The following is a 56,388-nucleotide window of genomic DNA, read 5'->3' on the forward strand; positions in this document are numbered from 1 at the left end:
GCGGCGAGCCGCCGTTCGGCCGCCGCCCGCTTGAGATAGGCGGCCCGTTCGGCCGGCGGCGCATCGACATTCTCGATCACCGACATTGAGATGATGCGGTCGGTGTCTGCCATGGTGATGCCGCGCACACCGACCGAGTTGCGGCTCTGGAAGACGCGCACGTCGCCGACCGAGAAGCGGATGCACTGGCCGGAGCTGGCGGTCAAAAGCACGTCGTCATTGTCGGTGCAGGTCTCGACGCCGAGAATCTCGTCGCCCTCCTCCTCCAGCTTCATGGCGATTTTGCCGTTGCGGTTGACCTGGACGAAGTCGGACAGTTTATTGCGGCGCACGGTTCCGCGCGTGGTGGCGAACATCACGTCGAGCTCGCCCCAGCTCGTCTCGTCCTCGGGCAGCGGCATGATCGTGGTGATGCGCTCGCCCTGCTCCAGCGGCAGCATGTTGATCAGTGCCTTGCCGCGTGACTGCGGATTGCCGATCGGCAGGCGCCAGACCTTTTCCTTGTAGACGATGCCGCGCGAGGAGAAGAACAGCACCGGCGTGTGCGTGTTGGCGACGAACAACCGGGTGACGAAATCCTCTTCCTTGGTCGACATGCCGGAGCGGCCCTTGCCGCCGCGGCGCTGCGCCCGGTAGAGCGAGAGCGGCACGCGCTTGATGTAGCCGGAATGGCTCACCGTCACGACCATGTCCTCGCGCTGGATCAGGTCCTCGTCTTCCATGTCCGCGCCGCCGTCGGTGAGCTCGGTGCGGCGTGGCGTGCCGAACTCGTCGCGTACGGCGGCGAGCTCGTCCTTGACGATCTGCTGAATACGCGCGCGAGACGACAGGATGTCGAGGTAGTCCTTGATCTCGTCGCCGATCGTGTTCAACTCATCGGCGATTTCGTCTCGGCCGAGCGCGGTCAGGCGCTGCAGGCGCAGTTCGAGGATGGCGCGCGCCTGTTCCTCGGACAGATTGTAGGTGCCGTCCTCGTTGATGCGGTGGCGCGGATCGTCGATCAGAAGGATCAGCGATTCGACGTCACCCGCGGGCCAGCGCCGCTCCATCAACTGCTCGCGCGCCGTCTGCGGATCCGGCGCGGTGCGGATAAGCTTGATCACTTCATCGATGTTGGCGACGGCGATGGCCAGACCAACCAGCACATGGGCGCGGTCGCGCGCCTTGCGGAGCAGGAACTTTGTCCGCCGGCTGATCACCTCCTCGCGGAAGGTGACGAACGCCGTCAGCATGTCGATCAGGTTCAGCAGTTCCGGTTTGCCGCCGTTTAGCGCCACCATATTGGCGCCGAAAGACGTCTGCAACGGGGTGAATCGGTAGAGCTGGTTGAGGACGACGTCGGCGACGGCATCGCGCTTGAGCTCGATGACGACGCGATAACCCTGACGGTCGCTTTCGTCGCGGATGTCGGAAATACCCTCGACGCGCTTGTCGCGCACCAGTTCGGCCATCTTCTCGATCATCGAGGCCTTGTTCACCTGGTAGGGAACCTCGGTGATGATGATCGATTCGCGGTCGTTGCCGCGCTGTTCGATGTTGACCTTGCCGCGCATGACGATGGACCCGCGGCCGGTGGAATAGGCGCTGTAGATACCGGAGCGGCCAAGCACGATGCCGCCGGTCGGGAAATCGGGGCCCGGAATGATCTCCATCAGCGCCGGCAGGTCGATCGCCGGATTGTCGATGACGGCGATGGCGGCGTTGCAGACTTCGCCGAGATTGTGTGGCGGGATGTTGGTGGCCATGCCGACGGCAATGCCGCCCGAGCCGTTGACCAGCAGATTGGGAAAGCGCGCCGGCAGAACCTTCGGCTCGGTGTCCGAAGCATCATATGTATCCTGGAAATCGACCGTGTCCTTGTCGATATCCTCGAGAAGCTCGTGCGCGACCTTGGTCAGGCGCGATTCGGTATAGCGCATCGCCGCCGGCGGATCGCCATCGATCGAGCCGAAATTGCCTTGCCCGTCGATCAACGGCACGCGCAGCGACCAGTCCTGCGCCATGCGTACCAAGGCATCATAGATCGAGGCATCGCCATGCGGATGGTATTTACCCATCACGTCGGCAACCGGACGCGCCGACTTCACATATTTGCGGTTCCAGTGGTAGCCGCTCTCATGCGCCGCATAGAGAATGCGACGGTGCACCGGCTTCAGGCCATCGCGCACATCGGGCAACGCACGGCTGACGATCACGCTCATGGCGTAAGAAAGATAAGAACTCTGCATCTCCTCGATGATGGAGATGGGTTCGATGCCGGTGGGGCCGCCGTCGGCGCCGCGCGGTGTCTTTTGGTCGGTCAAATCGGATCACAATCTAAACAGGAATCACTCGCTGCTTATATAGGAAGCGAGGCTGAAACTCCAATGTCCGCGGCACTTTTCCAGTGTCAATTTTAGTGGTAATTTCAAAAGGATACCACTGATTGCGACGATATGGCCACGGCGCTTTCGCCGCCAGTAAGGCAAAAGCCGGCAATGGACCGTTTCCCCCAGTCGAAAGCAGCGAGCGCGATGAGCCTGAGCTCGTGGCTGCCTTTGCGGGCGCTGCGCGGTTGGACACCGCGGGATCTCAATGGCGATCTGATCGCCGGTATAACACTGGCCGCGATCGCCATTCCCGAGCAGATGGCGACAGCCAGGCTCGGCGGTTTTGCTCCCGAGCTCGGTTTTTTCGCCTTTGTCGCCGGTTCGGTGGCATTTGCCCTGTTCGGCGCCAATCGCCACCTTTCGGCGGGCGCGGATTCGACGATCACACCACTGTTCGCCGGCGGCCTCGCCATGCTGGCCGCATCCGGTTCGCCGCACTATCTGGCGCTGGCCGCCATGCTGGCGCTGATGGTCGGGCTGATTGTGACGTTGAGCGGCATTCTTCGCCTTGGCTGGGTTGCCGATCTTTTGTCGGTTCCGGTCACCACGGGATTTCTGGCCGGCATCGCCGTCCACATCACCGTTTCACAGATGCCCGGACTGCTCGGCCTGCCCTCCGAGAGCGGTGAAACCTTACGACGTGTCGGCGAGATTGCCGGCAGTCTCCACCTCACCAATACCTGGAGCCTCGGGCTCGGCCTTGGCGTGTTCGCGATCGTCCTTGGCGCCGATCACATCAGCCCCCGCATTCCCGGCGCCTTGATTGGCATGGTGCTCGCCACACTGGCGGTCGCCGTCTTCGGCCTCGAGGATCGTGGCGTCGAGGTGCTTGGCGCCCTGCCCAATGGACTGCCGCACGCCGGACTGCCGCTTGCCAGTCTCAACGATGTGCGGGCGCTCGTTCCGCTGGCATTGCTGATCGCCATCGTCGTCATGGTGCAGACGGCCGCCACGTCCCGTTCCTTCGCCCAGCAGGGCGACGCGCCCGACGTCAATCGCGATTTCGTTGGTGTCGGCGCTGGCAGCATCGCGTCCAGCCTGTTCGGCGCCTTCGCCGTCAACGCCAGCCCACCACGCACGGCAATCGTCTCCCAGTCGGGCGGCCGCTCGCAATTCTCGAGCCTTGTTGCAGCGGCGATCGTTCTGGCCCTTGGCGCCTTTGGCGGCGGTCTGCTCGCCGACGTCCCGCAGGCCGCCCTCGCCGGTGTCCTGATGTTCGTCGCCCAGCACATTTTGCGCTGGAAGGTATTCGCCAGCGTCTACCGGCAGGCGCCGGTCGAATTCGCATTGATCCTGATCACCATGGCGGCCATCGTCGTGCTGCCCATCGAGACCGGCGTGGCGGTCGGCATCGGCCTGTCGCTGCTGCACGGAATCTGGAGCGCGACCCGGACGCTGCCGATTGAACTGGAACAAGTGCCGGGAACTTCGGTCTGGTGGCCGCCGGCCAAGCCGAGCGCTGGCGAACAACTCCCCGGCGTGCTGGTCGCGGCGTTCCAGGCGCCATTGTCCTTCGTCAATGCCGACCGTTTCAAACGCGGCTTTTGCGATCTGGTCGACGCCGGCAAGGGCGATGTAAAACTCGTCGTGCTGGAGGCCAGTAACATTGTCGAGATCGACTACACCGCCGCCCAGGCATTGATCGAAACCATCGCCTATTGCCGCAATGCGGGCGCAATATTCGCCATTGCTCGAATGGAGTCGGTGCGTGCCCAAGCAGCCCTTGCGCGATTCGGCATCATCGATCTCGTCGGCCCGCAGCGGATCTTCCACAGTGTCGATGCCGCCATCAGGGCTCTGCATTCCGGCCAGCCGGAAAACCAGGAGAGTGCGCCATGATCGTCCTGAGAGAACCGCTGGTGACCCCGGTCCCGGTCAAGGAATTGCGGCCAACGCAGATTACCGTCGGGATGCGCGAGGTGGACCTCAAACGCCAGCTGATCCGCTCGCAGAGCGCCGCGAAAACAGGCGCTTTTCTGGGCAAGCACATGATCCCGGTCGTGTTGGGCCCCAAAAAGCGCAACTACGTCACCGATCACCATCATCTTGCACGGGCCCTGATCGAGGAAGGTGTCAAGGATGTGCTCGTGACGGTGATCAGCGACCTGTCGGCGCTGGACAAGGACGCGTTCCTTTTCATGCTCGACAACCGCGGCTGGATGCACCCGTTCGATGAAAACGGCCAGCGCCGCGACTATGCCGCCCTGCCAAAGACCATCGGCGAACTCGTCGACGACCCCTACCGGAGCATGGCGGGCGAACTGCGGCGGCTGGGCGGTTATGCCAAGGACACCACCCCGTTCAGCGAATTCCTGTGGGCGGATTTCCTGCGCCGGCGCATCGACAGGAGTGCGGTGGCGAAAAATTTCGAGAAGGCGATGAAGGACGCGCTCGTGCTGGCCAAGGGCAAGGACGCCGACTATCTGCCTGGCTGGTGCGGGCCGATCATGGACTGATGCCGCGGGTGTGACGCGACTTTTCAGCTGCGGCCCGCGCGCCTGGCGCGATAGCGGCCCGGCGTCTCGCCCATGACACGCCGAAACCGCCGATTGAACGTCGACAGATCGTTGAAACCGGACTCGAAAGCGATTGCCGAGATGGCATCGTTCGACGTGCGCAATCGCACCGCCGTGCGATGCAACCGGGTCCTGAGCAGGTATTGATACGGCGTCATTCCGGCAACCTGCCGGAAGGTGCGCAGGAAATGATAGGGACTGGTCGCGGTCTCGTCCGCCAGCGCCGGCAGCGAGATCGGCCGGTCGGCATCCAGTTCGATCCGCCGCACCGCCTCGGCGATCCTCTTCTGATCGCGCCTGCTTGGCCCCTGCCCGGCATGCGTGGCGCCGGAGATCGTGGTCACGGCGGCACCCGCGATGCGCAGGGCGAGTTCCTCGAAGGCGTCCGCGTCGGCCATGTCGCGCGCGGCTTCCGCCTCGGCCAGCAGCGGCGCCAAGGCCGCTAACGGCGGCAGGCGTGGCGCCGCGAAGGCGAGCGTCCTGGCGCCCGGTACGTCAGCCACGATCCGGTCCAGATAAGTCGGCCCGAAATGGAAGGAGAGGCAACGGTCGCCGCTGCCATGCTCGTGCCCGCATTCGTAGCATGTGCCGGAATTGCCGAGCAGGAGGCTGCCTGGCGCGAGCATTGCCGTGCCTTGCTGCGCGCGGTAGCGGAACGAGCCGCTGGTGACGGCTGCGACGCAGAAATCCCGATGCGTTTCCTCGAACGGCCGATCGCCGGCGCTTGCCGTGCAGATTACATCCGCCACATGCCAGCCAGATCCTGATGCAAGGCTATTCGCGGTCGCCGTCATGGCTGAGATATAGCAATTTTTCCCAAGCCCAGAACCCCGTCAGCGCCTATTCCTCGCGGTCTCCTGACAAGAAGAGACCCCAGCCATGTTCGATCAATCCTCGTTTGCCGAAGCCTTGCACAGTCCCGGACCGATCGAAGGTCTCGCCGAAAAACTGAACCTTTATGGCCGCTTCGTCGGTGCCTGGACGTTTGACGCTGCGCGCCATCTCGAAGACGGCACGGTGCTGACCGGACGTGGCGAGGTGCATTTCGGCTGGGTGCTCGAAGGCCGCGCCATCCAGGATGTCTGGATCCTGCCCGCTCGTGACGCCGGCCCCTCGCGCTCGCTCGGCAAATGGACCTTTTACGGCACGACGCTGCGGGTCTATGACCCCGGCGTCGATGCCTGGCACATCTTCTGGAGCGATCCGCGCAACCAGTATTTCAGCCGCCAGCTCGGCCGCGCCGAAGGCGACACGATCGTGCAGGTCGGCGCCGATGGCACCGGCTCCTCCGTGCGCTGGAGCTTTTCGCGCATTACCGAAGATTCCTTCCGATGGCTCGGCGAGCGCTCGCATGAGGGTGCGGACTGGCACCTCGAAGTCGAGTTCCTGGCGCGGCGGACGGCAACAAGATGAGGCTGTAATACATTGTAAGAATGGAGAAAAACATGTTCGATCATGTCTCAATCGGTGTCCGCGACGCCCAATATGCCAGATGCGAAAAGGCCTCGTGACTATGGCGATTTCTTCGTTTCTCACCGCTCTCGGATCCGAAGCTCCCACAGCCGATCGAGCGACAGACATGGAGCTGTACGGATGGCTGATCGGGAGCTGGGAAATGGACACGGTCCGCCACCCTGACGATGGCACAATCCAGAAATGGACTGGAGAATGCCATTTCGGCTGGGTGCTCGAAGGCCGCGCGATTCAGGATATCTGGATCAGGCCAAGGCGCCCTGCGCGGTCCACCATGTATGGCACGACTTTGCGCATCTTCGATCCTGGGATCGGTGGCTGGCACATCATCTGGAATGATCCGCTCAACCAGGATTACTCGCGCCAGATCGGGCGGGCCGACGGTAAGGACATTGTCCAGATCGGCGATGACTCGCGCGGTCTGAAAACTCGATGGCGTTTCACCGAGATCACGGCCGACAGCTTCCATTGGATCGGCGAGGAACGACCTTCCGAGAGCGACCCTTGGCAAATCACCTATGAACATTTAGCCCACCGAACAAAGCGCGTCGCCTGAATCGGTTTTCGACTCGACGCGGCATACCGCATCGAAGTCTCCAGCCCTCTGACAGTTCCCACCGACCGGGCTTTGCTCTACCAATGCGGGTACGGGCCTGGCCCGGTGGGAGGGTCAGTGATGCCGAGTTTCGACAGCCTGTTCAATGCCTTCGTCACCATTCTCGTGACCATCGATCCGCCCGGCCTGGCGCCTCTGTTCCTGGCCGTGACACGCGGCATGAACCGCGACGAGCGCAGCCAAGTTTCCGTGCGCGCCTCGATCATCGGTTTCCTGGTGATGGCGCTGTTCGCCGTCGCCGGCGCCTCTATCCTGTCGGTGTTCGGCATCACCTTGCCGGCTTTCCGCGTCGCCGGCGGGTTCCTGCTGTTCTTCATCGCCTTCGAAATGGTCTTCGAGCGCCGGCAGGACCGCAAGGAGAAGATCGGCGACGTCGCCATCACCAAGGACATGATCCACAACATCGCCGCCTTCCCGCTGGCGATCCCGCTGATCGCCGGCCCCGGCGCGATTTCAGCGACGGTGCTGCTCTCCGGCTCGTTTCAGGGCTTTGCGGCGCAGGCGGCCCTGGTCGGCATCATTCTCGTCTGCCTCGTCATAACCTATCTGGTGTTCGTGCTGTCGGAACGCATCGACCGCATCCTCGGCCAGACCGGCCGCTCGATCCTGACCCGCCTGCTCGGCGTCATCCTGGCGGCATTGGCGGTGCAGTTCGTGGCAGATGGCATCAAGGCGCTGATGGCCGGTTGAGCCCTACCGCCCTACTTCGCCGTGTCGACGATCTCGAAATCATGCGTAAGCGTGGCCGTCTTGGCCATCATGGCGGAAGCCGAGCAGTATTTGTCGATGGAAAGATCGATCGCGCGCTTGACCTTGTTGCGTGACAGCGCACGGCCCTTGACGATGAAATGCATATGGATGCGGGTGAACACCTTCGGGTCGGTCTCGGCCCGGTCGGCCTCGAGTTCGACCACGCAGTCCTCGACCGCCTCGCGGCCTTTTTCGAGGATATGGACGACATCATAGGCCGAGCAGCCGCCGGTGCCGATCAGCACCAGCTCCATCGGGCTCGGTCCCGGCGTCTTGCCTTCCGGACTGGACGCCGTGCCCAGCACGACCTTGTGGCCGCTGCCGGACTCGCCGACGAAGGTGCGCTCCTCGACCCATTTTACCCGTGCCTTCATCGCTCCGTCCTTTCAGTCCTTGATCGCGCCGACTGTCGGCTCATAATCAAAATACAAAAACCCCGAAAGTCCATGCGGACCCTCGGGGCATACCAAGTAAAGGCATTCGTATTTTGGTACGGCTTCCGATCAGAACGGAATTTCGTCGTCCAGTTCGCGCGACGAACCGCCGCCACCGCCACCCCTGGGAGCGTTGCCGCCACCGCGGTTGAACCCTTCATTCGGGCTCGACTGGCCGAAATCGGAACCGCGGCTGCTGCCGCCACCGCTGTAGCCGCCGACCTGACCGCCCTCACCCTGGCCGCGCGCGTCGAGCATCTGCAACTCGCCACGGAATTTCTGCAGCACGACTTCGGTCGTGTATTTGTCGGCACCGGTCTGGTCCTGCCATTTGCGCGTCTGCAGCTGGCCCTCGACATAGACCTTCATGCCCTTCTTCAGATACTGCTCGGCCACCTTGGCGATGCCCTCATTGAAGATGACGACGTTATGCCACTCGGTCTTTTCCTTGCGCTCGCCGGAATTCTTGTCGCGCCAGCTTTCCGACGTGGCGATGCGGATGTTGACGACCGGCTCGCCCGAATTCAGGCGGCGGATTTCAGGGTCCGCGCCGAGATTGCCGACCAGAATGACCTTGTTGACGCTACCCGCCATGATATTTCTCCGCGCTCATCTCAAAACAAATTTTGTCGCAGCACCTTACAGGCTACCGACGTCAGACGCCTGCCAGGGCTGGCTTTTCCCACAAGGTTTTTGTTCCCTTTTCGTTCCTATATGCACTGCCGCTGATTGTCAAGGAATGGCAGCAATGCCTCCACGCTGCATATGGGTCTCAAAACAGCGCTTGCCAAATCAATAAGTATCGACTTATGCTTTTGCCATGATCGAAGCAGAGATTTTCCGCGCCCTGGCCGACCCGACGCGCCGCGCCGTCTTCGAGCGTCTCGCGACGAGCGAGATGAGCGTGTCGGAACTGCGCAGCGGCCTCACGGTTTCGCAGCCAGCCGTCTCCCAGCATCTGGCGGTGCTGCGCGGCGCCGGCCTGGTGGTCGAACGACGTGCCGGCCGCAACGCCTATTACCGTGCCAATCCACAGGGACTTGCCCCGCTGCTCTCCTGGATTGAACGCTATCGGACGTTCTGGCCGGAACGCATCGAAAGACTGAAGGCCGTTTTGAAGGACATGGATCAATGAAGAACCAAAGCGAAGTCGCTCCAGATGCGCTCGAGTTCGAATACGACCTTGCCGAGCCGCCGGAAAAGGTTTGGCGGGCGCTGACCGTGCCGGAATTGCTCGCCGCCTGGATGATGCCGAATGACATTAGGCCTCGGACTGGCAGCCGCTTTGCCTTCGCCGGGTCTGACGCGCCGATCGAATGCGAGATCCTCGACGCCGAGCCCGAGCGCCTGCTGCGCTATTCCTGGCGCGAGCAGTCGGACGATGCGGCGCATCCACTCGACAGCACCGTCACCTTCACGCTCGCCCGTACCGTCTCCGGCGGCACGCATCTGCGCATCGTCCATGACGGCTTTGCCCGCAAGACGATGCCCGCAGTTGCGATGGCTGGCGCCGGCTGCCGGCTTTCGCTGCGCGGGGCCGGAAAACCTATCGCCGCGAACACACCACGCCTTCAGCTGCTGCGCGCGGCCTGAACACGGAAAATCGGAGAAGAAAAATGAGTGGTGTTGCCAGTCTTGTACCGATGGTGATCGAGCAATCGAGCCGCGGCGAACGCGCCTTCGACATTTTTTCGCGGCTGCTGCGCGAACGCATCGTGTTCATCAACGGCGAGATCAACGACGACGTCTCGGCGCTGGTCTGCGCGCAGCTTTTGTCGCTGGAGTCGGACAATCCCGAGAAGGAGATCTCGCTCTACATCAACTCGCCCGGTGGCATGGTGACCAGCGGCTTCGCCATCTACGACACGATGCAGTATATCAGCTGTCCGGTGTCGACCGTGTGCATGGGCTTTGCCGCATCGATGGGATCGTTCCTGCTGATGGCGGGTGCGGCCGGGCGCCGCATCGCGCTGCCGAACGCCACCATCCTGCTGCATCAGCCGCTGGGCGGCTTCCAGGGCCAGGCTTCCGACATCCAGCGGCACGCCGAACGCATTGGCCAGACCAAACGCCACATGACCGAACTCTACGCCCAGCATTGTGGCCGCAGCTATGAAGAGGTCGAGCGCACGCTCGACCGCGACCATTTCATGACGGCCCGCGAGGCCCAGGCATGGGGCATTGTCGACCATGTCTTCGACACCCGCAAAAAGGCGGCGTGAAGCAGAGGCCAGATCAGATCCTGTTAGGTGTCGAAAATTTGACGAGACCGATCTGGTTCCGCTGGCGGCAGGTCCCTATAACAGGGGGATGACCGACACTCATCGATCCGGAACATCGCACCGTGTCGCAGCCGCCATGGTGCTCGTCGTCGTCAGCCTGGTGTCCAGTTCGGCACTTGCAGGCGGCGCTTCGTCATCGGCGCAAAAAAGCGCCCTGCCTGGCGTAACCGGGGACTATCGCATCGCCAAGCCGGCCCCGGCGCCCGAACCCGACGACGCGTTCCCCAGCAGCGGCAACGGACAGTTCAAGATCGGCGATACGGATGTCAGGATTTCCGGCAGCATCACCGTCGATGTCGGAGTTGGCGGGATCAAGCCGCCCAGATAGGCAGGCCGCCAACGCAAGCCCTCGCCCAAAAAGAACAGCCCCGCCGTGCCTTGGGCAAACGGACGGGGCTTCTTTCTGGATTTTTAATCCATTCTTGCCGGGAGTGTACTGCCGGCGTTTGATTTCGGATGCTTCGCGGCATTCAGCCGACGATCCGACCATAGTCTCTGATTTTAAGGGATACGGCAGGTCACGGTTTGTCGGGCGGCGCAAACGCCTGCCTCTGGCACTTATGCCTGCCGCGGCTCCAGTGACAACTGAAGCCCTGGTGGACTATCCGGTGGCGTCATGCTCCGCTCCTGTGTCCATTGCGACATTGTCGTGGCGAAGCGCAAATCGCTAATGCCTGCGGCGTCTCGCAGGCCGCCTTGGGGCGGCGAGGCCATCGAAAGACGGCCGGCTTCGCTGACCTCCGGAGACTGCCCCCCTGAGCCGGCCACGTCAACCATCAATAGCCGGTTACGGAAAAATGTGATCGCCGGGAGGTTACGTTCAGGTCAGTTTCCGCACAGCTTTGTCAGGAGCGTGTTCGGCCTTTGTTCTTTCTGCTTGCCCCTTTGCGCGAAAGACGGTTAAACGAGTTCTGTCGGGAGTTGTGGCGTCTCTCGACGTGGCGGCAAAAAGACCTACATAGGGGATGGCTGGGAAAACCCGCCAATCCCACGAATTCCAGATCTGAGGCGGCGACCGGCGATGGCCGACCATAAATTCCTTTCCATTCGCGGGGCGCGCGAACACAATCTGAAGAACGTCGATCTCGACCTGCCGCGTGACAGCCTGATCGTCATGACCGGCCTGTCGGGCTCCGGCAAATCGTCGCTCGCCTTCGACACTATCTATGCCGAAGGCCAGCGCCGCTATGTCGAGAGCCTCTCGGCCTATGCACGGCAATTCCTCGAAATGATGCAGAAGCCCGACGTCGACCAGATCGATGGCCTGTCGCCGGCCATCTCCATCGAGCAGAAGACCACGTCGAAGAACCCGCGTTCGACGGTCGGCACCGTCACCGAGATCTACGACTATATGCGGCTTCTGTTTGCCCGGGTCGGCGTGCCCTATTCGCCGGCCACCGGCCTGCCGATCGAGAGCCAGACGGTCAGCCAGATGGTCGATCGGGTATTGGCGGTCGAGGAAGGCACGCGCCTGTTCCTGCTGGCGCCCATCGTGCGCGGCCGCAAGGGCGAGTACCGCAAGGAACTGCTGGAGTTGCAGAAGAAGGGGTTCCAGCGCGTCAAGGTCGATGGCGTCTTCTATGAAATCGCCGACGTGCCGGCGCTGGACAAGAAATACAAGCACGACATCGACGTCGTCGTCGACCGCATCGTCGTGCGCGGCGACCTTGCCACGCGTCTCGCCGACTCTATCGAGACAGCGCTGAAACTGGCCGAGGGGCTGGCGGTGGCCGAGTTCGCCGACAAGCCGCTCGACGCCAGCCAGACCGGTGAGGATTCGGTCAACAAATCGAAGAACGAGACGCATGAGCGCATCCTGTTCTCGGAAAAATTCGCTTGCCCTGTGTCCGGCTTCACCATTCCGGAGATCGAACCCAGGCTGTTTTCCTTCAACAATCCGTTCGGCGCCTGCCCGACCTGCGACGGTCTCGGCAGCCAGCGCGCCATCGACCCCAACCTCGTCGTGCCCGACGAAAACGTGTCGCTGCGCGACGGCGCCGTCAGCCCGTGGGCGAAGTCGACTTCGCCCTATTACTCGCAGACGCTCGAGGCATTGGGCAAGGCGTACGGCTTCAAGCTCGGCGACAAGTTCAAGGATCTTTCGGCGCAAGCCCAGGAGGCGATCCTGCGCGGCACCGGCGAGCGCGAAATCACCTTCCAATATGATGACGGACTGCGCTCCTACAAAACCACCAAGACCTTCGAAGGCGTCATCCCCAATCTCGAACGGCGTTGGAAAGAGACCGAATCCGCCTGGATGCGCGAGGAGATCGAGCGCTTCATGTCTGCCACGCCCTGCCCGGTCTGCAAGGGCTACCGGCTGAAGCCCGAAGCGCTGGCGGTGAAGATCGCCGGCAAGCACATTGGCGAGGTCACGGAACAGTCGATCCGCAACGCCGACAAATGGTTCACCGACCTGCCGGCGCAGCTCAACGACAAGCAGAACGAGATCGCTGTCCGCGTGTTGAAGGAAATCCGCGAGCGCCTGCGCTTTCTCAATGATGTCGGGCTCGACTATCTCACCTTGTCGCGCAATTCCGGCACGCTGTCAGGCGGCGAAAGCCAGCGCATCAGGCTGGCATCGCAGATCGGCTCTGGGCTGACCGGCGTGCTCTATGTGCTGGACGAGCCATCGATCGGCCTGCACCAGCGCGACAACACCCGCCTGCTCGACACGCTCAAGCATCTGCGCGACATCGGCAACACGGTGATCGTCGTCGAGCATGACGAGGACGCCATCCTGCATGCCGACTATGTCGTCGATATGGGCCCGGCCGCCGGGATCCATGGCGGCGAGATCATCGCCCAGGGCACGCCGCAGCAGGTGATGGCCAACCCCAATTCGATCACCGGCAAATATCTGTCGGGCGCGTTGGAGGTGGCGACTCCAGCCATTCGCCGCGAAGCCAAGAAGAACCGGCGACTGAAGATCGTCGGCGCGCGCGGCAACAATCTGAAGAACGTCACCGCCGAAATCCCGCTCGGCACCTTCACCGCCGTTACCGGCGTGTCGGGCGGCGGCAAGTCGACCTTCCTGATCGAGACGCTGTTCAAGGCGGCTTCACGCCGTATCATGGGCTCGCGTGAGCATCCGGCCGAGCATGACCGCATCGAGGGGCTGGAATTCCTCGACAAGGTCATCGACATCGACCAGTCCCCCATTGGGCGGACGCCGCGTTCGAACCCCGCCACCTATACCGGTGCCTTCACACCGATCCGCGACTGGTTCGCAGGTCTTCCCGAGGCGAAGGCGCGCGGCTACCAGCCGGGACGTTTTTCCTTCAACGTCAAGGGCGGCCGCTGCGAGGCCTGCCAGGGCGACGGCGTCATCAAGATCGAGATGCACTTCCTGCCCGATGTCTATGTCACCTGCGACGTCTGCCACGGCAAGCGCTACAACAGAGAGACCCTCGACGTGCTGTTCAAGGGCAAGTCGATCGCCGACGTGCTCGACATGACCGTGGAGGAAGGCGTCGATTTCTTCGCCGCCGTGCCTGGCGTGCGCGACAAGCTGGAGACGCTGAAGCAGGTCGGCCTTGGCTACATCCATATCGGCCAGCAGGCGACGACGCTGTCCGGCGGCGAGGCGCAGCGCATCAAGCTGGCCAAGGAACTGTCGCGCAAGGCAACCGGCAAGACGCTCTACATCCTCGACGAGCCGACCACCGGCCTGCATTTCCACGACGTCGCCAAGCTGTTGGAAGTGCTGCACGAACTGGTCGACCAGGGCAATACGGTGGTCGTCATCGAGCACAATCTCGAAGTGATAAAGACCGCCGACTGGGTGCTGGATCTCGGCCCCGAAGGCGGTGATGGCGGCGGCGAACTGGTCGCCTCCGGCACGCCGGAAGCCATCGTGCGCGAGAAACGCAGCTACACCGGCCAGTTCCTGAAAGAGCTTCTGGAGCGCCGCCCCGGAGGCAAGCGCGAAGCGGCGGAGTGATGACAGAGGATGGTCTGATCACGGTCCAGAGCCGCTTTGGCATGAGGCTTGCTCGTCCCGAAGATATCGCCGCGATCGTCGCGCTGACGCAAGCGGCCTATGCTCCCTACAATGCGATACTCGACGCGCCACCGATCCCCGTTACCGAGGACTACGCGCCGCGCATCGCCCAAGGCGAAGTCTGGCTTCTGGAAAGTGGCGACGCGCTTGCCGGACTGATCACACTAGAGCGCCATACCGATCACGCGATGATCTTCAGCGTCGCCGTTTCCCCTGCTTTTCAGGGCAAAAAACTCGGCATCGCGCTGCTCGATCACGCGGATGAACAAGCGCGTCTGTGGGGTTTGCCGGAAGTGCGGCTCTACACCAACGCCAAGATGGAGCGGAACATCGCGCTCTACACCGCCTATGGCTACCGTGAAACGGGTCGCCGGCCCAATCCCTATCGGCCAGGGTGGATACTGGTCGACATGGCCAAACCCGTCGGAAGGCCCAGCGCGGCCTGATCGCTTTGAGAAATCTGGGAGGACGACAATGAGCACATCGGGAACAATCCGCGCCGGCATGGGCGGCTGGACCTTCGAGCCTTGGGACACGTCCTTCTATCCCGAAAAACTGTCGAAGGCGAAGCAACTGCAATATGCCACCCGGCAGGTGCCGAGCATCGAGGTCAACGGCACCTATTATTCGAGCTTCAAGGAGCCGACCTTCGTCAAATGGGCCAACGAGGCGCCGGACGGTTTCGTCTATTCGCTGAAAGGCAACCGCTTCGTCACCAACAGGCGCGTGCTGGGCGAAGCCGGCGAATCGATGATGCGTTTCCTGGGTTCCGGCGTTGCAGCACTCGGCGACAAGCTCGGGCCGATCCTGTGGCAGTTCGCGCCGACCAAGAAGTTCGATCCCGACGATTTCGAAGCGTTTCTGAAGCTGCTGCCGGAAAGGCAGGACGGCGTCGCGCTGCGCCACGCGCTCGAAGTCCGCAACGACAGCTTTATCGTGCCGGAATTCGCCGCGCTTGCCCGAAAATACAAGGCGGCGATCGTCAATGCCGACCATGCCAAATATCCTGACATCGCCGATATCACCGGCGATTTCGTCTATGCGCGGCTGCAGACCGGTAGCGACGACAATCCTGATTGCTACACGCCAAAGGGCCTCGACGAATGGGCAGCGCGCGCAAAAATCTGGGCGGAAGGCAAGCAGCCGGCCGATCTGCGGCGCGCCGACCCCGCCACCGACGCCCCGGTCCTGCCGCGCGACGTGTTCGTCTACTTCATCACCGAGGGCAAGGTGCGCGCGCCCTTCGGGGCGATGGCGCTGATGAGGCGTGTGGCCGATTAAGCCGATTAAAGTGGCAAGCTTGCGCCGCGGCCATGTCTTTTGTCGCGACTTCGAGGTCGGGTGTTGGTGCGTGTTCGGAACCTGCGGGGCATCTTGACCGTTTTGCCTATCTCGCCGAGAGCTGGTTTCCACGGCGGCCGGGTGGGCAAAAGCGAGGAGAGATGGCTATCATCCTCATCGGAGCGTTGCTGACTATAGCCGGCCTTGTGTACATGGCGGTTGCAGCCCTGAGGCGCGGCCAGTTGAGCGGCGGCTCGGTGGCTGTGGGCTCGGATCAACCGAAGCCAAACCTGGCAATGACGGGTCCGACGCTTGAGCCACCCCGGCGTGGCCTTCGCTTCCTGGGCCTCTCGCAACATTGGCCGGGTTTGCTGATGATGGCGGTCGGCATCATCATGCTGTTGTCGGTGGCAATTCTCTGACACAGAGAAATCCTGGCGTTCTCGGGCCATCGTAACCTTATCGACACTTCCTTGCCGCATGAATGCGCCGACGCCAAGCCGCAGAGATGGGACCGCCGCCGGCAGGGAAAGAGGGGCATGTCGCTCGACTACACTTCGCTTCTGCTTGCCGTCGGGTTTTCCGCCGCTTGCCTCAGCCTGACATTGTTTGGCATGTGGCTGACCGCTCGCTCGGAAAAATTCCTGCTGACATGGGCGATCAGTCTGGTGTTCGTGGTCGGCGATATCTTCATCTATGACGCCTATATCGAGATGCCGGGACGCCTGCTCGGCATCGCCACCTCGGCGTTCCTGCTGATCGGCTTTTCGGCCATGTTGGGTGCTGCCTATCAGTTCCGAACCGGCGGCTCGCCATTGCCACGGGCGCTGTGGGGTTGCGTTTCCTTGGCGATAGCGTTGCCTCCCATGGGTTTGGGCTATGATGGCCTCGGCTTCATGTTCGAGAACATGTTCGCCGCCTTGCTCCTGTTTGCCACGGCGTTCGAATATTGGAGAGGCCGCGATGAGGCACCCGCCCTGACGATCGGCATCATCGCGCTCTATTCGGCCACGGCCACGTCCTTCGCGCTCTGCGCCATGGTTCTTGCCTGGGATGGCGAACTGGTGCTCGGACACGCACCAAGCAACTGGGCCGAGGAGCTAAGCCTCATCGTGGTTATCGCCAGCATGACGGGTATTGGCGCGCTTTCGCTTGCCCTCAACCAGGGGCGTCTGGCGCGGCACCACCACCGCAACGCCCTGACGGATTCCTTGACCGGCCTGCTCAACCGGCGCGCTCTGTTCGAGATGCACGGCGACGTCCCGGTCGGCGCCTTTACCGCGGTGGTCGTCTTCGACCTCGACAATTTCAAAGCCATCAACGACGAATTCGGCCACGCGGCGGGCGATGAAGTGCTGAAGGTGTTCGCCAGGGAACTCGCTGGCAATCTTCGCCAGACCGACGTCGCCGCGCGCATGGGCGGCGAAGAATTCGCACTGGTACTGAAGCGCACGCTGCCGGAAACGGTCGAGGAATCGGCAGAGCGCATCCGGGCCGTGTTCGCGACGCGGCAGATAGAAACCGAAAACGGCTCGCTGAGCTGCACGGTTAGCGCCGGTTTTGCGTTTGGCAGCAAGGAAGGGCTCAGCTTCGACAAGGTGCTCAACGCCGCCGACAAGGCGCTCTACGACGCCAAGCGAGGCGGTCGCAACCGCGTCGTGACCGCCTCTCCCTTCCGGCGCGCGAGCTGATCACGCGTACATGCCGAGCCTGTGATTGTTGGATAGCGGAGGCCGCCCTTAGGCCGCCATGACGATTTCATTGAAGGCATCGAGGTCGACATAGAAGACCTTGGTGATCTCCTCGATCAGATCGTCGTAGTCGCAGCCCTGTGACCTCAAGATATTGATGGCGGCGATGATGTCGACGCGTTCGGTAAGCCGCCGCTTCTGGTAGTCCTCGACGTAACGTTCCATGGCTGTCCCTTAGCCTGTGTGCCCAAACGCGTTTGAACGACAATCAGATCGGGAAGCTAGGAAGCCTTGCTTGCGTGGAACTTGCAGAACCTTCGCCGCGCCTCGATCTGCTATAACCAGACTGATACGGAAACGGCCGACTCACAAAGCCTGGAAAAGACTAGCATGCGATATTGCATGTGCCAGAGACGCAGATGATGGACGGAAGAAATATTGGACTTGCCAAGAACCTGAAATCTTCAAATGAAGTTCAGTGCCGATTCTAGACCGTGAGGAATTTGCGAACATCAGCCCGGTCTAAATCTTCCGCCGGGCCGGTGTGGACGATCTGGCCGCGATCCATGATGTTGACCTCGTCGGCGAGTTCGCGGCAGAAGTCGAGATACTGTTCGACCAGCAGCACGGCGATGCCGGCCTGGTCGCGCAGATAGCGTATGGCGCGGCCGATATCCTTGATGACAGAGGGCTGGATGCCTTCGGTCGGCTCATCGAGCACCAGCAGCTTCGGCCGCATTACCAGCGCCCTGCCGATGGCCAACTGCTGCTGTTGACCGCCGGAAAGATCGCCGCCACGGCGGCCAAGCATCTGCCTCAGCACCGGAAACAGCTCGAATACGTGCGCCGGCACGTTGCGGTCGGCGCGCCTCAAGGGGGCGAAGCCGGATTCGAGGTTTTCCCGCACGCTGAGCAGCGGAAAGATCTCCCTGCCCTGCGGCACGAATGCGATGCCCGACCGGGCGCGGTCATACGCCGCGCTCCGGTCGAGCGCCTTCCCCTCGAAGGCAACGCTTCCGCTCGTCAGCCGGTGGTGGCCGACGATCGATCTCATCAAACTGGTCTTGCCGACGCCGTTGCGGCCGAGCACGCAGGTGATCTTGCCCGCACCCGCCTTCAGCGACACGCCACGCAGCGCCTGGGCGGCGCCATAGTGGAGCGTGGCATTGGAAACTTCGAGCATGTCAGCGCCTTCTCCAGAACCGGAGGAACGACATGTCGAAGTGATGGAATTGCACCCGCCAGATCATGCTCATCTCCCCAGATAGACTTCGACGACGCGCTCGTCGGCCGAGACGAAATCGAGCGTCCCTTCGGAGAGCACCGAACCTTCATGCAGGCAGGTGACCTTCACGCCGAGTTCGCGCACGAAGTGCATGTCGTGCTCGACGACAATGACCGAATGGTCGTGGGCGATATCCCTGAGCAGCCGCGCGGTTTCCTCGGTCTCGGCATCGGTCATGCCGGCAACCGGCTCATCGACCAGAAGCAGCTTCGGGTCCTGCGCCAGCAGCATACCGATCTCGAGCCATTGTTTCTGGCCGTGGCTGAGATTGGCGGCGAGCTCGCGGCGCTTGTCACCCAACCGGATGATGCCGAGGATGTCATCGATCCGCCGAGCCTCGGCGGCCGATTGGCGGTGGAACAGCGCCGGGAAGATCGAACGCGGCCCCTTTAGCGCCAGCATCAGGTTGTCTTCAACGCTGTGGCTTTCGAAGACGGTGGGCTTCTGGAATTTGCGACCGATGCCCATCATGGCGATCTCGGCCTCGTCATGCCTGGTGAGGTCCACCTGGCCGTCGAAGAATACTTCGCCTTCGTCGGGCCGTGTCTTGCCGGTGACGATGTCCATCATTGTCGTCTTGCCGGCGCCGTTGGGACCGATGATGGCGCGCATCTCGCCCTTGTCGAGCACCAGCGACAGATTGTTGATGGCACGAAAGCCGTCGAAGGAGACCGAGACGCCGTCGAGATAGAGGATGGTGTTGGATTTGCTCATGGCCGCTTACTCCGCCGCCTGCGGTTCGGGGGCGGACCAGGACCATTCGCCCGGATTTCTCGCCGGCGAACGAACCGGCTTCGAGGTCGCGGACACGATCCCAACCTCGGTGCCGGCTTCTTCAGCGGCGGAGGCCGCGCGCAACGCCCTGGCATTGCCGCGCCAGCTGTCCCACATGCCGATGATGCCCTTCGGCAAGAGCAAGGTGACGGCGACGAACAGGCCGCCCAGCGCAAACAACCAGAATTCCGGCAGCACGCCGGTGAACCAGGATTTGCCGGCATTGACCAGCAACGCGCCGATGATCGGTCCGACAATGGTGCCCCGCCCGCCGACCGCCGCCCAGATCACCACCTCGATGGAGTTGGACGGCTCGAACTCGCCGGGATTGATGATGCCAACCTGCGGCACGTAGAGCGCGCCGGCAATACCGGCCATGACGGCCGAAACGGTGAAGGCAAACAGCTTCACGTTCTCCGCCCGCCAGCCGAGGAAGCGCGTGCGGCTCTCGGCGTCGCGCACGGCCATCAGCAGCTTGCCGTATTTGGAGCCGATGATCGCCCAGGTGATGAAGACGGCGAGTGCGAGCATGATGGCGCTGGCGGCGAACAGTGCCGAACGGGTCGCATCGGCTTGCACGTTGAAGCCCAGAATATCCTTGAAATCGGTGAGCCCGTTGTTGCCGCCGAAACCCATGTCGTTGCGGAAGAAGGCAAGCAGCAGCGCATAGGTCATCGCCTGGGTGATGATCGAGAGATAGACGCCGGTGACACGGCTGCGGAAAGCGAACCAGCCGAAGATGAAGGCAAGCAGGCCGGGCACTGCCAGCACCATGAGGCCGGCGAACCAGAAATGGTCGAAGCCGGTCCAGAACCAGGGCAATTCCTTGTAGTTCAGGAACACCATGAAATCGGGCAGGATCGGGTTGCCGTAGACGCCGCGCGAGCCGATCTGGCGCATCAGATACATTCCCATCGCATAGCCGCCGAGCGCGAAAAACGCGCCGTGGCCGAGCGAGAGGATGCCGCAATACCCCCAAACCAGGTCGAGCGAGAGCGCCAGCAGCGCATAGCAGAGATATTTGCCGGTCAGCGCCACGATGTAGGACGGCACGTAGAAGGCGCTGGTCGGCGAAACGGCCAGGTTGAGCAGCGGCACGATGACGGCCACCGCCAGCAGGACGAAAATGGTGATGGCGATGCGGCGGTCAGCGCCCGCGGCGAAGAAGCGTCCTGACATCATGCTTCCACCGCCCTGCCCTTGAGCGCGAACAGGCCGCGCGGGCGCTTCTGGATGAACAGGATGATCAGCACCAGCACGACGATCTTGCCGAGCACGGCGCCGGCATAGGGCTCGAGAACCTTGTTGACGATGCCCAGCGAAAAGGCGCCGACCAACGTGCCCCAGAGATTGCCGACACCGCCGAAGACGACGACCATGAAGCTGTCGATGATGTAGCCGCGGCCGAGATTGGGCGAGACATTGTCGATCTGGCTGAGCGCGACGCCGGCAATGCCGGCAATTCCCGATCCTAGCGCGAAAGTCAGCGCGTCGACCCATGGCGTCCTGATGCCCATCGAGGCGGCCATGCGCCGGTTGGCGGTGACGGCGCGCATCTGCAAACCCCAGGGCGTGCGCTTCATCACGTAGAGCAACATGCCGAACACCGTGAGCGCGAACACCAGAATCCACAGACGGTTCCAGGTGATGGCCAGTTGTCCGATGTCGAATGAGCCGGACATCCAGGACGGATTGCCGACCTCCTGGTTGGTCGGTCCGAAGATCGAGCGCACCGCCTGCTGCAGGATAAGCGAGACGCCCCAGGTCGCCAGCAGCGTCTCCAGCGGCCGGCCGTAGAGGAAGCGGATCACACCGCGTTCTATGATGAGACCGACGAACGCCGCAACCAGGAAGGCAAGCGGCAGCGCAATCACCAGCGACCAGTCGAACAATGCGGGAAAGGATGTCCGGATCACCTGCTGGACGACGAAGGTCGTGTAGGCGCCAAGCATCACCATCTCGCCATGTGCCATGTTGATGACGCCCATGACGCCGAACGTGATGGCAAGACCGATCGCGGCCAGCAGCAAGACCGACCCCAGCGAAATCCCGTACCAGATGTTCTGGCCGGCATCCCACAGGGCCAGCGTCGAATTGATACTGGCGATCGCAGCCGTCGCCGCGTCCTTGACGGTGCCGGACGCACTGGCTTCGACCGAGGTAAGCACCGAAACCGCATCGCGGTCGCCACGCGCACCGATCAAGGCGACTGCGGCGAGTTTGTCGGCCTCAGGCCTATCGGAAACAAGCACCGAGGCCGCACGAGCCTGTTCTAGAAGGGCCTTGACGCTGGCCACGGTCTCGCTGGCGATCGCCGTGTCGAGCGGCCCGATATTTGCGGCATCGGGCGTCTTGAACATGGTGTCGGCCGCGGCCAACCGAACAGCCGGATCCTTGGCGCCAAGCGTCAACGTGCCCAGTGCGTCGCGGATGACGCGGCGCAGCGTGTTGTTGACCTTGATCTTGGCAACGTCGTCCTTGGCAGCCTCGCCCGATGCATCGCTGCTCAGCGGGTCGAAAAGCTGGACGCTTTCGGCGGTTTCCTTGCCGACGAAGACCAGGGAATCGGTCTTGCGGACATAGAGGTTGCCGTCGGCGAGTGCCGAGAGCGGGCGTTCGACGGTCGGATCGCCGGTAGCCGCCAGTTCATGGACGACAGCTCCGGTCTCCGAAAAACCCTTGGCCGTCGCGAATTTGGCCAAGATGGCGCGCAGATCGGCTTCGCCTGCCCCCGACGACGACAGCGTCGCCAGCAGGAACAACAGCGTCAGGCCAATCGTGCGGATCAAGGTCATCGGCTTCCGTGAACCCTTGGAGGCTTGAAATGGGGCGTCCGGACGATGGAGGAAACCGTCCGGACGCGCGCGGTCTTGGGCATGGGCCCGAAGGCCCAGCCCGGTAGACCTGGGAGGATCAGTTCGTTCCCTTGCCGCCGCACTTGCCGGTGGCAACATTGAAGTTGCCGCAGGACAGAGGCTTGCGCCAATCGGAGATCAGGTCCTTGGAGTCGGGCAGGTAATCCGACCATTCGTCGCCCATCACCAGGCCCGGCGTGCGCGAAACCGTTTCGAACTGGCCGTCGGCCTGGATTTCGCCGATCAGCACCGGCTTGGTGATGTGATGGTTCGGCATCATCGTCGAGTAGCCGCCGGTCAGGTTCGGCACAGAAACGCCGACCATGGCGTCGATGACTTTGTCCGGATCGGTGGTGCCGGCCTTCTCGACCGCCTTCACCCACATGTTGAAGCCGATATAGTGGGCTTCCATCGGGTCGTTTGTGGTGCGCTTGTCGTTCTTGATGAACTTGTGCCAGTCGGCGATGAACTTCTTGTTCTCCGGCGTATCGACACTCTCGAAGTAGTTCCAGGCGGCGAGATGGCCGACCAGGGGCGCGGTGTCGAGACCGGCAAGCTCTTCCTCGCCGACAGAAAAGGCCATGACCGGGATGTCCTCGGCCTTGATGCCCTGGTTGCCGAGTTCCTTGTAGAACGGCACGTTGGCATCGCCATTGACGGTCGACACGACGGCGGTCTTCTTGCCGGCCGAGCCGAATTTCTTGATCGCCGAGACTTCGGTCTGCCAGTCGGAGAAGCCGAACGGCGTATAGTTGACCATGATGTCTTCAGCCGCGACGCCCTTGGCTTTCAGATAGGCTTCGAGGATCTTGTTGGTGGTGCGTGGATAGACGTAGTCGGTGCCTTCGAGCACCCAGCGCTTCACCGAACCGCCATCCTCGCTCATCAGGTAGTCGACCGCCGGAATGGCCTGCTGGTTCGGCGCGGCGCCCGTGTAGAATACGTTGCGCTCGCTCTCCTCGCCTTCATACTGGACGGGGTAGAACAGGATGTTGTCGAGTTCCGAGAACACCGGCAGCACCGACTTGCGCGACACCGAGGTCCAGCAGCCGAACACCGCCGCGACCTTGTCCTTCGAGATCAGCTCGCGCGCCTTTTCGGCGAACAGCGGCCAGTTGGAAGCCGGATCGACGACGACAGCTTCGAGCTTCTTGCCGAGCAGCCCGCCCTTGGCGTTCTGCTCGTCGATGAGCATCAGCATGGCGTCCTTGAGCGTCGTCTCCGAAATCGCCATCGTGCCCGACAGCGAATGGAGAATGCCGACCTTGATGGTGTCGTCGGCAGCCCTGGCCGGAGCGGACATCACCAGACCGGCGGCAACCACGCTCGCCGAGAACATTTTTGTTATTGTCGAGAAATTACCCCTCATTGCGGAAGACTCCCAAGCTGGTTGATTGCACCGCAACACTACGATGCAACCCCCATGCCAACCGCTGTGGGTATGCCGAAAATGGGAAAATAATCGAACTTTGTCAGTTAGTTATTATATTAGACTGAACAAAATAAAGAGAGCCGGTTAAGAATTGGCTGAGGGAATTTTGCGCAGCACACAGGCATTTGCCTAAATTTTGCCCAAATTGATCAAGTGCCTAGTTTTTGATCTCGACAGACAGATCGCAGACAGCGGATGTTGCGGCACGGAACGGAAATAGGGCAAGCTCGCGTTTCAACCGAGCAACGTCATGGCATCCCTGATTTCCCGCACTTTTATTGGCACAGTGCTTCTGGCGGCGGCAACCGGGGCGGCGCGGGCCGATTTCAGCGACGGCAAGATGCCCGACGGCACCTATCACTGCGAAGTCTACCTGCTCGGCATGTTCCTCAATCTCGGCGACATCACCATCAAGGGAAACGTCTATACAGGCCCCGTCACCTTCGGTACCGTCCAACAGGCTTACAATTACCAGATGGACGCAAACGGTGTGATCTCCTGGCTGGGCCCACTCGGTGGCTACACCACTGGCGGCAACGCGCTCTCGATGACCCAGGCAACGCTGGACGGCCAGAGCCCGCCCTCCTTCGACATCATCATGAAGCAGCCCGATGGTGCCTTCACCGCCTCGACCTGCACCCGGGGAGGCGATCAGTAGGTCTTCTCTTGCAACGGCACCGCCTCGGTGCGATCTGCAACCCTGCCCGTTTTATCACGTCATTTGGATGTTGCCGCAAAGACCGCCGGCCGGTCGGATGCCCGAGGCCGCGAACAACAAAAAAGGCGCGGAACCCGGTCAGGTTCCGCGCCAGCAGGCAGTCGGGAGGTTAGATGGTTTTCGCCGACATCTGCGCGGCGATGTAATCGGCCTGGCGGATCGCCAGCGACACGATTGTGAGGGTCGGATTCTCGGCGGCACCCGTGGTGAACTGGCTGCCGTCCGACACGAACAGGTTCTTGATGTCGTGCGTCTGGCCATGCTTGTTGACGACGCCGTCGGCCGCCTTCTCGCTCATCCGGTTTGTGCCGAGATTGTGGGTCGAGGGATAGGGTGGCGTCGGGAAGGTGCGCGTGGCGCCGACCGCATCGTAAAGCGCCGAGGCCTGCTTGTAGGCATGGTTGCGCATCGCCGTGTCGTTGGGATGATCGTCGAAATGCACATCGGCGATCGGCATACCGTGCTCGTCCTTCTCGTCGGCATGCAGTGTGATGCGGTTCTCTTCGCGCGGCATGTCCTCGCCGACGATCCACAGGCCGGCCATGTGGTCGTAGTGGTCGAGTGCGGTGGTGAACGACCTGCCCCAGCTGCCTGGGTCGAGGAAGGCAGCCATGAACGGCAGGCCGAGCGAAAGCGTCTCGAACTCGTAACCGCCGACGAACCCTCGCGATGGATCATGGCGAGCCTCGTCGCGGATGATACCGGCCATGGTGGTGCCGCGATACATGTGCACCGGCTTGTCGAAGATCGCATAGACCGATCCCGTCGTATGCCGCATGTAGTTCTTGCCTACCTGCCCCGACGAATTGGCAAGTCCGTGCGGGAACTTGGCCGATTGCGAATTGAGCAGCAGGCGTGGGCTCTCGATGGAGTTGCCGGCGACGGCGACGATGCGGGCCTTCTGCTCCTGCAGCTTGCCGTCCTTGTCCGCATAGACGACGCCGGTGACCTTTCCCGAGGCGTCATGGTTGATCTTGATCGCCATGGCGTTCGGCCGGACTTCGAGATGGCCTGTCGCCTCGCCCTTGGGGATTTCGGTATAGAGCGTCGACCATTTGGCGCCCCATTTGCAGCCTTGGAAGCAGAAGCCGGTCTGCTGGCAGGAATTGCGGTCGTCGCGTTCGACCGAATTGATCGCCATGTTGCCGGTATGGCACTCCTTGTAGCCGAGTTTGTCGGCGCCGGCCTTCAGCACCTTGAAATTGTTGTTGCCCGGCAGCCGCGGCCAGTCATTGGTGCCGGTGACGCCCATCTTGGCCTCCGCCTTGGCGTAGTAGGGTTCCATTTCGGCGAGCGTCACCGGCCAATCCAGAAGATTGGCGCCTTCGAGCTTGCCGTAGGTCGACAGCGTCTTGAACTCATGCTCCTGGAAGCGCAGCGAAGCGCCCGCCCAGTGCGTGGTCGAGCCGCCGACCGATTTGACGATCCAGGCCGGCAGATTGGGAAAATCCTTGGCCACGCGCCAGTCGCCGGAGGTGGTGCGCTTGTCCTTCCAGGCGAGTTGGGCGAACGAATCCCACTCGTCGTTGATGAAGTCCTCATATTCATGGCGGGCGCCGGCCTCGAGGATGACGACGTCGATGCCCTTCTGCGCCAGTTCGTTGCCGAGCGTGCCGCCGCCGGCGCCGGAGCCGATGATGACGACCACGCCATCGTTTTTCAGGTCAAATGCTGCTGCCATGGTTTCCTCCCATGAAATCAATTGAATGCGGTTGAGCAAAGTGAGGTCAGAGCCATTCGATGTCGCTGAAACCGCGCGCGATATAGCCGCCTTTGGAGTAGGATTCGCCCTCGTAGCCGAAGATCGGCCAGACCTCCTTCTGGTTATAGAGGCTGACGACGAGGCCGCCGCGCACCGCCTGAAAGAAGGGCGTGCTCTCGATATCCCGAAGCAGCGCCACACGCTGCTCTTCCCAGCCGAGCCCGCGATAACCGCCCTCGCCGGCTCTCTTGTCGAGATCGGCGATGCCGTTTTCGATCAGCTCCTTGTGAGCCGGGTCCTTGGCGGCCATCTCGTCATGGCCCTTGACCGCAACGGCATAGCATTTGTCGGGAACCTGATCATGCGGATAGACGTCGCGCGCCATCTGGATCAGCGTCGCCATGGTTTCAGGCTTCAGCGCCGATGTCTCCAGCCCCCAGGCGTGTTCTGGGCTGATAACGGCACTCCCGGCAATGACGAGCAGCGCGCCGATACCACTGCGTTTCAAGAGTTCGCGACGTGAAAGTCCGGGCTTTCCGTCATAGATCGTGACCATGTATTCCTCCCTGCTTGCTATTTGCACTCCGTAGGAGCGCCGTTGCTGGCTGCGCCCTGCCGGTGCGCTGTGATGTCCCTTATTGGAAGCGCCCTCCGCGCTGCAGGACCTCGATCTTGTAGCCGTCGGGATCCTCGATGAAGAAGAAGCGGGCGATGAGCGCACCGTCGCGGTTGAATTCGACGATCTTCTTCGGATTGAGGCCGAGAGCGCCGAGCCGGTCGTGCTCGCTGTCGAGATCGGCGACCGAGACCGCCAGGTGGCCATGGCCGTCGCCCAGCACATAGGGCTCCTGCCGCCCCTTGTTGACGGTCAGTTCGACCTCGAAAGGTGCATCGGCATTGCTGAGGTAGACCAGCGTGAAGGTTTCGAAATCCAACCGTTCGGCGACCTCCAGGCCGAATGCCTTGGTGTAGAAATCGATGGAGCGGGCATCGTCGAGAACCCGGATCATGGTGTGGATTGCCTTCGCCAAATCAGACTCCGCAGCTTCGTGCTTTCGAGGGTGATTATGCGCGCCTGCGAAGAAAGGTGGTGGCAGCCGATTACCACGCATGAGATTGGAAAAACGGATATGTCCCCATCCTAAGGACGAAAGTCTGCTTGCCGTTGACGACCGTCCGGTCGATGATGAAACCGCAGGCAGTGTTCAAAAGGCACCGACCGCCCGTCGGTGCCCAAGACCAACAAAAACGGGAGGTAACGATGTGCAGAGTCTTTGCCGCACAGGATCCGGAAGGCTATCGCCAGATCAACCGGTCGATCCGCATCGACGGACATTCGACCAGCATCCAGCTCGAGGCCACGTTCTGGGCCTTGCTTGACGAAATCGCGGAAAGTCAGAACCTGACGACGCCGAAGTTCATCTCGAAACTCTACGACGAAGCGATCGAGATCAACGGCGAAATCCCGAACTTCGCGTCGATGCTGCGCACCACTTGCGCACTCTATCTGCGCGGCCACCGGCCATCCATGGAGGAGGTGCTGAAGCGCGAGGCCGCCTAGCGCCCTGCCGTGGCAATTTCGAGCGCCAGGCGGCTCATGTCGGTGAAAAGTTCCTGGCGTTCGGAATAGTCGGTCGGTTCGCCGGTGACCAGATCGTCGACGACGGTCAGCAGCGACAATGCCCTCGCGCCGAAATGCGCCGAGATGCGATAGAGAGCGCTGGTTTCCATGTCTACGGCCAGCGCTCCGAGCGCCCTTGCGTCGGCATAGCGGACGCGTGCTTCAGGATGGTAGAATACGTCGGTGCAGGCTGTCAGGCCGGCGTGGTGATCGATGCCGAGTTCGGCTGCCTTGACCAATGCGCAAGCGAGCAGCGCTGGATCCGGGCCGACATCAGCATCGTAAAGGCCAAAGACGCGACCGCTCTCGGTGTTTTCAGGCCGCGCCGATTGCGAGATCACAAGGCTGCGCAGCTTTGCCTCGGCGCTCAGGCTACCGCAGGTGCCAGTGCGGATCAGTGTTCGGGCGCCATAATACTCAAGCAATTCATGCGCATAGATCAAGAACACGCCGATTCCCGTCGTCTGAATGCTGACAGGCTTGCCGCGAAACGAACCGGTAAAACCAAGCGCACCGCGTCGGCGATTGACGCAACGCGGCGCGTCCAATGCCTGCGCCATCCACTCCGCGCGCTGCGGGTCGCCCGGCAACAATACCGTGTCGGCGTAGTCGCCTTTGCCTGCCTCGATGTGTGGCGTCAACAGCTGCTCCCCCGAGCCCGCCTGCCGTATTGCCAATAATCATGGCGTTGTTACGGCGTTGTGCAAGGGCGCAGCATCAGAAATACCTAAGCTTCAAGCACATCCTTCACGATCGTGGCCAGTTGCTTGAGCGAGAACGGCTTTGGCAGGAAGCCGAAATGCGCCTCCGCCGGCAGGTTCCTGGCGAACGCGTCCTCGGCATAGCCGGAGACGAAGACGAACTTGATGTCCGGCTGACGTTTGCGCAATTCACCGAGCAGCGTCGGCCCGTCCATTTCCGGCATCACCACGTCGGAAACGACGATATCGACCTTGCCGCCGAGCGCTTCGAACACTTCCAGCGCCTCGACGCCCGAGGACGCCTCGTGAACGGTGTAGCCGCGCGAGGTCAGCGCCCGCATGCCGCCCATGCGCACCGCGTCCTCGTCCTCGACCAGCAGCACCGTGGCCGACCCGGACAGGTCCTTGGCATTGTCGACCGGTTTGACCGGTGCCGCGGCCGGCGCTTCGCCGGGTTCGGCTGCTTTTTTCGCTTCAGCGACGTGACGCGGCAGGAAGATGCGGAAGGTCGATCCCTTGCTGAGTTCGGAATCACAGAAAATGAAACCGCCGGTCTGCTTGATGATGCCGTAGACCATGGACAGGCCAAGGCCCGTGCCCTTGCCGACCTCCTTGGTGGTGAAGAACGGCTCGAAGATCTTCTTCAGCACGTCGGGCGCGATGCCACTGCCGGTATCCTCGACTTCGACCACCACATAGTCGGCCGCGGTGAGTTCGCGATAGGGAAAGGTCTTGCACTCCTCGGCGGTCACGTTGCGGGTGCGCACCGTAAGATCGCCGCCGGCCGGCATCGCGTCGCGCGCGTTGACCGCCAGGTTGACCACCACTTGCTCGAACTGGCCGATATCGACCTTGACCGGCCACAGGTCGCGGCCATGGTCGATCTTGAGCTTGATGTCGTTGCCAACGAGGCGGGCAAGCAGCATCCTGAGATCGGCGAGCACGTCGGTGAGGTTCAGCACTTCCGGCCGCAGCGTCTGCTTGCGCGAGAAGGCCAGCAACTGTCTCACCAGGGAGGCCGCGCGATTGGCATTCTGCTTGATGTTCATGATGTCCGGGAAGGACGGATCCGACGGCCGGTGATTGGTCAAAAGCAGGTCGGATGCCATGATGATGGCGGTCAGCACATTGTTGAAGTCGTGCGCGATGCCACCGGCGAGCTGGCCGACGGCCTGCATCTTCTGGCTTTGCGCCATCTGCCCTTCGAGCGCCTTCTGCTCGGTCGTCTCGACAGCGTAGACGATGGCCGATTCCTCGGCTCCTTCGCCGCCCGTGCCGTCGGCGACGGCGTTGACGTAGAAACGGATATGCCGCTCTTCATTGCCGGGCAGAACGGTGTCGATCGGATCGATATCGGCCTGCCGCTGCCGGGCTTTCTCGAACGCGGCGGCAAAGGCCGGCCGGTCGCGGTCATGGATTACCGTGTCGAGCCGCACACGGCGATCCACGGCATCGCGGTCGACGACCGAGGAAAACAGCGACAGGAATGGTGCGTTGGTGCGCAGGATGCGCCCGCCGGCATCGACGCCGGCGATCGCCATCGGTGTCGAATTGAAGAAGCGGGTGAAGCGCACTTCCGAAGCCCGCAGATCGGCCGAGGCATCCTCGCCTTGCGTGCGGTTGAGCACGATGGTGCGCGTCGGCCCGCCGACACCTTCGCGGCTGGCGGACACGCGATGCATGAAGCGTACTGGCAGCGCCTCGCCGGTCATCGTCGTCAAGTCGAGATCGATGACCGCATTGCGCGTCGTTCCGGGGTCCGCCTTGACGGAGCGCACAAGCGCCATGCCGTCGCCGGCAACGATATCGGGCAAGGTGACGGCTCCGGGCGTGAAGCTGGCAAGGTCGATGCCCAGCCATCCGGCGAGCGTGGCGTTGATGTAGGTGACGCGGCCGTCCTGGTCCGCCGAAAAGAAACCGGCCGGTGCGTGGTCGAGGTGATCGATGGCTTTCTGCAGGTCGAGGAAGAAACGCTCCTGCTCGGCCCGCTCCTGCGAAATATCGGCGAGCTGCCATGCCAGCATCGGCAAGCGCTGGCCCGGAACGCTGAATGTGCGTGCGCGTGCCCGGTACCAGCGGGCGCCCGGTTCGGCGCCGGGCCGGATCGATTGCGCGAGCCGGAACTCGCCATCGCCCGGCTGCCCGTCACGCAATCCCGACGCCAGCCGATAGATGGTCACCGAGGCCTCGGGGACATCCGAGAGCAATCCTTCGACCGTCTTCAGGTCGGCAGCCGAGGCGGCTCCGGTCATATCGGCATAGGCTCGGTTGGCGTAGATGACGCGGCCCTTGGTGTCTGTGACCAGCAGGCCTTGCGACATCGAATCGACGAAAGCCTTGGACAGTTCGTCACCCGTCGAGCGCGGTGTGATCTGCACAAAGCCGATCGCGGTCGCGAACAGGAAGCCGACGCCGATCATCGCCAGCACGCCGAGCATGCCAAGCAGGAAGGGATCGCCGAGGCGCTCGCGGAAAAGGCCGAAGACGACGGCCGCGCCCGTCAGGACGACGATGAAGATGACAAGCCGGGTGACCGCGCCCGGTCGCGTATTCTGGTCGACGATCGGTACCGGATAGAAATCGGCGCGCGCTTCCTTGGCCATATGCCCCCTGCTCGTGAAATCCGAGTTTCCGACACCCGCCCCTAATGCATATCGCCCAAAAGTGACTTCGGTTTTGGGAAAACGACATGCATGAAAAACAAGGACCTGAAGCGCGTCGCATGAATCCGTTTCAGCGCGACGCGCTTTAGCCGGTTGAATCACATTCTCCTAGTCCGGAAAAGGCCCGGGCGGCAAATGTCGGATAAAAATGATGTCGGCCGGCCTTCGAGTGTTTCAAGCCTGTTCACGATGCGTGAAAGGCAACTTGCCGTAGCCAGTCGCAACGGTCTAGTGTCGCGTCACTTTCCAAAACCGATCAGGGGAAACCAATGCAGTGGCTGGATAGCGTGGCGGGTCCCGGTTATGCGGCGGCACTCCTGTGGACTTTCGCGGCGCTGATCCTGCTGGTCATCGTTCTCATCATCGTCAGGCTCGTGCGCAACCTGACCTTCGGCACGTTTGTCGCCGGCGGCCGCAACCGCAAGACGCGGCTCGCTGTCATGGACGCCACCGCCGTCGACAGCCATCGCCGACTGGTGCTGGTGCGACGCGACGACATCGAACATCTGCTTCTGATCGGGGGCCCGACCGACGTCGTTGTCGAACGCGACATCCGCCTCGCCGCGCCGCGCCGTCCGGCGTTGACCGGAGATGGCGGCCTGCAGCCCGTCCCGGCGGCCGCGGCCCCGGCCGCGAAGCCGCGGCCGCCGCAGCCCGCTCCCGCGCCTCCCCGACAAGCACCCGCACCGCAGCCGGTGGCAGGGCCCGCCCGCCAGCGTCCGGCTGCGCCACCACCGGCGCCCACGCCCGCGCCGAAACCAGCGACGCAAAACTACCAGTCGACCAATGTCACGCCGCTGCCTGCCTATGGCTCCGCCAACACCAATGGCGCCAGGCAAGCGCCACCGCCGCCGAGGCAGGACAGCATCGACGACACGCTGATGAAGGAGCTCGAGGTTTCGCTGGACCAGCCCCGGTCCGGCGCCTCGACAGGCAAACCGGCGGCCAAGGCGCCGCCGTCGCTCGACGATGAAATGACCAGGCTTTTGGGCGAACTCTCGAGCCAGAAGAGATGATTTTGCACCTGGACCGCCCGCCAATGAATTGAACTGGTCGACGTTCAAGCGCGCTTGGCCTGTTGAAGTGCGCGGCGACATCGAACAAAAATGGCCGGAAAACCGGCCATTTGGAAATCAATGCGGAGGCGATCTATCAGTCGTCGCGATAGACTTTTTCACGGCGCTCGTGCCGCTCCTGCGCTTCGATCGACAAGGTAGCGATCGGGCGCGCGTCGAGCCGCTTCAACGCGATCGGCTCACCGGTCTCCTCGCAATAGCCATAAGTGCCTTCGTCGATGCGCTGCAGCGCCGAATCGATCTTTGAGATGAGCTTCCGCTGACGGTCGCGGGCCCTGAGCTCGATGGCGCGGTCGGTTTCCGAAGAGGCGCGGTCGGCGAGGTCGGGATGGTTGGCGTTTTCCTGCTGCAGGATTTCGAGGGTTTCGCGCGCTTCGCGCAAGATGTCATTTTTCCAGGTGACGAGCTTCAGGCGGAAGTAGGATTTCTGCCGTTCGTTCATGAACGGCTCGTCTTCGGAGGGTACGTAATCGGCGGTAACGATGTCGTTCATTCGACTCACCCAACTGCCCCAAATTTGGCGCCTATATATTCGTCGCCTGACGCCTGTACAAGCGCAATCAGCGGCTGTCTCACGCAATTGTTAAAGTGCGTCCGCCGCCTTCTCCGGAGGGGGATGGGTCTGTTTTGATGGCGAAAGTAGGACGATCTTCACCGCTCGCCCCGCAAGTGATTCGCCGCACTGAAGAGCGCGCACCATTGTGCGTGAAGCTTTTCTCGTGGCTAATCGCGGCGGGACATCGGCTCTCGGGCGTCATTGGAGGTTGGGTGAGCAGGCTTTATCTGTTGCGACACGCCAAGGCCGGCTGGGCCTTGCCGGGCATGCGTGATTTCGATCGTCCACTCGACGCATCCGGCCGCGCCGATGCCGAAAAGATGGGGACCGCGATGCGATCCCGTTCCTATGTGCCGGACCTGACGCTGTGCTCCAATGCCAAACGCGCCAAGGAAACGCTCGAGGGGCTGGCCAGCCAGACAGACACGGGCAAGGTGCTGTTTTTCGACTCGCTCTACAGCGACGACGCGGCCGGCTATCTCCGCCTCGTCCGGGATCATGGCGGATCCGGCTCATTGCTGGTCATAGGCCACAACCCGATGACGGAGGATCTCGCCATGGCGGTTTCGGGCGATGGTGGCGAGACGGCGCGGGCAATGCTCAATCATGGCTTTCCGACCTCGGGCCTCGCGGTCGTCCGTTTCCCCGGCAACCTGGCGAAAGCGGCCCAGGGAGCGGGCTATCTCGAAGCGTTCCTGACACCGGTCGATCTCTGATGCCGATTTCCGGCGCCATTTCAAAGCCGGGTTCCAGCGCCTATATCGAGCGGACGCAAGTCCGAGAGATCATATTTTGGCATCATCGCTGACCACCTTCACCGACGAGGCAAGAATTGCCCTCGACACATTGTCGGGACGTGCCACCGGACTTTTTTCTCCATCGCTGCGTTTGGGTGTCACGGGTCTCTCCCGCGCCGGCAAGACCGTCTTCATTTCGGCCTTCGTCCACAATCTGATCCACGGCGGACGCCTGCCGCTGTTCGAGGCGCAGAAATCGGGGCGTATCGCGCGCGCCTTCCTCGAACAGCAGCCCGACGACGCCGTGCCGCGTTTTCAGTACGAGGACCACATCGCCGCTTTGGTCAACGATCGCGTCTGGCCGGACTCGACCCGCGCCATTTCGGAGCTGCGGCTGACGATCGAATATGAATCGGCCTCCGGCTGGAGCCGCATGTTCTCGTCAGGCAAACTGTCGGTCGACATCGTCGACTACCCCGGCGAATGGCTGCTCGACCTGCCGCTGCTCGGCAAATCCTTCGCCGATTTTTCGCGCGAGGCCCTCGAAATGGCCACGCTGCCGGTGCGCGAGGACCTTTCGCGGGACTGGCGAGCGATCTTGGAGGAAATCGACCCGAATGCCGACGCCAACGAAATGACGGCACGCCAGCTGGCTGAAAGCTTCGCCGCCTACCTCAAGGCATGCAAGCTGGACGAGCGGGCGCTTTCCACCTTGCCGCCCGGACGTTTCCTGATGCCCGGCGACCTCGAAGGCTCGCCCGCGCTGACCTTCGCGCCGCTGGCAGGCCTCGGCGACAGGCGCGCGCGCAACGGTTCCCTGTACGCCATGATGGAACGACGCTACGAGGCCTACAAGACACATGTCGTCAAACCGTTCTTCCGCGAGCATATCACGCGTCTGGACCGCCAGATCGTGCTCATCGACGCCATGCAGGCGCTGAACGCCGGGCCTGGTGCCATGGCCGACCTGGAGCGCGCCGTCACCGAGATCCTGAGCTGTTTCCGTCCCGGCCGGGGCAGCTTCCTCACCGACCTTTTCTCCCGGCGTATCGACCGCATCCTGGTTGCAGCGACCAAGGCCGATCATCTGCATCACGAGAGCCATGACCGGTTGCAGGCGATCGTGCGGCGCCTTGCCGACCGCGCCGTGGCGCGGGCGAATTTCACTGGTGCCGATGTCGACGTGGTCGCCATGGCGGCGATGCGCGCGACCCGCGAGGGCACCGTAAAGCAGGGCCGCGAAACGTTGCCTGTAATCATCGGCACGCCGATAGCCGGCGAGAAGATCAATGGCGAAACATTCGACGGAAGAACGGAAACAGCTATATTCCCTGGTGATTTACCGGAAAGTATTGATGCTGTTTTCGACCTTTCGGGGCCGGACCACAGGCAGGACTCCACGGACCCGGCAATCCGCTTCGTCCGGTTCCGCCCGCCGAAACTCGAACGCACGGCCGAAGGTGTCACGCTGTCGCTGCCGCACATCAGGCTCGACCGCGCCTTGCAGTTCCTGATCGGAGACCATCTGGCATGACCGCGCCCCGCAAACCGGCGGCATTCCGTATCGAGCCGGAAGCCGCGCCGAAACAAAACGCGCCACAAGCACGCCAGGCCGAACTGTCGCGCAGACCGCGCCCGATGAAGGCCGAAGTGGCGATGGTCATCCCGGCGGAGGTCGATGTCTTCGACGAACCGGACATGATTGCCGCCGAGCCGCCGCCGTCGATCGCCCCCAGAAAGCGCTCGGTTCTCGGCAGCATCTTCTTCGGCGCCGCCGGCGTGCTGGTTTCGCTGGCTGTCGGCCTGTGGACCGACCAGCTGATACGCGATCTCTTTGCCCGCGCCGAATGGCTGGGCTGGCTGGCCGCCGGCATGGCGGCGATTGCGCTGCTGGCGCTTCTGGTGATCCTGATACGCGAATTCCTGGCGATCGCCCGCCTCGCCGAGGTCGAAAAGCTGCAGAAGCGCGCGCTCGATGCCACCGCGCGCGACGATCCGAAGGCAGCACGCGCGGTGGTCGACGAACTGTCGGCCTTTGTCGCGGCCAAGCCCGAGACCGCGGCCGGCCGGCGCGCGCTGGCCGAATTGCGCGGCGAGATCATCGACGGCGCCAATCTGGTGCGCCTGGCGGAAGCGGAAATCCTCGGTCCCCTCGATGTCAGGGCCAAGGTGATGATCCTCGAGGCCGCCAAGCGCGTCTCTCTGGTGACGGCGGTCAGCCCGCGCGCGCTCGTCGATGTCGCCTATGTCGTCTTCGAGGCCGGGCGCCTCATCCGCCGGCTGTCGGAACTCTATGGCGGACGGCCCGGAACGCTGGGTTTCTTCCGCCTGGCGCGTAGCGTGCTGGCGCATCTGGCGGTCACCGGTTCGATCGCCGTCGGCGACAGTTTTGTCCAGCAGATCGTCGGCCATGGCCTGGCGGCGCGCCTTTCGGCCAAGCTCGGAGAGGGCGTCGTCAACGGCATGATGACGGCGCGCATCGGCATCGCGGCGATGGAAACGGTGCGCCCCCTGCCCTTCAGCGCCGCCAGGCGCCCGGGACTGGGCGACTTCCTCGCCGCACTGACATCGTTCGCGACCAAGAAAGACGCCGAAACAGCCGGTCCCGGCAAATAGCGTCCGGCTCTTTGGGACGGTGCTCGGATTGCGGTTTCGAAGGCTCCCGGTGACGAAGCATTAACCAATCTTCTTCATGGTCAAACCGGTTTCAAACAGCCTCGTTGTTGCCGGGTGTCGTCGATGAAAAGCGTAATTCTGTCCAGCATCCTGCCCCTGGTGGTGGCGATCACAGCGGTCGCCGGTATTGCCTCCGGGGCTTGCGCCGGAGAGCCGGACAAGCAGTTTTTCCAGTCAGCCGAAGGCAAATGGGTCGGCCCCGGCGAAATCGTCGCCGGCAAGTACAAGGGTACGAAATTCAATTGCAGCTTCACCGGCTCCACGCCCGACGGCAAGATGGGCATGACGCTTGACGGCGGTTGCCGGGTCGGCGTGTTCACCCAGCCGATGTCGGCCAGGATCGAGCGCAAGGGCCGCGACTACAAGGGCTCCTTCATGGGTGGCTCGGCCGGCGCCGGGCTCGATATCATCGGCGGCAACGTCGTCGACGCCCGCAAGGTGGTCTTCACCATCAATCGCAACCAGCTGCGCGGCGTCATGCAGGCACGCATTCCCGACGACAATTCGATGACGGTGACGGTCGCCGTGCGCGTTCAGGACCAGTTGGTGCCGGTCATCGGTATGAGCCTGAAGCGGGTCGATGCCGTCGAAGTCGGCTCCATCGCGCCGAACTGAGCACACCCCGCCTCTATTTCTTTACGAAATTCCGGACACTTTTCTTGGAATTGCTCGAAATACCCCCACAAAGCAAAGAGGCGGCAACCCATCGCCACCGCCTCCTTTGAGCAGACGAACCGGGCGTCAGCCCTTGATCGCGGCGGTCACCTCGTCATACGCCTTGCAGGCGTCGGCCAGGGTCGTGGAGCCCTGATACTTGGTCGTCACCGCCTGGACCTTGGCGGTCAGGTCAGCCGCCTTGGTCGGATCCTTGGTGATCGCCTCCTGCAGCGCGGCGGCCATGTCCTGCGCCTTCTTGGTCGCCATCTCGGTCGTGCATTCCGGCGCCTTCGAACAGGCCGAACCGGCAAGCACCGCCAGCCCGACGGCGACGAGCAAAAACTTCTTCATGTCAGTCATCTCCTCAAAAGGGTGCGACTTGATCGCCGCTCACCCCCAATGGCCGAAGCCGAGCGTGCTTAGCCTTCGACTGTGGCAAGATGCAACGCGTTACCGACGTCAACTTGTGTAAGCGCCTGCAACATCGCCAACGGCCGGATTCAGGCTGCTGCGTCGGCGGCGGCAAAGTTCAGCTGCGCGGTTGTAGCAGCGCCAAGACGGCCGTCGATGCGGCAAGGACGGCAGTCGCAGTCAAAGGCGCTGTCGGGCCGTAAGTGTCCACAACATAGCCGCCGACAACCGCGCCGATGGTGATGGCGACCTGAAAGGACGCGACCATCAGGCTCCCCGCTGCTTCCAGCGCGTCCGGCGCCGCGCGAGACAGATTTGTCGGCAGCACCACCGGCGCCATGCCGAAGGCGAAACCCCATAGCGTGGCGAAGCCAAAGGCAACGCCGATGTGCACGCCCCAAAGCACCAATGCCAGCGCCGCGAACGCCATCAATGCGGCCGTAACCACGAGAGCCACGTGGATATTGGCGTCGGCCATGCGGCCACCGGCAATATTGCCGATCACAGCCGCGATGCCGAATCCGAGCAACGCCAGGGCAATTGGCCCGGTCGCAAGGAGCGTCACGTGTTCGAGAAACGGACGCACATAGACCGAGCCGGCAAAATGCCCCGTCATCAGCAAAAGGATAGCAAGCATACCGAGTTGAATGCCACGCCGCCGTGTCAGCCGAAGGACGTCTGCAAGACTATTGCTTGCCGTTGCAGGCAAGGTCGGCAGGCTGAGTAACTGCAGCAGCATGGCAAGCAAGGCCAATCCCGCCGTCATGGCCATGGCGCTGCGCCAACCCAGCCAGTCGCTGATCAACGCGCCCATCGACGGTGCGGCAATTGTTGCGAGCGAGACGCCGAGGGTGACGATAGCCATGCCCCGCCCCGTCGCATTGGCGCCAACCAGCCTCGCCACGACGGCTACCGAAAGTGCCCAGAAAGCGCTGAGAGCGATCCCCAGCCCGGCCCGGCCCAACAATAACAGCCAGAAATTGGGCGCCAGCGCCGCAAGAATGTTGGAACCGACCGCCAAGGCCATGAGGCCGACAAGCACCGTCTTGCGGTTCAATCGGCCGATGAGGACATTGCTCAACATGGCCGTCACGGCGCCTACGGAAGCGGTGGCGGTGACCACCTGCCCGGCCGTCCCCTCGCTGATGCCGAGATCGCGCGCCATCGGCGTCAACAGACCTGCCGGCAGGAATTCGGCGGACACCAGCGCAAAGCTGGTGGCCGCCAACGAAAGGACCGCGAACCATGTGGTTGCGCTCCACTTGGCCGGCGCGGCCGCATCAAGGTCTATCGCCGCGTCTTCAAGCTGTAATGTTGTGTCAGTCACGGAAGGATCTCCAAAGTTTGGAGATCTTCATAAACGAGTCTTTCCGGATGATATGTCTCTTAAAATCCGAAATTCATGTCTATTCGTCCGGGAATTGTGCGACGCACAACGCCCGGCGAGACATTGGTGATGCGCTTGAAGGCGCGAGCGAAGGACGCCTCGGAATCATAGCCCAGGCGGGTGGCAACCTCGGCCACTGACAAGCCGTTTTGCCCCAACAACTCGCGGGCAAGCTGCATGCGCAGACGGGCTAGATAGCGTGCCGCGCCTTCTCCCAACACGGCACTGAAGCGCTCCGCGAAAATCGAGCGAGATTGGCCTGCCAGGCCGGCGAGGCTTTCGAGCGTCCAGTTATGGCCGGGGTCTCTGTGCATGGCTGCCAGAGCGCGGCCAATATGGGGGTCGCGGATGGCCGCGAGCCAACCGGAGGTCGAAGCCCCCGTGCAATTGACCCAGCAACGAATGAGCCGGGCTGTCAGCAAGTCCGCCATCCGAGACAAGATGGTGGCGCTGCCCATCTGCGGTTGCGCGGCTTCCGCGGTCATAGCCGCCAGTAAAGGACCAACGACCGGGTCATTGCCGGCCACGTCGCAACCCTTGATGATGGGCGGCATCAACGTAATCAACGGGTTTAGCGCACAGGCACCCAAGGCCATCGAGCCGCAGAAAAGGGTGCTTGTCGCGCCCGTGCCTTCCCGCACCACTTCGCAGACGTTGCCCCCCAACTTGGTCACCTGGCAACCCTCGAGCGAGTCGCCCACGACGTCCGGCGCACTCGCCAGCCGATGGGCGATACCTTGCGGCAGCAGCACCAGATCGCCATCGCGCAACTCCTGCCAGCCTTGCGCTTCGGTATGAATCCAGCATGGACCCAGACCAACAAAGTGAAAACGAAGCAGCGATTGTTGCGGAAATTCTATGCTCCAAGGATGTCGGAGCTCGCAGCGGCCATAATTGACTCCACTCAAGCGAAAGTCCTGTAGAACTTCGCTGAGCGCATCCATCGGGATGTGAGGCGGGGGACCCGGCCGGGACGAATGGTCAGTCATCCCGCCGATATAGATACCAAACGTCCGGCAGGCAAGCGGAGACCGCTGTTCCACCAGGGGAATCGCTTCAACGGCACCCCCTGCCTGTCCTGGCAGGCTCCCCGCCCTTGCCTCCCGCTCCAACTGCATGCAAGGAGTGCTGTCGGACACAGGGACAAGAGGCATGGCAGCGGAAGCATCGGGCAGCGATCTAGTTCAGGTGGTGGCGTTGTTGGCGGCAGGCGTGGTGGCCGTCCCGATCTTCAAGCGCATGGGTCTCGGTTCGATTCTCGGTTACCTGGCCGCCGGCGCGGTGATCGGCCCGTTCGGCATCGGCGTCTTTTCCGAATCGGGAGCCATCCTCCATGTCGCCGAACTCGGCGTCGTCATGTTCCTGTTCATCATCGGCCTGGAAATGCAGCCGTCGCGGCTGTGGGGCCTGCGCCGCGAGATCTTTGGGCTTGGCGCGCTCCAGGTCGGGGTCTGCGCCGTGCTGCTGACCGGTGTCGGCATGGCCGGAGGGTTTCCGATCGCGCAATCCTTCGTCGCCGGCGCCGGTTTCGTGCTGACCTCGACGGCCATCGTCATGCAGCTTCTGGAGGAGCGCGGCGAAATCGCCTCGCCCAAGGGCCAGCGCATCGTCTCCATCCTGCTGCTGGAGGATCTGGCCATCGTGCCTCTGCTCGCCCTGATCGCCTTCCTGGCGCCCGGCGGTGCCGATACCAGCCTGTCGGAGCGGCTGACCGAGGTCGGTATCGGCCTCGCCGCGATCGTCGGACTGGTGGTGGCGGGACGCTACCTGCTCAACCCCTTCTTCCGCATCCTGGCGGATGCCCGTGCACGCGAGGTGATGACGGCCGCGGCTCTGCTGGTCGTGCTCGGGTCGGCGCTCGCCATGCAGCTCAGCGGCCTGTCGATGGCGATGGGCGCGTTCCTGGCCGGCGTGCTGCTTTCGGAATCGACTTTCCGCCATCAGCTCGAAGCCGACATCGAGCCGTTCCGTGGAATCCTGCTCGGCCTGTTCTTCCTTGCGGTCGGCATGTCGCTCGATCTGCATGTGGTGGCCGCGAACTGGAAGCTGATCGCCATCTATGTCGTCGCCTACATGGTGATGAAGGCCTTCGGCATCTACATCGTCGCCCGCATCCTGAAATCAGGCCACCGCGAGGCGCTCGAGCGCGCGGTCTTCATGGCGCAAGGCGGTGAATTCGCCTTCGTGCTCTATTCCGCGGCCGCCGCAGTCGGCATCATCGACGGCCAGGCAAACGCGACACTGACGGCGATCGTCATCATCTCCATGGTGCTGACGCCGCTGGCGATCATTGCCTTGCGCTATTTCACGCCGCGCGACGAGCAGTCGCTGGACGGCGTCGAAGTCGCCGACGGCCTCACCGGCAGCGTGCTGATCATCGGCTTCGGCCGCTTCGGCCAGATCGCCAGCCAACCGCTGCTCTTGCGCGGCATCGACGTCTCGATCATCGACAATGATGTCGAGATGATCCAGGCGGCCGCCGATTTCGGCTTCAAGGTCTATTATGGCGACGGCACGCGGCTGGACATCCTGCACGCTGCCGGGGCCGGCCGCGCGCGGGCCGTGCTCATCTGTGTCGACAAGCCCGACGCCGCCATCCGCATCGCCGAACTCGTCAAGGCGGAATTTCCCTTGCTTACGGTGCTGGCACGTGCGTTCGACCGCGGCACGGCGTTGCAGCTCATCCGCGCCGGCGTCGATTATCAGTTGCGCGAGACCTTCGAATCGGCGCTCGTCTTTGGCGGCTCGACGCTGGAAGCACTGGGCGTCGATCCCGAAGACGTCGCCGAAACGATCGAGGACGTCAGGCGCCGCGACACGGCCCGCTTCGAGACCCAGCTCGCCGAAGGCATCCGCTCGGGACAGCGCTTCCTGAAAGGCAATATCGGCACGCCAATCCCGACTCCGCTCTCCACGCCCCGCCGTCCTGGCCAGGCGCTCAACGAGGAAACGGCCGGCGTACTGCATAAATCCGAACCGGCGGATTGAACGAGGGAATCAGGCATGGAATTGGACAGCAGAGCCCTGTCGGTGACCAAATTCTGGCGCGACGCCGGCGAGGATGCGTGGTTCGAAAAGAACAACGCTTTCGATGCCGATTTGCGCGACCGCTTCCTCGACCTCCATTACGCTGCCGCCCGCCGCGAATGCGACGACTGGTCAGGACATGCGGAAGGCTCGCTGGCGCTGATGATCCTGCTTGACCAGTTTCCGCGCAATTGCTTTCGCGGCACCGGCCATATGTTTGCGACCGATCCACTGGCAAAGCATTTCGCGCAAAAGGCGGTCGATGCCGGCCACGATTTGGCGCTGGAACCGGAGGTCCGCGTATTCCTCTATTTGCCATTCGAACATTCAGAAAATCTTGCCGACCAGGACCGGTCGGTCGAACTTCACACGGTCAGGGCCGAGTTCAATCTGAAATACGCTCTGGAACACCGTGACATCATCCAGCGCTTCGGCCGCTTCCCGCACCGCAACAGAATGCTCGGCCGCGAGACGACGGCTGAGGAAAAAGCATTCCTGGACGACGGTGGTTTCTCGGGCTGATACCGCCGTTCTAGGCCACCCACCAATCCTGGCCGGATGGCAGCCGCTCGATGCCGGCCGCATCGACCGAGCCCAACCGATCGACAACGCGTTTGCCGTCTACGGTAAGGTCCCGCGCGATCTCGGCCAGCGGCGCCAGCACGAAGGCGCGCTCCAGCATCCGCGGATGTGGCACTTCCAGGCCCGTTTCATGGATGATGCGGTCGCCGAACACCAGGATGTCGATGTCGATCAGACGCGGCCCCCACCTCTCCTCGCGCACGCGTTTGAGCTTTCGCTCGGCATCGAGGCACAGGTCGAGCAATGCCCGCGGCGACAGCCGCGTCGACAATTCGGCGGCCGCGTTGAGGAAATCCGGCTGGTCGAGCTTGCCCCAGGGCGGTGTCCGATAGAGCGAAGAAACGGCGGCCACGTCAGTATCGGGATCGGCGTCGAGCAGGCGCAACGCAGCCCCCATCGACTTGGCCGGATCGCCCAGATTGCCGCCGAGGCTCAGATAGACGGTGTTACTCGGGCCAGACAACGGTCACCTCGACGTAATCGAGCACGCCAGGCACCGGCGCATTGGGCTTGCGAACGGTGATCTCGGCTTTCCTGATCTGGGGAAAGCGCCCAGTGAGAGCCTTTGCGACTTCCAAGGCCAAGGCCTCGATCAGGAAGCGCCTGTGTCCGGTGATGATTTCCTCGATGACGGTGAAGGCAACGCCGTAATTGACCGTTTCCCCGATGGCGTCATCGACGAGCGCGCGTCCGGGCTCGACGGTGAGCGAGGCATCGACATAGAAGCGCTGACCGAGCGCTTCTTCCTCATCCAGCACGCCGTGCCGGGCAAAGAAGGCGCAATTCTTCATGCGGATGACGTACATGGCTCAGCGTTCCGATCCGGTTTCCCGCGCCAGCATAGCATCCGCCACGGCCAGCGCGTCCACGTTGATTGCGACATCATGGACGCGAAACAGATGCGCGCCCTTGAGTCGGAGAATGACGCTGGTCGCCGCTGTCCCGGCAGCCCGGTCGGCGGCGTCGCGACCGGTGACGGTGCCGATGAAGCGTTTTCGCGACGTGCCGGCCATCAGCGGGAAGCCGAGTGCGCAGAGCTCGGAGAACCGCGCCATCAGGTCGAGGTTTTCCTCCGCGGTCTCCTTGGCGAAGCCGAAGCCGGGGTCCAGCACGATGTGGTCGTCGGCGACACCCTGCCCGCGCCCGATCTCCAGCGATTTTCCCAGGAACGCCAGCTGGTCGGCGATCACGTCGGGCAGCTTCTCGCGATCCCGGCCGGTATGCATGATGACAAGCCCGGCGCCGGTTTCGGCCGCCACCCGCGCAATGTCGGGTTCGCGCTGCAGACCCCAGACATCATTGACGATGTGCGCGCCGGCAGCCACCGCGAGCCGCGCTGTCTCCGCACGATAGGTGTCGACCGAGATCAGCACGTCGCCGGCATGCGCCAGTGCTTCGATCACGGGCAGGATACGGGCCTGCTCCTCGCCGGCCGAGATCGCGGCTGCGCCCGGCCGGGTCGATTCTCCGCCAACATCGATGATCGCGGCGCCTTCCCCGATCATGCGGCGCGCCTGGACCAACGCGGTTTCGGGAGCATCAAACAGGCCACCATCGGAGAAGCTGTCCGGCGTGATATTGAGGATGCCGACGACCACGGCCTTGCCGCCAAGCTCGAGATGACGCTCATGCGCCAGCTGCCATCGCCTCGCCGTCATTGCGCATCAACCATGGGTTCACCAACCAAGGGGCCATCAACGATGTGTGATCCGCATCGGATCAGTTCCGTTGCGCCGGCAAAGGCCGTAAAGCAAGGTGACCGAAGAGGCAACATGATGACACGATCCCTGCTCTGCGCACTGCTGCTTACCGTCGCCGTTCCGGCGGATGCGGCTAATCTGGTGAAGACATACAGCTATTTCGCCATTGGCGGCAGAACGCTGGAGGATATTGAGCAGCAACTCGCCAAACACGGGCCGCAGGTCAAAAGCACGGGGTCGCGCCACCCTGGCGCCACCCAGATGGCCTTCACGACACGCATCAGCTACGCCAGCCAGTCCGGCTCCTGCCGGATCGCCGACGCGGTCGTCACCGTCAAGGTCAAGGTGATCCTTCCCGAATGGCGCCGCCCGCGCAAAGCCGACGCCGATGTGCGGCTGTTCTGGGATACATTGTCGGCCGACATCAAGCGCCATGAAGACCGCCATGTCGAGATCGCCAAGAACCACGGCCGCGCATTGGAAGATGCGCTCAAGGCGACCTATCCGCAGAAGGATTGCGATGCGGCAAAAGCCAAGGCCGCCGAGATCACGGCGGCTGAGCTTGCCAGACACGATCAGGACCAACTGCGGTTCGACCGTGTCGAAGGTGTCAATTTCGAAAGCCGCATCCTGCGGCTGATGCGCTACCGGATGGAACGCATCGGAAGTGGCCAATTGCAGCCGCCGACCTGAATTTCCTCGCCGCCTCCGTTCGCCAGGGTCCAAGCCAACCGGGTGGAAGCGTAGAGCCAGTTTCGATTTTTTTTCGAGCACCAGGCGAAATCGGCCTATACGGAACGACATATCCAGGGTTGCCACGGGCACGAACTGGAAGCACGGGCATCACGATCGATCGTGACGCGGATGCACCAGGCAGACCCGATGCGGCAGCGCAAAGCGCGTGGACGAGAAGACATGGACCAGGCTGTCGACAAGCAGGCCGTGGCGGCGGCGAGCGCGCCGCTGACAGAAAGCGAAAAGAACGCCATCATCGGCGGCGTTCTCCTGTCGATGCTGCTGGCAGCCCTCGACCAGACCATCGTCGCGCCCGCCATGCCGACCATCGGGCGCTCGCTCGGCCATGCCGAATACCTGCCATGGATCGTCACCGGTTATCTCTTGACCGCAACCGCCGTGGCACCGCTCTACGGCAAGATTTCCGACGTCCATGGGCGTCGGCCGACCGTCTACGCGGCAATCCTCATCTTTCTCGCCGGATCGCTGGTCAGCGCACTGGCCCCCAACATGTTCGTCCTTATCCTGGGGCGCGCGATCCAGGGGGCCGGTGGCGGTGGCCTTTTCGCGCTGACGCAGACCGTGGTCGGAGACCTCGTCCCGCCGCGCGAGCGGGCGCGCTATGCAGCGTGGTTCTCAGGCACCTGGGCCGTCGCCAGCGTCGCCGGTCCGCTGCTGGGCGGCACTTTTGCCGAGCATCTGCACTGGTCACTCATCTTCTGGATCAATATCCCGCTGGGCTTTGTTGCGATGGCGATCATCAACAAGCCGCTCAAGAAGCTGCCGATCGTGGCCAAGAATCACAGCATCGATGGTCTCGGCGCATTGCTGCTCATCGTCGCCACGGCGCTGTTGCTGCTGGCGCTGAACTGGGGCGGCAGCGCCTATCCCTGGTTATCGCCGGAAGTCATTGGCGTCCTGGCGTGCTCCGTGCTTTTCTGGGGCGCCTTTGCCCTGCGGCTGACGCGGGCGGCCGAACCGCTCATTTCGCTCGAGGTACTGGGCAACCCGATCGTCCTGGCTGGCACTCTGTCGATGTTCCTGCTCCAGGCCTCCAGCGTCGGCCTCGCCGTCTATCTGCCCGTCTATCTGCAATCGATCCTTGGCCTGACGGCCAGCGAATCGGGCATTGCAATGCTTGGCCTTCTGCTTGGAACCGTGGCCGGCGCCGCTTCCAGCGGCCGCCTGATACCGCGCTTCATCCACTACAAGCGCATCGCCATGGTCGGCGTCATCTTCGCCATCCTGTGCATGGGCCTGCTGGCCTTTGTCGCCGGCGATGCATCGCTGCTTATCGTCGAAGTCCTGACCATCTGTATCGGACTGGGGACGGGGACGACATTTCCGGTAACCACCGTATCCGTGCAGAACGCCGTCGACCGCATGCATCTTGGCGTAGCGACGGGAGTGCTGACCTTTCTACGTTCGCTCGGCAGTGCATTGGGGGTCGCGATGCTCGGCGCCGTCGCTCTCGGATTTGGGTTGCCGCTGGCCGACGAAGGCGTCGAGGTGGCTGGACATGTCGTATCGGCCGAGCCCTTCGTGATGATCTTTCTCGTCGCGGCCGGCACTCTGGTACTGGGCCTTATCACGCTGACCCTGATGCCCGAGAAAGAACTTCGAGGCCACGTCGACGATCCGGCGCCGATCCTGCCGGAATAATTAGCCGGAGACGCCGAGCTTCTTCTGCAGGCTGGTCGACGAAGTCGTATACTGGAACACGATGCGTTCGCCGGGGCTGATGACGCGCTTGGCGGCCTGCGCCATCAGCGCCACCTCGTGGAAACCCGACAGGATCAGCTTCAGCTTGCCCGGGTACGAGTTGATGTCGCCCACCGCGAAAATGCCGGGCACCGATGTCTGGAATTTCTCGGTGTCGACCGGGATCAGGTTCTCATTGAGATTGAGCCCCCATTCCGCGATCGGGCCGAGCTTCATGGTCAGGCCGAAGAACGGCAGCATGCGGGTACAAGGCACCTCGATGTCGCCATCCGGGCCGCCCTTGATGGTGGCCGATGCCAGTTGGCCATCGGCTCCAGTGAGCCCGGCCACCTGGCCGACCTTGAATTCCAGCTGCTTCATCTCCTGCATGGCGTACATCTTGTTGACGCTGTCGGGCGCCGCGCGAAACTCCGCCCGCCGGTGAACGAGTGTCACGCTCCTTGCCACCGGCTGCAGGTTCAGCGTCCAGTCCAGCGCCGAGTCGCCGCCGCCCACGATGACCAGGTCATGGCCCCGAAAATCCTCCATCCGGCGGACCGAATAGAAAACGCTCGTGCCTTCATAGGCTTCGATGCCGGGAATTGGCGGGCGCTTCGGCTGGAATGAGCCGCCGCCGGCGGCGATCACCACCACCTTGGCCTCGAACACCTCGTTCTCGTCCGTGGTCACGCGAAAGCCGCCGTCGTCCAACTTTTCGAGACTGGAAACCATGCGGTTGTAGGTGAAGTCCGGCTTGAACGGCGCAACCTGCTCGAGCAGCTTGTCGACGAGCCCTTGCGCCGAGATCGAAGGCCAGCCGGGAATGTCGTAGATCGGCTTTTCCGGATAGAGTTCCGCGCATTGGCCGCCGGGCTTGTCGAGAATGTCGATCAGATGGCACTTCAGGTCCAGCAAGCCGAGCTCGAACACGGCGAACAGGCCGACCGGCCCTGCCCCGACAATGAGGACGTCTGTGCTGATGATCCCGGTCATTGATGCGCCTCGCTGCGAAAGTCCGGGCGAGACTGCATGACCATTGCCCCGCTGCCAAGCGTCAGCGGGAAAAATCGCCGATGTGGATTTCAGCCCTGCCGTTCGGGCACCCGCACGATCAGGCCGTCGAGTGCGTCGCGCACCTTGATCTGGCACGACAGGCGCGAGTTCGGCTGGACCTCATAGGCGAAGTCCAGCATGTCTTCTTCCATCGCCTCGGGCTCACCGACTTCTGCCGTCCATGCCTCATCGACATAGACATGGCAGGTCGCGCAGGCGCAGGCGCCGCCGCACTCCGCCTCTATGCCAGGCACGGCGTTGCGGATGGCATTTTCCATGACCGTCGAGCCGTTTTCGGCATCCATGTCGAAATGTGTGCCGTCATGGGCGATGAAGGTCAGTTTGGTCATTTGTCACCTGAAGGGAGTTTCGCCCGAGACGAAAGGAATTTCGCCCGGGACGAAAGCGAGTTTCGCCCGAGATAATCACTCCGGCAAACAAGTCAACTGCCGCGCGAAAGCGCCGCTCCGTGACGTTTTTGTCGCAAACCGGAATCAGCGATTGATGGCGGCGATGAAGTCGCGCACTTCGTCGATAAGCTTGCCGAGCCGATTGAGCGTCTGGAGGTTCTCCGGCTGGTGCTCGATATCGGTGGTGCAATCGGCGATGGCGAAGGCGCCCACGCCGCGGGCCGATCCTTTCAAGCCATGAGCCAGCAGAAGCCGGTCCTTGATGTCGGCATCGACTATTTTGTCGCGCACCGACAATGCCTGCTGTGCAAACAGCGCCAGCACCTCTTGCTCAAGGGCGCGGTCGCCCATCGTTTGCCGGGCAAGGTGTGCCAAATCGACCGGCCGGGACTGCCTCGTTCCCGACACGTCGCCCCCCGGCATTGAGAAGGCAATGCCGCTTTCGCCACGCATGAACTCGAACTCCATTTTCTTCGGCCGCCTGAAAAAACTAGGCGATTCCAGTGGACAACGGGTTAATGAATGGCCCGAAAAAATGTTGCCAAAGCGGCGCCCAAATCACGCTTCCGTTAACCTTATATTTAAAGTTTTACGTATCCCGCGGAATGCATGTTTTCTTTACCCCCCTGTGTCATTACGATACGAGGGTCCATTTTCAGCCTCCTGCGCGGGGGTAAGACAAACAGAATTATAAGCCCCCGCGGCAGCTAGTACAGGGTAGCGAAGGCATGGCGAAGAAACCAAATACGACCAGAAATCTCGACAGCGACGTAGCCAGGGAACTCGAAAAAGCGCTCGATCTCGACCTGAGCGGCGATACCGACAGTGGCGACCTCGATATCGCGGCTTCGATGGAAGATCTGGAAGCGCAGATATCGCAGGCCGCCGACGAGCTGGCACGCGAGGGACGCAATCAGCCGGCGGCGCCCGTCGTCAATCAGGCTCAGGCCGAGAAGCCCGCGCCAAAGGCCAAGCCGGCCGAACTTCGCCCGGTGGAGACGCGCAATGGTGGCCAGCCCGCTGGCTTCGCGCCAGCCAACGACGATCGCCAGAAAGATTACAAGACCCTTCTGCACAGCCTGAACAGGCGCGCCTCCAACACCATCTACTGGGTCATCGCCTTTGTCTCGCTCGCCTGGATCGCCGGCGCCGGCGGACTGGCCAACCTGCTTTTTGGACCGAGCATCTGGCGGATAGGCACGCTGGACCAGTTCTTTGCCCGCCCCGAACTGATCGGCCTGGCCGTCGCGGCAATCGTGCCCGTCATCCTGTTCTGGGCCTTCGCGGCGATGATTCGCCGTGCCCAGGACATGCGCATCGCCGCGCAATCGATGACGGAAGTGGCCTTCCGCCTGACCGAGCCGGAAAACATGGCTCAGGATCGCGTCATGATGATCGGCCAGGCCGTCCGCCGCGAGGTGGCCGCCATGGGTGAAGGCATCGAACGCACCCTTGCCCGTGCCGTGGAACTGGAAACGCTGGTTCACAGCGAGGTCAACCAGATCGAGCGCTCCTATTCGGAAAACGAAACCCGGATCAGGTCGCTGGTCGACGGACTGGGCAGCGAACGCGAAGCGGTGGTCACCCATGCCGAACGCGTCCGCGCCTCGATCTCCGGCGCGCACGAGACGTTGCGCGATGAAATCGGCGCGGCAAGCGACATCATCCGCGACAGCATCCTCAATGCGTCGACCAAACTGTCGATGACGATCACCAATTCCGGCGACACGCTGATCGACCGCATCAACGAAAGCTCGCTGTCGATCTTCGACTCGGTGGAGGGCCGCCTCGACAACATCACCGACCGGCTTTCGACCTCCGGCGAGGCTTTCGCCAGCCTGCTCGACACCCGTATCGCCAAGCTGACGGACACCACGGACGGCTTGACCCGCTCGTTGACCGACCTGCTCGACGACCGCACCACCGGCATGGTGTCGCTGCTCGGCGGCGCCGCGCGCACCCTCAATTCCGAGTTCGAGGCTAGCCTCGACGGCATCGAGCGTACCTTGGCCGAACGCGGCCAGGCGCTGATCAGCGAGTTCCAGACCCGCGCGGAAGCGCTGGATACCGGCACGCAGAAGCTCAATGCCGCGCTTGAGGCCCGTGCCCGCCAGATCAACGAAACGCTGGTCGAGCGTGCGCGTGAAATCGCCCACACCTTCGCCGAGAGCAAGGACACGTTGTCGGCCATGATCGATCAGGGCAAGACCCAGATCGGCGCCGACATGGCCGACATCGTCACCTCGACCTCATCCATGCTCGAAGCGCGCGCCAGCGATTTCGCCGGCCGCATGGAGGCAGCCCGCCACGTCGTGTCGCGTTCCTTCGACGCCGATATCCAGAGGCTTGCCGATGCCCGCGTCGGCATCGAGGAAGCCGTCGAAAACCACAGCCGCAAGCTCTCCGAGAGCCGCGAGCGCATGGCTGCCGCCATGGAGGCGGACCTGGAGAAATTCGCCGAGGGCCGCGCCGGCATCGATGCCGCCGTGACCAATCAGGTGCAGAAGCTGGCCGAAGGCCGCAGCCTGATAGCGCGTGCGCTCGAAGAAGATCTGCGCAAGGTCAACGAATCGCGCGCCGCCATCGATGCGTCGCTCGGCAGCCATCTCGAACGATTGGAGGAAGGCCGCAACCGGCTCTCTCTGGCTCTCAACGAAGACTCTGGTAAACTGGTGCAAGCTCGTACGATCATTGATGAAATGGTCGCCGGACATGTCGGAAAATTGGCAGAAGGCCGCAACATCCTGTCGCGTGCGCTGGAAGCTGATCTCGGCAAACTGTCCGACAGCCGCGCCGACATAGACGGCCTCGTCGCCGGCCAGGTCGAGAAGATCGCCGAGGGCCGCGCGGTGCTCGCCAAGGCGCTGGAAAACGACATTGCCGGTATCAAGAACCTCATCGAGGCGCATTCGGCAAAGCTGGCCGAAGACCGCACGCAGCTAGGCCGTTCGCTTGAAAGCGACCTGTCGGGCATACGTGGCCTGATCGACAGCCATTCCGGGCGCCTGGCGGAAGACCGTAGCCTGCTGTCGCAGACGCTTGAAGCCGACCTCACCAAGCTGGCCGAAAGCCGCTCCAGCATCGACGGTCTGGTCGCCGGCCAGGTCGAGAAACTGGCCGAGGGCCGCGACATTCTCAAGCGCGCCCTGGAATCCGATCTCAACACAATCAAGAACGTCATCTCGAGCCAGTCGGACAAACTGGCGGAGGATCGCGGACAGCTCTCGCGCGTTCTGGAAGCCGATCTGCAGAATGTGAACAGCGTCATCGCCGACCACATGAACAGGCTGGTTCAGGATCGCTCGACCCTGTCGAAAGCGCTGGAGGACGATCTCGCCAAGCTGGCCGAAAGCCGCTCCAGCATAGACGGGCTGGTCGCCGGCCAGGTGGAGAAGCTCGCCGAAGGTCGCGACATCCTGCGCCGCGCATTGGAAGCCGACCTCAACACGGTCAGAAACACCGTTGCCGATCAGTCCCAGAAACTGGTCGACGACCGCACCCAGTTCGCCCGTGCGCTGGAGGCCGATCTCGAAACCGTCAACAGCCTTGTCAACAGCCACTCGGACCGGCTTGTCCAGGAGCGTTCGACACTATCGAAAGCGCTGGAAGCCGACCTCGAAGCTGTCGGCAACCACGTCGACAGCCACACCGAGCGGCTTGCCCAGGAGCGTTCGACCTTGTCGAGAGCTCTCGAGGCCGACCTGCTGACCGTTAGCGGACACGTCAACAACCATGCGGAACGGCTTGTCCAGGAGCGTTCGACCTTGTCGAAGGCCCTTGAGGACGACCTTGCCAAGCTGGCCGAGAGCCGTTCCAGCATCGACGGTCTGGTCGCCGGCCAGGTCGAGAAGCTGGCCGAAGGCCGCGATGTCCTCAAGCGGGCGCTGGAGGCCGATCTTGCCAAGCTGGCCGAAAGCCGCTCCAGCATCGACGGTCTGGTCGCCGGCCAGGTCGAGAAGCTGGCCGAAGGCCGCGACATTCTCAAGCGCGCTCTCGAAGCCGACCTGCAGAAGCTGACCGAAAGCCGCGGCGATATCGACGACATCATCGCCGGACATGTCGGCAAGTTGTCCGAAGGCCGCAATATGCTCAGCCGCGCGCTGGAAGACGATCTCGGCAAGCTCGCCGAGACCCGCAAGGACGTCGATCGCTCGCTGTCGGGTCACATCGACCAGATCGCCGCCAGGAGCACGGACATTTCCGCCGCGATCGCTGCCGATGTCGACAAGATCGAGCAGGCGTTCAGCCGCCAGACCGGCATCATCGAGGAACGTGCCGGCACCATGGAGCGCGCGCTGTCGACAGGTGTCGACAACGTTCGCAGCGTGCTCGAGAAGAGCGCGGTCTTCGTCGCCGGCGCCTTGCGCGAAAAGGTGCTGGAAGTCACCAGCACGCTGCACGAACAGGCCGGTGCCGCCTTCAGCGACGCCGATCGCAAGATCGCCGAGCGCGCCGAACAGACGTCCGCCGCCCTGCTGGCACGGGCCGAAGACATTGCCCGCACCTTCGAGGAGGCCGATCGTCGCCTCCACGCCCGAGCGGAAGATACGTCGAACGCCTTGCTTGCCCGCGCCGACGACACCTCCAGCTCGCTGCTGGCCCGCGCCCATGAAACCGCCGATCAGCTAGCCGCTCGCGCTGGCGAGATCGCCGGCGCCTTCGACACGGCCGACCAGAAGCTCGCCGCCCGCGCACAAGCAACCACTGATCAACTGGCCGCTCGGGCTCAGGAGGCCGCCGATCAGCTTGCCGCCCGCGCTAGCGAGATTGCCGGCACGTTCGACGCGGCCGACCAGAAGCTCGTCGCCCGGGCCGTGGAAACGGCGCAGTCGCTGGCCGCCCGCGCCGGCGACATCCTGCGCAACTTCGAAAGCGCCGACCAGCGGCTCGGGATGCGCATCGGCGAATCCGCCGAGGCGCTCGCCGCCCGCGCGTCGGATCTCGGCCGCATCTTCGATGCCGCCGACCAGCACTTGGTCTCGCGCATCGCCGAAGGCTCGGACGCGCTGTCCAGCCGGGCATCCGAAATCGCCCGCATCTTCGACGACGCCGACCAGCGCCTGGTTTCGCGCATCGCCGACAGCACCTCGACGATCGGCGAGCATGCGCAGACCATAGTCGGCGCCTTCGCAAGCACCGAACAGAGGGTCGCCGATCGCGCGCGCCAGACCGGCCAGGAACTGGCCGTGCATGCCCGCGAAATCGAGCAGGCGCTTGCCGGCGCCGACGAGCGTCTCGCGTCGAGCGCGGCGGCCGCGGCCGCCCGGGTCGAAGAGCAGATCGCCGGCGTCGAAAACCGGCTCGCCTACACTGCCGAGACGATGGGCCAGAAGATCAACGAGCAGGTATCGACCGCCGAGGCGCAACTCGTATCGCGTGCCAATGTCATCGCGGAGACCTTCACCGCGGTCGGCCAGCATATCGGCCAGAGCACCAACGACGCCGCCAAGACGATCGGCGCCAACACCCGCGAGCTCAACACCATGCTCGCGGCGCGGTCCGCCGAGATGTCGAAGATCCTCGACGAAACCGCGCGGCCTTTGGTCGAGCGCTTCGCCCAGGGCGGCTCGGAACTGCAAAAGAGCATGGAAGAGGTCACCGAACGCGCGACAGAGAAGCTGCGCAGCGAGAATGCGACCCTGGTCAACGCGCTGGCCAACCGCACCGCCGAAACCCTGTCGGCGGTCGAAGGCGCCCGTTCGTCGCTGTCCGACAGCGTCGCCGATCTCATCGGCCGTATGACCAAGTCCAGTTCGCAGCTCGGTCAGCTGATCGAGCAGGCCGCGGTCAACCTCGGCGAGGTCGACCAACGCCTGACCGGCAGCACGCAAAGCTTCGCGGCGACCACCGAAAAGGCGGCGCAGACCTTTGCCAGCTCGGCTCGTCTGGTCGATTCGAACACGACAAGGCTGACGGAACTGTCGTCGTCGACCTTGCGTGAAGTCGCCTCGATCGCCACCAAGTTCGACGAACACAGCCGCCTGCTCGCCGGCGCTTCGGACCTGCTGAGCTCGGCCCAGAGCAACCTCGAACACACGCTGGAAAGACAGTCGTCGCTCGAGGATCTCGCCGTTGGCCTGGTCAAGAAGTCGGAGGATCTCGAAAGGGTCATGCGTTCTTTCGAAAACCTGGTCGGCCAGACGCTGCAGAACGCCGAAGGCAAGACGCTGGAATCTGCCGACAAGATCCGCAACGCCATCACCGATGTCGTCGAGTCGGCAACCAAGCGCTTCGCCGATGCGACCGAGGAAATGCGGCGCACGGCGGGCTCGATCAAGAGCGAACTCGACCTCACCCGCGCCGAACTCAAGAAAGGCGTCATCGAGATGCCGGAAGAGGCCAAGGAATCGACCTCGGCCATCCGCCGCGCTGTTTCCGAGCAGATAAACGCCTTGAAGGAGCTTTCGGATATCGTTGCGAAATCCGGTCGTGGCGGCGACTCCTCGGAACCGCGCCCCTTGCGCCCGGCGCCGCAGGCACCGGCCGCACGGGCCGCCGAGCCGCCCCGTCGCGCCCCGGCACCGCCGCAGGCGGATTTGCGCCCGCCGCAGGCGCCGCTGGGCGGCGCGGGACTGCGTGGCACGCTCGATCTGGAGCGTCCGGCGGAGGCGGCACCGCGCCAGCGTGCCGCCGACACCACTGCCCGCGCGCCGCAAGGCGGCTGGGTGCGTGATCTGCTGACCGCCGCGTCGAACGATGCCGACCTCCAGCCGGCGGCCCCCCAGGCGCCTGCCGAAGCCCCGCGCCCGACCCCTGCCCAGCGTTCGCCACTGCATGTCGTGGAATCGCTGAACTCGCTGTCCGTCGATATCGCACGGGCGATCGATCACGATGCCTCGATCGAGCTGTGGAACCGCTACCGGCGTGGCGAGCGTGACGTGTTCACACGCAGGCTTTACACGCTGAAGGGCCAGCAGACGTTCGACGAAATCCGCCGTAAGTACCAGGCGGAGGCCGAATTCCGAGCCGCCGTCGACCGCTATTGCGACGATTTCGAGAAGCTGCTCAAGGATGTCTCGCGCAACGACCGCGACAACATCATGGCGCAGACCTATCTCACGTCGGACACCGGCAAGGTCTACACCATGCTGGCCCATGCCAGCGGCCGCCTGCACTAAGCGGTCGACGAGCCAAAACGAAAATGGCGGGGGACTCCCGCCTTTTTTCTTGAAGGCACTGATGTCGCCACCCGGAAGACGCATCCGGGTTTTATCTCGTTTTCCCGGAACCGGATCCTGAGTTGTGAAGACGGCAATCATCTTCGACTGCGAGTTTCTCTGCCTCGAGGGCTCACAACGCAGATTCTGGTGCGCGGCGCATGACCCCGATCCGGTCATCGCACAAATCGGCGCGGCAAGGTTCGGCCTCGAAGGTGACTTCCCCGTGCTGGGCACGCACAAGGCCTACATCAGGCCGATCGACCGATTTGGCGAGAGATACGCGCTCGATCCGTTCTTCACCAGGCTGACCGGAATCACCGAAGAAGTCATCGAGGCAGAGGGCGTCGAGCTGGAAGAAGCTCTTGCCGGCATCGATCGTTTCTCCGATGGGGCTCGGTTCTGGTCCTGGGGCAAGGACGAACTGAACATGATCGCCATCAGTTGCTATGTCGCGGGCATCGAGCCGCCCATCCCGGCCACCCGGTTCGACAACGCCGTCAAGCTGCTGATCGCGGCCGGCATGCCGATCGAGGACCTGGCAAGGACGCCGAGCAACAAGCTTGCGGATTACTACGGCGTCGAACACCCGCCATTGCAGGGACATGACGCGCTCGACGATGCGCTGTCCGTGACTTACACCCTGCAGCACCTGATGAAGACTGGAAAGCTGCGGCCGGACGTCTTTGACCGTCCGTAGCCTGAAAGAGTTTGGTGGAATCCCTGCGCGCCTGACGCTCAGATCACCGAATCGGTCCACCGGACGATCTGTTTGGCAGCATCGCCGAAGGCCGCGTCGAGAGCGCCGACATAGGCCGGGTTGCCGCTGCCCGATACCGGTGCCGATGCGGTGAAACTCTTGGAAGCCTTCACTTCGCCGTTTCGATCGTTGAGCAAGCGCACGAACAGCTCGACCTCGGCATGTTCGCCGCCGTCGACACGCACTTCGAAGGACCGGACCTCGACGATCACCTGATAGTCGATCGCCAGCCCCTCGCCCGGCTTCCCGACGCCGGCAAAGCTGCCCGAGCGCTGGAACGTCTCGGCCAGCCGCGCCTGCACGACCAGCGGCAGGCGGTCGGCCCATTGAGCGCCCTTCAAATATTGGATCGAGCGATCCGAGGGTTTGATAACGATGTTCTGGCTGTCCAGCGCCTTCAGCGCCGAAGGCTGCGCGATCAGGATTTGCTTGCGGCTATGGCCATGCGCGTCGACGGATGGCGCTGACAGTTCGAACGTGTCGAGCGGTGTGGGCTTGGCGCCCAGCACCGCACAACCGGCAACCGCCAGGACAAGCAGCGCCGCGGCTGATTTCAACCCGCCCGTTCCAAGCCTGCTCAAAGTCACGCGTGATCCC

53 protein-coding genes (2 of these 53 running past the window's edge) are annotated in these 56,388 nt (G+C 62.9%); 27 read left to right on the forward strand and 26 right to left on the reverse strand.

Annotated elements, in window-relative coordinates:
- Window positions 1-2,303, reverse strand: partial view of a DNA gyrase subunit A gene (gyrA, locus tag LB543_RS04605; protein WP_224613201.1) — the 5' portion only. The gene continues 499 nt to the left of window position 1, outside the view; only the first 2,303 of its 2,802 coding nucleotides appear in the window; its start codon is at window positions 2,301-2,303; its stop codon lies beyond the left edge, outside the window.
- A gap of 210 nt (window positions 2,304-2,513) precedes the next feature.
- Here gyrA and LB543_RS04610 point away from each other — a divergent pair, with 210 nt between their 5' ends.
- On the forward strand, window positions 2,514-4,208 hold the full coding sequence (locus LB543_RS04610; RefSeq protein WP_224613202.1) for a SulP family inorganic anion transporter: 1,695 nt from the start codon (window positions 2,514-2,516) through the stop codon (window positions 4,206-4,208).
- Window positions 4,205-4,825 (forward strand): ParB-like protein, encoded by a 621-nt coding sequence (locus LB543_RS04615; RefSeq protein WP_224613203.1) that lies wholly within the window; start codon window positions 4,205-4,207, stop codon window positions 4,823-4,825. Before LB543_RS04610 ends, LB543_RS04615 begins: the two co-directional genes overlap by 4 nt.
- A gap of 23 nt (window positions 4,826-4,848) precedes the next feature.
- Here the strand turns inward: LB543_RS04615 and LB543_RS04620 are convergent, their stop codons facing one another.
- Entirely contained in the window at window positions 4,849-5,679 is an 831-nt protein-coding gene (locus LB543_RS04620) for a helix-turn-helix transcriptional regulator (RefSeq protein WP_224613204.1), read from the reverse strand.
- Window positions 5,680-5,764: 85 nt separating this feature from the next.
- Between LB543_RS04620 and LB543_RS04625 the strand changes: the two genes are divergently transcribed.
- The 3 genes from LB543_RS04625 to LB543_RS04635 all read left to right on the forward strand — a co-directional run bounded on the left by LB543_RS04625 (window position 5,765) and on the right by LB543_RS04635 (window position 7,664).
- Complete coding sequence (locus LB543_RS04625) at window positions 5,765-6,298, forward strand: hypothetical protein (protein ID WP_224613205.1); 534 nt, start codon at window positions 5,765-5,767, stop codon at window positions 6,296-6,298.
- A 202-nt stretch (window positions 6,299-6,500) separates the two neighbouring features.
- Complete coding sequence (locus LB543_RS04630; RefSeq protein ID WP_224613206.1) at window positions 6,501-6,914, forward strand: hypothetical protein; 414 nt, start codon at window positions 6,501-6,503, stop codon at window positions 6,912-6,914.
- Between the two features lie 120 nt (window positions 6,915-7,034).
- Window positions 7,035-7,664 (forward strand): MarC family protein, encoded by a 630-nt coding sequence (locus LB543_RS04635; protein ID WP_224613207.1) that lies wholly within the window; start codon window positions 7,035-7,037, stop codon window positions 7,662-7,664.
- An 11-nt stretch (window positions 7,665-7,675) separates the two neighbouring features.
- Here the strand turns inward: LB543_RS04635 and LB543_RS04640 are convergent, their stop codons facing one another.
- Both LB543_RS04640 and LB543_RS04645 read right to left on the reverse strand, forming a co-directional pair.
- Window positions 7,676-8,098 (reverse strand): OsmC family protein, encoded by a 423-nt coding sequence (locus LB543_RS04640; RefSeq protein ID WP_224613208.1) that lies wholly within the window; start codon window positions 8,096-8,098, stop codon window positions 7,676-7,678.
- Window positions 8,099-8,227: 129 nt separating this feature from the next.
- Window positions 8,228-8,752 (reverse strand): single-stranded DNA-binding protein, encoded by a 525-nt coding sequence (locus LB543_RS04645; protein WP_023773877.1) that lies wholly within the window; start codon window positions 8,750-8,752, stop codon window positions 8,228-8,230.
- Window positions 8,753-8,978: 226 nt separating this feature from the next.
- On the opposite strand from LB543_RS04645, the gene LB543_RS04650 reads away from it, so the two are divergent.
- From LB543_RS04650 to LB543_RS04690, 9 genes are all read left to right on the forward strand, one after another.
- Complete coding sequence (locus LB543_RS04650) at window positions 8,979-9,293, forward strand: ArsR/SmtB family transcription factor (RefSeq protein WP_140808558.1); 315 nt, start codon at window positions 8,979-8,981, stop codon at window positions 9,291-9,293.
- Window positions 9,290-9,751, forward strand: coding sequence for an SRPBCC family protein (locus LB543_RS04655; protein WP_140808560.1), 462 nt, complete (start codon window positions 9,290-9,292; stop codon window positions 9,749-9,751). The genes LB543_RS04650 and LB543_RS04655 overlap by 4 nt, the downstream gene beginning before the upstream one ends.
- A gap of 23 nt (window positions 9,752-9,774) precedes the next feature.
- A complete protein-coding gene (locus tag LB543_RS04660; RefSeq protein ID WP_140757529.1) occupies window positions 9,775-10,380 on the forward strand; it encodes an ATP-dependent Clp protease proteolytic subunit in 606 nt (201 codons plus the stop codon).
- An 88-nt stretch (window positions 10,381-10,468) separates the two neighbouring features.
- Complete coding sequence (locus tag LB543_RS04665; RefSeq protein WP_224613209.1) at window positions 10,469-10,768, forward strand: hypothetical protein; 300 nt, start codon at window positions 10,469-10,471, stop codon at window positions 10,766-10,768.
- A gap of 693 nt (window positions 10,769-11,461) precedes the next feature.
- Window positions 11,462-14,383 (forward strand): excinuclease ABC subunit UvrA, encoded by a 2,922-nt coding sequence (uvrA, locus tag LB543_RS04670; protein ID WP_224613210.1) that lies wholly within the window; start codon window positions 11,462-11,464, stop codon window positions 14,381-14,383.
- Window positions 14,384-14,424: 41 nt separating this feature from the next.
- Entirely contained in the window at window positions 14,425-14,889 is a 465-nt protein-coding gene (locus tag LB543_RS04675) for a GNAT family N-acetyltransferase (RefSeq protein ID WP_224613336.1), read from the forward strand.
- 28 nt (window positions 14,890-14,917) lie between these two features.
- The gene (locus tag LB543_RS04680) at window positions 14,918-15,724 is read left to right on the forward strand and encodes a DUF72 domain-containing protein (protein ID WP_224613211.1); all 807 of its coding nucleotides are present in this window, start codon (window positions 14,918-14,920) and stop codon (window positions 15,722-15,724) included.
- Window positions 15,725-15,885: 161 nt separating this feature from the next.
- Complete coding sequence (locus LB543_RS04685) at window positions 15,886-16,146, forward strand: hypothetical protein (RefSeq protein ID WP_224613212.1); 261 nt, start codon at window positions 15,886-15,888, stop codon at window positions 16,144-16,146.
- Between the two features lie 117 nt (window positions 16,147-16,263).
- On the forward strand, window positions 16,264-17,415 hold the full coding sequence (locus LB543_RS04690; RefSeq protein WP_224613213.1) for a GGDEF domain-containing protein: 1,152 nt from the start codon (window positions 16,264-16,266) through the stop codon (window positions 17,413-17,415).
- 48 nt (window positions 17,416-17,463) lie between these two features.
- Here LB543_RS04690 and LB543_RS04695 read toward each other — a convergent pair whose 3' ends face one another.
- From LB543_RS04695 to urtA, 6 genes are all read right to left on the reverse strand, one after another.
- Window positions 17,464-17,640: a hypothetical protein gene (locus LB543_RS04695; protein WP_084636783.1), complete on the reverse strand. Its 177-nt coding sequence runs from the start codon at window positions 17,638-17,640 to the stop codon at window positions 17,464-17,466.
- Window positions 17,641-17,902: 262 nt separating this feature from the next.
- Window positions 17,903-18,598, reverse strand: coding sequence for an urea ABC transporter ATP-binding subunit UrtE (gene urtE / locus LB543_RS04700; RefSeq protein ID WP_140757535.1), 696 nt, complete (start codon window positions 18,596-18,598; stop codon window positions 17,903-17,905).
- A gap of 69 nt (window positions 18,599-18,667) precedes the next feature.
- On the reverse strand, window positions 18,668-19,414 hold the full coding sequence (gene urtD / locus LB543_RS04705; protein WP_140757536.1) for an urea ABC transporter ATP-binding protein UrtD: 747 nt from the start codon (window positions 19,412-19,414) through the stop codon (window positions 18,668-18,670).
- 6 nt (window positions 19,415-19,420) lie between these two features.
- Complete coding sequence (gene urtC / locus LB543_RS04710; protein ID WP_224613214.1) at window positions 19,421-20,656, reverse strand: urea ABC transporter permease subunit UrtC; 1,236 nt, start codon at window positions 20,654-20,656, stop codon at window positions 19,421-19,423.
- Window positions 20,653-22,269, reverse strand: coding sequence for an urea ABC transporter permease subunit UrtB (gene urtB / locus LB543_RS04715; RefSeq protein WP_224613215.1), 1,617 nt, complete (start codon window positions 22,267-22,269; stop codon window positions 20,653-20,655). Before urtB ends, urtC begins: the two co-directional genes overlap by 4 nt.
- A gap of 118 nt (window positions 22,270-22,387) precedes the next feature.
- The gene (gene urtA / locus LB543_RS04720; RefSeq protein WP_224590354.1) at window positions 22,388-23,668 is read right to left on the reverse strand and encodes an urea ABC transporter substrate-binding protein; all 1,281 of its coding nucleotides are present in this window, start codon (window positions 23,666-23,668) and stop codon (window positions 22,388-22,390) included.
- Between the two features lie 343 nt (window positions 23,669-24,011).
- On the opposite strand from urtA, the gene LB543_RS04725 reads away from it, so the two are divergent.
- Window positions 24,012-24,419: a hypothetical protein gene (locus LB543_RS04725; RefSeq protein ID WP_224613216.1), complete on the forward strand. Its 408-nt coding sequence runs from the start codon at window positions 24,012-24,014 to the stop codon at window positions 24,417-24,419.
- 169 nt (window positions 24,420-24,588) lie between these two features.
- Here LB543_RS04725 and LB543_RS04730 read toward each other — a convergent pair whose 3' ends face one another.
- The 3 genes from LB543_RS04730 to LB543_RS04740 form a co-directional block, all read right to left on the reverse strand.
- Window positions 24,589-26,160: a GMC family oxidoreductase gene (locus LB543_RS04730; RefSeq protein WP_224613217.1), complete on the reverse strand. Its 1,572-nt coding sequence runs from the start codon at window positions 26,158-26,160 to the stop codon at window positions 24,589-24,591.
- Between the two features lie 46 nt (window positions 26,161-26,206).
- On the reverse strand, window positions 26,207-26,737 hold the full coding sequence (locus tag LB543_RS04735) for a gluconate 2-dehydrogenase subunit 3 family protein (RefSeq protein WP_224613218.1): 531 nt from the start codon (window positions 26,735-26,737) through the stop codon (window positions 26,207-26,209).
- Window positions 26,738-26,816: 79 nt separating this feature from the next.
- Window positions 26,817-27,212, reverse strand: a complete 396-nt coding sequence (locus LB543_RS04740; protein ID WP_140757543.1) for a VOC family protein — start codon at window positions 27,210-27,212, stop codon at window positions 26,817-26,819.
- A 230-nt stretch (window positions 27,213-27,442) separates the two neighbouring features.
- Between LB543_RS04740 and LB543_RS04745 the strand changes: the two genes are divergently transcribed.
- Complete coding sequence (locus LB543_RS04745; protein WP_140701458.1) at window positions 27,443-27,742, forward strand: ribbon-helix-helix domain-containing protein; 300 nt, start codon at window positions 27,443-27,445, stop codon at window positions 27,740-27,742.
- Here the strand turns inward: LB543_RS04745 and LB543_RS04750 are convergent.
- Together LB543_RS04750 and cckA are read right to left on the reverse strand one after the other, a co-directional pair.
- Window positions 27,739-28,443 carry a purine-nucleoside phosphorylase gene (locus tag LB543_RS04750; RefSeq protein WP_224613219.1) on the reverse strand — a complete coding sequence of 235 codons (705 nt, stop codon included), beginning with the start codon at window positions 28,441-28,443 and terminating at the stop codon, window positions 27,739-27,741. The two genes, LB543_RS04745 and LB543_RS04750, sit on opposite strands and share 4 nt — an antisense overlap.
- Before the next feature lie 86 nt (window positions 28,444-28,529).
- On the reverse strand, window positions 28,530-31,106 hold the full coding sequence (cckA, locus tag LB543_RS04755; protein ID WP_224613220.1) for a cell cycle histidine kinase CckA: 2,577 nt from the start codon (window positions 31,104-31,106) through the stop codon (window positions 28,530-28,532).
- A gap of 329 nt (window positions 31,107-31,435) precedes the next feature.
- Here cckA and LB543_RS04760 point away from each other — a divergent pair, with 329 nt between their 5' ends.
- Window positions 31,436-32,182, forward strand: a complete 747-nt coding sequence (locus tag LB543_RS04760; protein WP_224613221.1) for a flagellar biosynthetic protein FliO — start codon at window positions 31,436-31,438, stop codon at window positions 32,180-32,182.
- A 136-nt stretch (window positions 32,183-32,318) separates the two neighbouring features.
- On the opposite strand, the gene dksA is transcribed toward LB543_RS04760, so the two are convergent.
- Entirely contained in the window at window positions 32,319-32,735 is a 417-nt protein-coding gene (gene dksA, locus LB543_RS04765; protein WP_006202025.1) for an RNA polymerase-binding protein DksA, read from the reverse strand.
- Window positions 32,736-33,010: 275 nt separating this feature from the next.
- Here dksA and LB543_RS04770 point away from each other — a divergent pair, with 275 nt between their 5' ends.
- The 4 genes from LB543_RS04770 (at window position 33,011) to LB543_RS04785 (ending at window position 36,826) form a co-directional block, all read left to right on the forward strand.
- The gene (locus LB543_RS04770; RefSeq protein ID WP_224613222.1) at window positions 33,011-33,514 is read left to right on the forward strand and encodes a SixA phosphatase family protein; all 504 of its coding nucleotides are present in this window, start codon (window positions 33,011-33,013) and stop codon (window positions 33,512-33,514) included.
- A 76-nt stretch (window positions 33,515-33,590) separates the two neighbouring features.
- A complete protein-coding gene (locus LB543_RS04775) occupies window positions 33,591-35,069 on the forward strand; it encodes a YcjX family protein (RefSeq protein ID WP_224613223.1) in 1,479 nt (492 codons plus the stop codon).
- Complete coding sequence (locus LB543_RS04780) at window positions 35,066-36,151, forward strand: YcjF family protein (RefSeq protein ID WP_224613224.1); 1,086 nt, start codon at window positions 35,066-35,068, stop codon at window positions 36,149-36,151. The genes LB543_RS04775 and LB543_RS04780 overlap by 4 nt, the downstream gene beginning before the upstream one ends.
- A 123-nt stretch (window positions 36,152-36,274) precedes the next feature.
- Window positions 36,275-36,826 carry a hypothetical protein gene (locus LB543_RS04785; RefSeq protein WP_140757550.1) on the forward strand — a complete coding sequence of 184 codons (552 nt, stop codon included), beginning with the start codon at window positions 36,275-36,277 and terminating at the stop codon, window positions 36,824-36,826.
- A gap of 126 nt (window positions 36,827-36,952) precedes the next feature.
- Here the strand turns inward: LB543_RS04785 and LB543_RS04790 are convergent, their stop codons facing one another.
- The 3 genes from LB543_RS04790 to LB543_RS04800 form a co-directional block, all read right to left on the reverse strand.
- A complete protein-coding gene (locus LB543_RS04790) occupies window positions 36,953-37,219 on the reverse strand; it encodes a hypothetical protein (protein WP_140808596.1) in 267 nt (88 codons plus the stop codon).
- Between the two features lie 178 nt (window positions 37,220-37,397).
- Window positions 37,398-38,606 carry an MFS transporter gene (locus tag LB543_RS04795; RefSeq protein ID WP_224613225.1) on the reverse strand — a complete coding sequence of 403 codons (1,209 nt, stop codon included), beginning with the start codon at window positions 38,604-38,606 and terminating at the stop codon, window positions 37,398-37,400.
- Between the two features lie 59 nt (window positions 38,607-38,665).
- Window positions 38,666-39,655, reverse strand: a complete 990-nt coding sequence (locus LB543_RS04800) for an AraC family transcriptional regulator (protein WP_224613337.1) — start codon at window positions 39,653-39,655, stop codon at window positions 38,666-38,668.
- Between the two features lie 163 nt (window positions 39,656-39,818).
- On the opposite strand from LB543_RS04800, the gene LB543_RS04805 reads away from it, so the two are divergent.
- Both LB543_RS04805 and LB543_RS04810 read left to right on the forward strand, forming a co-directional pair.
- On the forward strand, window positions 39,819-41,654 hold the full coding sequence (locus LB543_RS04805) for a monovalent cation:proton antiporter-2 (CPA2) family protein (RefSeq protein WP_224613226.1): 1,836 nt from the start codon (window positions 39,819-39,821) through the stop codon (window positions 41,652-41,654).
- 15 nt (window positions 41,655-41,669) lie between these two features.
- Window positions 41,670-42,215: a DUF924 family protein gene (locus LB543_RS04810; RefSeq protein ID WP_224613227.1), complete on the forward strand. Its 546-nt coding sequence runs from the start codon at window positions 41,670-41,672 to the stop codon at window positions 42,213-42,215.
- A 10-nt stretch (window positions 42,216-42,225) separates the two neighbouring features.
- Here the strand turns inward: LB543_RS04810 and folK are convergent, their stop codons facing one another.
- Genes folK through folP form a run of 3 tightly spaced genes read right to left on the reverse strand, consistent with a single transcriptional unit; the run spans window position 42,226 to window position 43,933 of the window.
- On the reverse strand, window positions 42,226-42,738 hold the full coding sequence (gene folK / locus LB543_RS04815; RefSeq protein WP_224613228.1) for a 2-amino-4-hydroxy-6-hydroxymethyldihydropteridine diphosphokinase: 513 nt from the start codon (window positions 42,736-42,738) through the stop codon (window positions 42,226-42,228).
- Window positions 42,722-43,081: a dihydroneopterin aldolase gene (folB, locus tag LB543_RS04820; RefSeq protein ID WP_140701472.1), complete on the reverse strand. Its 360-nt coding sequence runs from the start codon at window positions 43,079-43,081 to the stop codon at window positions 42,722-42,724. Before folB ends, folK begins: the two co-directional genes overlap by 17 nt.
- A gap of 3 nt (window positions 43,082-43,084) precedes the next feature.
- Window positions 43,085-43,933 (reverse strand): dihydropteroate synthase, encoded by an 849-nt coding sequence (folP, locus tag LB543_RS04825; protein ID WP_140808606.1) that lies wholly within the window; start codon window positions 43,931-43,933, stop codon window positions 43,085-43,087.
- Window positions 43,934-44,047: 114 nt separating this feature from the next.
- On the opposite strand from folP, the gene LB543_RS04830 reads away from it, so the two are divergent.
- Together LB543_RS04830 and LB543_RS04835 are read left to right on the forward strand one after the other, a co-directional pair.
- Window positions 44,048-44,668, forward strand: coding sequence for a DUF922 domain-containing Zn-dependent protease (locus tag LB543_RS04830; protein WP_181178407.1), 621 nt, complete (start codon window positions 44,048-44,050; stop codon window positions 44,666-44,668).
- A gap of 222 nt (window positions 44,669-44,890) precedes the next feature.
- Window positions 44,891-46,372 carry an MDR family MFS transporter gene (locus LB543_RS04835; RefSeq protein WP_224613229.1) on the forward strand — a complete coding sequence of 494 codons (1,482 nt, stop codon included), beginning with the start codon at window positions 44,891-44,893 and terminating at the stop codon, window positions 46,370-46,372.
- On the opposite strand, the gene LB543_RS04840 is transcribed toward LB543_RS04835, so the two are convergent.
- From LB543_RS04840 to LB543_RS04850, 3 genes are all read right to left on the reverse strand, one after another.
- Window positions 46,373-47,404, reverse strand: a complete 1,032-nt coding sequence (locus LB543_RS04840; protein WP_224613230.1) for an NAD(P)/FAD-dependent oxidoreductase — start codon at window positions 47,402-47,404, stop codon at window positions 46,373-46,375.
- Between the two features lie 89 nt (window positions 47,405-47,493).
- Window positions 47,494-47,814, reverse strand: a complete 321-nt coding sequence (locus LB543_RS04845; RefSeq protein ID WP_140757559.1) for a 2Fe-2S iron-sulfur cluster-binding protein — start codon at window positions 47,812-47,814, stop codon at window positions 47,494-47,496.
- 144 nt (window positions 47,815-47,958) lie between these two features.
- Window positions 47,959-48,327 carry an Hpt domain-containing protein gene (locus LB543_RS04850; RefSeq protein ID WP_224613231.1) on the reverse strand — a complete coding sequence of 123 codons (369 nt, stop codon included), beginning with the start codon at window positions 48,325-48,327 and terminating at the stop codon, window positions 47,959-47,961.
- A 275-nt stretch (window positions 48,328-48,602) separates the two neighbouring features.
- Here LB543_RS04850 and LB543_RS04855 point away from each other — a divergent pair, with 275 nt between their 5' ends.
- Complete coding sequence (locus tag LB543_RS04855) at window positions 48,603-54,992, forward strand: kinesin (RefSeq protein ID WP_224613232.1); 6,390 nt, start codon at window positions 48,603-48,605, stop codon at window positions 54,990-54,992.
- Window positions 54,993-55,116: 124 nt separating this feature from the next.
- On the forward strand, window positions 55,117-55,731 hold the full coding sequence (locus tag LB543_RS04860) for a 3'-5' exonuclease (protein ID WP_224613233.1): 615 nt from the start codon (window positions 55,117-55,119) through the stop codon (window positions 55,729-55,731).
- A 38-nt stretch (window positions 55,732-55,769) separates the two neighbouring features.
- Here the strand turns inward: LB543_RS04860 and LB543_RS04865 are convergent, their stop codons facing one another.
- Window positions 55,770-56,388, reverse strand: the 3' portion of a protein-coding gene (locus tag LB543_RS04865; RefSeq protein ID WP_224590188.1) for an ABC-type transport auxiliary lipoprotein family protein. 32 nt of this gene lie beyond the right edge of the window; only the last 619 of its 651 coding nucleotides appear in the window; the start codon falls outside the window, past its right edge; its stop codon occupies window positions 55,770-55,772.

This window comes from Mesorhizobium sp. ESP7-2, from assembly GCF_020164715.1.
Lineage (GTDB): Bacteria > Pseudomonadota > Alphaproteobacteria > Rhizobiales > Rhizobiaceae > Mesorhizobium.

What these genes read in the sequence shown, in the direction of transcription:
- urtA (WP_224590354.1), bottom strand. Translation starts at nt 23,668, where the DNA reads ATGTTCTCGGCGAGCGTGGTTGCCGCCGGTCTGGTGATGTCCGCTCCG.
- LB543_RS04800 (WP_224613337.1), bottom strand. Translation starts at nt 39,655, where the DNA reads ATGACTGACCATTCGTCCCGGCCGGGTCCCCCGCCTCACATCCCGATG.
- LB543_RS04665 (WP_224613209.1), top strand. Translation starts at nt 10,469, where the DNA reads ATGACCGACACTCATCGATCCGGAACATCGCACCGTGTCGCAGCCGCC.
- LB543_RS04790 (WP_140808596.1), bottom strand. Translation starts at nt 37,219, where the DNA reads ATGAAGAAGTTTTTGCTCGTCGCCGTCGGGCTGGCGGTGCTTGCCGGT.
- LB543_RS04675 (WP_224613336.1), top strand. Translation starts at nt 14,425, where the DNA reads ATGAGGCTTGCTCGTCCCGAAGATATCGCCGCGATCGTCGCGCTGACG.
- LB543_RS04630 (WP_224613206.1), top strand. Translation starts at nt 6,501, where the DNA reads ATGGACACGGTCCGCCACCCTGACGATGGCACAATCCAGAAATGGACT.
- urtE (WP_140757535.1), bottom strand. Translation starts at nt 18,598, where the DNA reads ATGCTCGAAGTTTCCAATGCCACGCTCCACTATGGCGCCGCCCAGGCG.
- LB543_RS04695 (WP_084636783.1), bottom strand. Translation starts at nt 17,640, where the DNA reads ATGGAACGTTACGTCGAGGACTACCAGAAGCGGCGGCTTACCGAACGC.
- LB543_RS04625 (WP_224613205.1), top strand. Translation starts at nt 5,765, where the DNA reads ATGTTCGATCAATCCTCGTTTGCCGAAGCCTTGCACAGTCCCGGACCG.
- urtB (WP_224613215.1), bottom strand. Translation starts at nt 22,269, where the DNA reads ATGACCTTGATCCGCACGATTGGCCTGACGCTGTTGTTCCTGCTGGCG.
- LB543_RS04835 (WP_224613229.1), top strand. Translation starts at nt 44,891, where the DNA reads ATGGACCAGGCTGTCGACAAGCAGGCCGTGGCGGCGGCGAGCGCGCCG.
- cckA (WP_224613220.1), bottom strand. Translation starts at nt 31,106, where the DNA reads ATGGCCAAGGAAGCGCGCGCCGATTTCTATCCGGTACCGATCGTCGAC.
- LB543_RS04850 (WP_224613231.1), bottom strand. Translation starts at nt 48,327, where the DNA reads ATGCGTGGCGAAAGCGGCATTGCCTTCTCAATGCCGGGGGGCGACGTG.
- LB543_RS04615 (WP_224613203.1), top strand. Translation starts at nt 4,205, where the DNA reads ATGATCGTCCTGAGAGAACCGCTGGTGACCCCGGTCCCGGTCAAGGAA.
- LB543_RS04805 (WP_224613226.1), top strand. Translation starts at nt 39,819, where the DNA reads ATGGCAGCGGAAGCATCGGGCAGCGATCTAGTTCAGGTGGTGGCGTTG.
- LB543_RS04610 (WP_224613202.1), top strand. Translation starts at nt 2,514, where the DNA reads ATGAGCCTGAGCTCGTGGCTGCCTTTGCGGGCGCTGCGCGGTTGGACA.
- LB543_RS04785 (WP_140757550.1), top strand. Translation starts at nt 36,275, where the DNA reads ATGAAAAGCGTAATTCTGTCCAGCATCCTGCCCCTGGTGGTGGCGATC.
- LB543_RS04690 (WP_224613213.1), top strand. Translation starts at nt 16,264, where the DNA reads ATGTCGCTCGACTACACTTCGCTTCTGCTTGCCGTCGGGTTTTCCGCC.
- LB543_RS04730 (WP_224613217.1), bottom strand. Translation starts at nt 26,160, where the DNA reads ATGGCAGCAGCATTTGACCTGAAAAACGATGGCGTGGTCGTCATCATC.
- LB543_RS04655 (WP_140808560.1), top strand. Translation starts at nt 9,290, where the DNA reads ATGAAGAACCAAAGCGAAGTCGCTCCAGATGCGCTCGAGTTCGAATAC.
- urtD (WP_140757536.1), bottom strand. Translation starts at nt 19,414, where the DNA reads ATGAGCAAATCCAACACCATCCTCTATCTCGACGGCGTCTCGGTCTCC.
- LB543_RS04650 (WP_140808558.1), top strand. Translation starts at nt 8,979, where the DNA reads ATGATCGAAGCAGAGATTTTCCGCGCCCTGGCCGACCCGACGCGCCGC.
- LB543_RS04735 (WP_224613218.1), bottom strand. Translation starts at nt 26,737, where the DNA reads ATGGTCACGATCTATGACGGAAAGCCCGGACTTTCACGTCGCGAACTC.
- LB543_RS04760 (WP_224613221.1), top strand. Translation starts at nt 31,436, where the DNA reads ATGCAGTGGCTGGATAGCGTGGCGGGTCCCGGTTATGCGGCGGCACTC.
- LB543_RS04685 (WP_224613212.1), top strand. Translation starts at nt 15,886, where the DNA reads ATGGCTATCATCCTCATCGGAGCGTTGCTGACTATAGCCGGCCTTGTG.
- LB543_RS04635 (WP_224613207.1), top strand. Translation starts at nt 7,035, where the DNA reads ATGCCGAGTTTCGACAGCCTGTTCAATGCCTTCGTCACCATTCTCGTG.
- LB543_RS04660 (WP_140757529.1), top strand. Translation starts at nt 9,775, where the DNA reads ATGAGTGGTGTTGCCAGTCTTGTACCGATGGTGATCGAGCAATCGAGC.
- dksA (WP_006202025.1), bottom strand. Translation starts at nt 32,735, where the DNA reads ATGAACGACATCGTTACCGCCGATTACGTACCCTCCGAAGACGAGCCG.
- LB543_RS04855 (WP_224613232.1), top strand. Translation starts at nt 48,603, where the DNA reads ATGGCGAAGAAACCAAATACGACCAGAAATCTCGACAGCGACGTAGCC.
- LB543_RS04830 (WP_181178407.1), top strand. Translation starts at nt 44,048, where the DNA reads ATGATGACACGATCCCTGCTCTGCGCACTGCTGCTTACCGTCGCCGTT.
- folB (WP_140701472.1), bottom strand. Translation starts at nt 43,081, where the DNA reads ATGTACGTCATCCGCATGAAGAATTGCGCCTTCTTTGCCCGGCACGGC.
- LB543_RS04745 (WP_140701458.1), top strand. Translation starts at nt 27,443, where the DNA reads ATGTGCAGAGTCTTTGCCGCACAGGATCCGGAAGGCTATCGCCAGATC.
- LB543_RS04845 (WP_140757559.1), bottom strand. Translation starts at nt 47,814, where the DNA reads ATGACCAAACTGACCTTCATCGCCCATGACGGCACACATTTCGACATG.
- LB543_RS04725 (WP_224613216.1), top strand. Translation starts at nt 24,012, where the DNA reads ATGGCATCCCTGATTTCCCGCACTTTTATTGGCACAGTGCTTCTGGCG.
- LB543_RS04840 (WP_224613230.1), bottom strand. Translation starts at nt 47,404, where the DNA reads ATGACCGGGATCATCAGCACAGACGTCCTCATTGTCGGGGCAGGGCCG.
- LB543_RS04645 (WP_023773877.1), bottom strand. Translation starts at nt 8,752, where the DNA reads ATGGCGGGTAGCGTCAACAAGGTCATTCTGGTCGGCAATCTCGGCGCG.
- LB543_RS04640 (WP_224613208.1), bottom strand. Translation starts at nt 8,098, where the DNA reads ATGAAGGCACGGGTAAAATGGGTCGAGGAGCGCACCTTCGTCGGCGAG.
- folP (WP_140808606.1), bottom strand. Translation starts at nt 43,933, where the DNA reads ATGACGGCGAGGCGATGGCAGCTGGCGCATGAGCGTCATCTCGAGCTT.
- uvrA (WP_224613210.1), top strand. Translation starts at nt 11,462, where the DNA reads ATGGCCGACCATAAATTCCTTTCCATTCGCGGGGCGCGCGAACACAAT.
- LB543_RS04620 (WP_224613204.1), bottom strand. Translation starts at nt 5,679, where the DNA reads ATGACGGCGACCGCGAATAGCCTTGCATCAGGATCTGGCTGGCATGTG.
- LB543_RS04780 (WP_224613224.1), top strand. Translation starts at nt 35,066, where the DNA reads ATGACCGCGCCCCGCAAACCGGCGGCATTCCGTATCGAGCCGGAAGCC.
- urtC (WP_224613214.1), bottom strand. Translation starts at nt 20,656, where the DNA reads ATGATGTCAGGACGCTTCTTCGCCGCGGGCGCTGACCGCCGCATCGCC.
- LB543_RS04680 (WP_224613211.1), top strand. Translation starts at nt 14,918, where the DNA reads ATGAGCACATCGGGAACAATCCGCGCCGGCATGGGCGGCTGGACCTTC.
- LB543_RS04810 (WP_224613227.1), top strand. Translation starts at nt 41,670, where the DNA reads ATGGAATTGGACAGCAGAGCCCTGTCGGTGACCAAATTCTGGCGCGAC.